At 67.7% G+C, this 57,671-nt stretch carries 47 protein-coding genes, 1 tRNA gene and 3 rRNA genes; 10 read left to right on the top strand and 41 right to left on the bottom strand.

Annotated elements, in window-relative coordinates; all coding sequences use genetic code 11:
• The coding region (locus tag ACSGC5_RS12680; protein ID WP_434970966.1) for an IS1249 family transposase at positions 1-1,103 on the top strand (1,103 nt) is incomplete at its 5' end.
• A 160-nt stretch (positions 1,104-1,263) separates the two neighbouring features.
• On the opposite strand, the gene ACSGC5_RS12685 is transcribed toward ACSGC5_RS12680, so the two are convergent.
• A tRNA-Pro gene (locus tag ACSGC5_RS12685) sits at positions 1,264-1,340 on the bottom strand.
• 70 nt (positions 1,341-1,410) lie between these two features.
• Positions 1,411-1,863: a thioredoxin gene (gene trxA, locus ACSGC5_RS12690; protein WP_434970967.1), complete on the bottom strand. Its 453-nt coding sequence runs from the start codon at positions 1,861-1,863 to the stop codon at positions 1,411-1,413.
• Positions 1,864-1,948: 85 nt separating this feature from the next.
• Between trxA and ACSGC5_RS12695 the strand changes: the two genes are divergently transcribed.
• Together ACSGC5_RS12695 and ACSGC5_RS12700 are read left to right on the top strand one after the other, a co-directional pair.
• The gene (locus ACSGC5_RS12695; protein WP_434970968.1) at positions 1,949-2,668 is read left to right on the top strand and encodes a lysoplasmalogenase family protein; all 720 of its coding nucleotides are present in this window, start codon (positions 1,949-1,951) and stop codon (positions 2,666-2,668) included.
• Positions 2,665-3,039 carry an RNA-binding S4 domain-containing protein gene (locus tag ACSGC5_RS12700; RefSeq protein ID WP_434970969.1) on the top strand — a complete coding sequence of 125 codons (375 nt, stop codon included), beginning with the start codon at positions 2,665-2,667 and terminating at the stop codon, positions 3,037-3,039. The genes ACSGC5_RS12695 and ACSGC5_RS12700 overlap by 4 nt, the downstream gene beginning before the upstream one ends.
• An 8-nt stretch (positions 3,040-3,047) precedes the next feature.
• Here ACSGC5_RS12700 and ACSGC5_RS12705 read toward each other — a convergent pair whose 3' ends face one another.
• Positions 3,048-3,971: an NUDIX domain-containing protein gene (locus ACSGC5_RS12705; RefSeq protein ID WP_434970970.1), complete on the bottom strand. Its 924-nt coding sequence runs from the start codon at positions 3,969-3,971 to the stop codon at positions 3,048-3,050.
• 139 nt (positions 3,972-4,110) lie between these two features.
• Positions 4,111-6,591, bottom strand: a complete 2,481-nt coding sequence (locus tag ACSGC5_RS12710; protein ID WP_434970971.1) for an FAD-dependent oxidoreductase — start codon at positions 6,589-6,591, stop codon at positions 4,111-4,113.
• Between the two features lie 269 nt (positions 6,592-6,860).
• On the opposite strand from ACSGC5_RS12710, the gene ACSGC5_RS12715 reads away from it, so the two are divergent.
• Positions 6,861-8,267, top strand: a complete 1,407-nt coding sequence (locus ACSGC5_RS12715; protein ID WP_434970972.1) for a DUF222 domain-containing protein — start codon at positions 6,861-6,863, stop codon at positions 8,265-8,267.
• Here ACSGC5_RS12715 and ACSGC5_RS12720 read toward each other — a convergent pair.
• Entirely contained in the window at positions 8,162-9,661 is a 1,500-nt protein-coding gene (locus ACSGC5_RS12720; protein WP_434970973.1) for a transposase, read from the bottom strand. The two genes, ACSGC5_RS12715 and ACSGC5_RS12720, sit on opposite strands and share 106 nt — an antisense overlap.
• 539 nt (positions 9,662-10,200) lie before the next feature.
• On the opposite strand from ACSGC5_RS12720, the gene ACSGC5_RS12725 reads away from it, so the two are divergent.
• The 3 genes from ACSGC5_RS12725 to ACSGC5_RS12735 are packed head-to-tail and all read left to right on the top strand — an operon-like array spanning position 10,201 to position 13,021.
• Complete coding sequence (locus ACSGC5_RS12725; protein ID WP_434970974.1) at positions 10,201-12,051, top strand: ribonucleoside triphosphate reductase; 1,851 nt, start codon at positions 10,201-10,203, stop codon at positions 12,049-12,051.
• Positions 12,052-12,059: 8 nt separating this feature from the next.
• Positions 12,060-12,800 (top strand): anaerobic ribonucleoside-triphosphate reductase activating protein, encoded by a 741-nt coding sequence (locus ACSGC5_RS12730; RefSeq protein ID WP_434970975.1) that lies wholly within the window; start codon positions 12,060-12,062, stop codon positions 12,798-12,800.
• Between the two features lie 53 nt (positions 12,801-12,853).
• Positions 12,854-13,021 carry a hypothetical protein gene (locus ACSGC5_RS12735; RefSeq protein WP_434970976.1) on the top strand — a complete coding sequence of 56 codons (168 nt, stop codon included), beginning with the start codon at positions 12,854-12,856 and terminating at the stop codon, positions 13,019-13,021.
• 10 nt (positions 13,022-13,031) lie between these two features.
• Here the strand turns inward: ACSGC5_RS12735 and der are convergent, their stop codons facing one another.
• Genes der through ACSGC5_RS12770 form a run of 7 tightly spaced genes read right to left on the bottom strand, consistent with a single transcriptional unit; the run spans position 13,032 to position 19,607 of the window.
• A complete protein-coding gene (gene der / locus ACSGC5_RS12740; RefSeq protein ID WP_434970977.1) occupies positions 13,032-14,570 on the bottom strand; it encodes a ribosome biogenesis GTPase Der in 1,539 nt (512 codons plus the stop codon).
• On the bottom strand, positions 14,570-15,322 hold the full coding sequence (gene cmk, locus ACSGC5_RS12745) for a (d)CMP kinase (protein ID WP_434970978.1): 753 nt from the start codon (positions 15,320-15,322) through the stop codon (positions 14,570-14,572). Before cmk ends, der begins: the two co-directional genes overlap by 1 nt.
• Positions 15,315-16,448, bottom strand: a complete 1,134-nt coding sequence (locus ACSGC5_RS12750; protein ID WP_434970979.1) for a prephenate dehydrogenase — start codon at positions 16,446-16,448, stop codon at positions 15,315-15,317. The genes cmk and ACSGC5_RS12750 overlap by 8 nt, the downstream gene beginning before the upstream one ends.
• The gene (locus tag ACSGC5_RS12755) at positions 16,445-17,251 is read right to left on the bottom strand and encodes a pseudouridine synthase (protein WP_434970980.1); all 807 of its coding nucleotides are present in this window, start codon (positions 17,249-17,251) and stop codon (positions 16,445-16,447) included. Before ACSGC5_RS12755 ends, ACSGC5_RS12750 begins: the two co-directional genes overlap by 4 nt.
• On the bottom strand, positions 17,248-17,832 hold the full coding sequence (scpB, locus tag ACSGC5_RS12760) for an SMC-Scp complex subunit ScpB (RefSeq protein ID WP_434970981.1): 585 nt from the start codon (positions 17,830-17,832) through the stop codon (positions 17,248-17,250). Before scpB ends, ACSGC5_RS12755 begins: the two co-directional genes overlap by 4 nt.
• Positions 17,822-18,688 (bottom strand): segregation and condensation protein A, encoded by an 867-nt coding sequence (locus ACSGC5_RS12765; protein ID WP_434971029.1) that lies wholly within the window; start codon positions 18,686-18,688, stop codon positions 17,822-17,824. Before ACSGC5_RS12765 ends, scpB begins: the two co-directional genes overlap by 11 nt.
• Positions 18,678-19,607 (bottom strand): ParA family protein, encoded by a 930-nt coding sequence (locus ACSGC5_RS12770; protein ID WP_434970982.1) that lies wholly within the window; start codon positions 19,605-19,607, stop codon positions 18,678-18,680. Before ACSGC5_RS12770 ends, ACSGC5_RS12765 begins: the two co-directional genes overlap by 11 nt.
• A gap of 77 nt (positions 19,608-19,684) precedes the next feature.
• On the opposite strand from ACSGC5_RS12770, the gene ACSGC5_RS12775 reads away from it, so the two are divergent.
• Entirely contained in the window at positions 19,685-20,632 is a 948-nt protein-coding gene (locus tag ACSGC5_RS12775; RefSeq protein WP_434970983.1) for an NAD-dependent epimerase/dehydratase family protein, read from the top strand.
• Positions 20,633-20,641: 9 nt separating this feature from the next.
• Here the strand turns inward: ACSGC5_RS12775 and xerD are convergent, their stop codons facing one another.
• The 14 genes from xerD to tyrS form a co-directional block, all read right to left on the bottom strand.
• Positions 20,642-21,565 (bottom strand): site-specific tyrosine recombinase XerD, encoded by a 924-nt coding sequence (gene xerD, locus ACSGC5_RS12780; protein WP_434970984.1) that lies wholly within the window; start codon positions 21,563-21,565, stop codon positions 20,642-20,644.
• Positions 21,566-21,567: 2 nt separating this feature from the next.
• Positions 21,568-22,146, bottom strand: a complete 579-nt coding sequence (locus ACSGC5_RS12785; RefSeq protein ID WP_434970985.1) for an NUDIX domain-containing protein — start codon at positions 22,144-22,146, stop codon at positions 21,568-21,570.
• Between the two features lie 4 nt (positions 22,147-22,150).
• Entirely contained in the window at positions 22,151-23,902 is a 1,752-nt protein-coding gene (locus ACSGC5_RS12790; protein WP_434971030.1) for a CTP synthase, read from the bottom strand.
• Between the two features lie 17 nt (positions 23,903-23,919).
• Positions 23,920-25,620 carry a DNA repair protein RecN gene (gene recN, locus ACSGC5_RS12795; protein ID WP_434970986.1) on the bottom strand — a complete coding sequence of 567 codons (1,701 nt, stop codon included), beginning with the start codon at positions 25,618-25,620 and terminating at the stop codon, positions 23,920-23,922.
• On the bottom strand, positions 25,617-26,540 hold the full coding sequence (locus ACSGC5_RS12800) for an NAD kinase (RefSeq protein WP_434970987.1): 924 nt from the start codon (positions 26,538-26,540) through the stop codon (positions 25,617-25,619). Before ACSGC5_RS12800 ends, recN begins: the two co-directional genes overlap by 4 nt.
• The gene (locus ACSGC5_RS12805) at positions 26,537-27,337 is read right to left on the bottom strand and encodes a TlyA family RNA methyltransferase (RefSeq protein ID WP_434970988.1); all 801 of its coding nucleotides are present in this window, start codon (positions 27,335-27,337) and stop codon (positions 26,537-26,539) included. The genes ACSGC5_RS12800 and ACSGC5_RS12805 overlap by 4 nt, the downstream gene beginning before the upstream one ends.
• Positions 27,338-27,347: 10 nt before the next feature.
• Entirely contained in the window at positions 27,348-27,611 is a 264-nt protein-coding gene (locus ACSGC5_RS12810) for a hypothetical protein (RefSeq protein ID WP_434970989.1), read from the bottom strand.
• Positions 27,612-27,669: 58 nt separating this feature from the next.
• Positions 27,670-28,704: an HAD-IIA family hydrolase gene (locus tag ACSGC5_RS12815; protein WP_434970990.1), complete on the bottom strand. Its 1,035-nt coding sequence runs from the start codon at positions 28,702-28,704 to the stop codon at positions 27,670-27,672.
• On the bottom strand, positions 28,704-29,516 hold the full coding sequence (locus ACSGC5_RS12820; protein ID WP_434970991.1) for a hypothetical protein: 813 nt from the start codon (positions 29,514-29,516) through the stop codon (positions 28,704-28,706). Before ACSGC5_RS12820 ends, ACSGC5_RS12815 begins: the two co-directional genes overlap by 1 nt.
• A gap of 47 nt (positions 29,517-29,563) precedes the next feature.
• Positions 29,564-30,058: a hypothetical protein gene (locus ACSGC5_RS12825; RefSeq protein ID WP_434970992.1), complete on the bottom strand. Its 495-nt coding sequence runs from the start codon at positions 30,056-30,058 to the stop codon at positions 29,564-29,566.
• Positions 30,059-30,183: 125 nt separating this feature from the next.
• Positions 30,184-30,300, bottom strand: a 5S ribosomal RNA gene (gene rrf, locus ACSGC5_RS12830).
• A 100-nt stretch (positions 30,301-30,400) separates the two neighbouring features.
• Positions 30,401-33,500, bottom strand: a 23S ribosomal RNA gene (locus ACSGC5_RS12835).
• A gap of 409 nt (positions 33,501-33,909) precedes the next feature.
• Positions 33,910-35,431, bottom strand: a 16S ribosomal RNA gene (locus ACSGC5_RS12840).
• The 16S, 23S and 5S rRNA genes sit together here, the layout of an rRNA operon.
• A 556-nt stretch (positions 35,432-35,987) precedes the next feature.
• Complete coding sequence (gene tyrS, locus ACSGC5_RS12845) at positions 35,988-37,304, bottom strand: tyrosine--tRNA ligase (RefSeq protein WP_434970993.1); 1,317 nt, start codon at positions 37,302-37,304, stop codon at positions 35,988-35,990.
• A 78-nt stretch (positions 37,305-37,382) separates the two neighbouring features.
• Between tyrS and ACSGC5_RS12850 the strand changes: the two genes are divergently transcribed.
• Positions 37,383-38,024 (top strand): DNA-binding protein, encoded by a 642-nt coding sequence (locus tag ACSGC5_RS12850; RefSeq protein ID WP_434970994.1) that lies wholly within the window; start codon positions 37,383-37,385, stop codon positions 38,022-38,024.
• Positions 38,025-38,071: 47 nt separating this feature from the next.
• Complete coding sequence (locus ACSGC5_RS12855; protein ID WP_434970995.1) at positions 38,072-38,662, top strand: hypothetical protein; 591 nt, start codon at positions 38,072-38,074, stop codon at positions 38,660-38,662.
• Positions 38,663-38,688: 26 nt separating this feature from the next.
• Here the strand turns inward: ACSGC5_RS12855 and argH are convergent, their stop codons facing one another.
• The 15 genes from argH to infC all read right to left on the bottom strand — a co-directional run bounded on the left by argH (position 38,689) and on the right by infC (position 57,386).
• Positions 38,689-40,116 (bottom strand): argininosuccinate lyase, encoded by a 1,428-nt coding sequence (argH, locus tag ACSGC5_RS12860; protein ID WP_434970996.1) that lies wholly within the window; start codon positions 40,114-40,116, stop codon positions 38,689-38,691.
• Positions 40,113-41,198 (bottom strand): heparan-alpha-glucosaminide N-acetyltransferase domain-containing protein, encoded by a 1,086-nt coding sequence (locus tag ACSGC5_RS12865; RefSeq protein WP_434970997.1) that lies wholly within the window; start codon positions 41,196-41,198, stop codon positions 40,113-40,115. Before ACSGC5_RS12865 ends, argH begins: the two co-directional genes overlap by 4 nt.
• Entirely contained in the window at positions 41,177-42,100 is a 924-nt protein-coding gene (gene argF / locus ACSGC5_RS12870) for an ornithine carbamoyltransferase (RefSeq protein WP_434970998.1), read from the bottom strand. The genes ACSGC5_RS12865 and argF overlap by 22 nt, the downstream gene beginning before the upstream one ends.
• Complete coding sequence (locus tag ACSGC5_RS12875; RefSeq protein WP_434970999.1) at positions 42,097-43,371, bottom strand: acetylornithine transaminase; 1,275 nt, start codon at positions 43,369-43,371, stop codon at positions 42,097-42,099. Before ACSGC5_RS12875 ends, argF begins: the two co-directional genes overlap by 4 nt.
• A 28-nt stretch (positions 43,372-43,399) precedes the next feature.
• The gene (gene argB, locus ACSGC5_RS12880; RefSeq protein ID WP_434971000.1) at positions 43,400-44,299 is read right to left on the bottom strand and encodes an acetylglutamate kinase; all 900 of its coding nucleotides are present in this window, start codon (positions 44,297-44,299) and stop codon (positions 43,400-43,402) included.
• Positions 44,296-45,453, bottom strand: coding sequence for a bifunctional glutamate N-acetyltransferase/amino-acid acetyltransferase ArgJ (gene argJ, locus ACSGC5_RS12885; protein ID WP_434971001.1), 1,158 nt, complete (start codon positions 45,451-45,453; stop codon positions 44,296-44,298). The genes argB and argJ overlap by 4 nt, the downstream gene beginning before the upstream one ends.
• Positions 45,450-46,493 carry an N-acetyl-gamma-glutamyl-phosphate reductase gene (argC, locus tag ACSGC5_RS12890; RefSeq protein ID WP_434971002.1) on the bottom strand — a complete coding sequence of 348 codons (1,044 nt, stop codon included), beginning with the start codon at positions 46,491-46,493 and terminating at the stop codon, positions 45,450-45,452. Before argC ends, argJ begins: the two co-directional genes overlap by 4 nt.
• Positions 46,494-46,735: 242 nt before the next feature.
• Positions 46,736-48,568, bottom strand: coding sequence for a YhgE/Pip family protein (locus ACSGC5_RS12895; RefSeq protein ID WP_434971003.1), 1,833 nt, complete (start codon positions 48,566-48,568; stop codon positions 46,736-46,738).
• Positions 48,565-51,462, bottom strand: coding sequence for an MMPL family transporter (locus ACSGC5_RS12900; protein WP_434971004.1), 2,898 nt, complete (start codon positions 51,460-51,462; stop codon positions 48,565-48,567). Before ACSGC5_RS12900 ends, ACSGC5_RS12895 begins: the two co-directional genes overlap by 4 nt.
• A gap of 144 nt (positions 51,463-51,606) precedes the next feature.
• Positions 51,607-54,141, bottom strand: a complete 2,535-nt coding sequence (gene pheT, locus ACSGC5_RS12905; protein ID WP_434971005.1) for a phenylalanine--tRNA ligase subunit beta — start codon at positions 54,139-54,141, stop codon at positions 51,607-51,609.
• On the bottom strand, positions 54,141-55,205 hold the full coding sequence (gene pheS / locus ACSGC5_RS12910) for a phenylalanine--tRNA ligase subunit alpha (protein WP_434971006.1): 1,065 nt from the start codon (positions 55,203-55,205) through the stop codon (positions 54,141-54,143). Before pheS ends, pheT begins: the two co-directional genes overlap by 1 nt.
• A gap of 33 nt (positions 55,206-55,238) precedes the next feature.
• Positions 55,239-56,054, bottom strand: coding sequence for a TrmH family RNA methyltransferase (locus tag ACSGC5_RS12915; protein ID WP_434971007.1), 816 nt, complete (start codon positions 56,052-56,054; stop codon positions 55,239-55,241).
• A gap of 84 nt (positions 56,055-56,138) precedes the next feature.
• Entirely contained in the window at positions 56,139-56,522 is a 384-nt protein-coding gene (gene rplT, locus ACSGC5_RS12920; protein ID WP_228177768.1) for a 50S ribosomal protein L20, read from the bottom strand.
• A 30-nt stretch (positions 56,523-56,552) separates the two neighbouring features.
• Positions 56,553-56,747 (bottom strand): 50S ribosomal protein L35, encoded by a 195-nt coding sequence (gene rpmI / locus ACSGC5_RS12925; protein WP_228177767.1) that lies wholly within the window; start codon positions 56,745-56,747, stop codon positions 56,553-56,555.
• A 48-nt stretch (positions 56,748-56,795) separates the two neighbouring features.
• Complete coding sequence (infC, locus tag ACSGC5_RS12930) at positions 56,796-57,386, bottom strand: translation initiation factor IF-3 (protein WP_434971031.1); 591 nt, start codon at positions 57,384-57,386, stop codon at positions 56,796-56,798.
• Positions 57,387-57,671: the final 285 nt, after the last annotated feature.

Raw genomic sequence — 57,671 nt, forward strand, 5'->3', positions numbered from 1 at the left:
TAGTCGTGGACCTTCCGTCGAACACGACCTTGTGTCTGGTATGCGGCTCCCGGCTGGTGAAGAACGGCCGTCATCCCTCGGGAACACAGCGGTGGCGTTGCAGAGGCTGCGGGTCCTCGAGCGTTCGCCGCCGCCCAGACGTCACCCGTCGTGAGCAACTCCACCGGTTCCTGACCTGGCTGACGGGGAAACACACGCAAGCGGACCTCGATGGCGGCACCGGCCGATCCTTCCGCGATCAGACGGCCTGGTGCTGGGACCTGGAACCGGTCATGCCGGTCACCGGCGAAGTCCACGACGCCGTCCTGGTCGACGGAATCTGGATCGGGTCCTGGTGCCTGCTGATCGCCCTGTCAGACACCGGACACGTGATCGCCTGGCAATGGGCCGCCCGCGAGTCCACGGCCGCGTGGGAGGCACTGTTCACCCAGGTCCCGCCACCGGAGGTCGTCGTCACCGACGGTGGCTCCGGGGTCCGCTCCGCCCTGGCCAACACCTGGCCCGACACGGCCGTGCAACGGTGCATCTTCCACCTGCAGATGAACGTGACCCGCGAGCTGACAAGGAATCCACGTCTGAAAGCCGGCCGAGCGCTACGTCAGATCGCGATGACCCTCAGCGACATCCACGACATCGACGCCGCGATCGCCTGGCGACTCACCCTCGAAGCGTGGTGGCAGCAGTTCGGACACCTCACCAAGGAGCGCACCCTCTACGACAACGGCCACTTCGGGTTCACTCACCTCCGCCTCCGCAAGGCATGGGCGATCCTGCACCGCGCCGCCGAAGCCGGACACGTATTCACGTTCCTCCAGCACGGCAACCCCCGCACCACATCCCCGCTCGAGGGCGGCATCAACGCGCAGATCAGACATCTGCTGCGCCACCACCGCGGGATGACCATCGAGCACCGCCGCCGCGCCGCAGAATGGTTCCTGCTGCTCCGCGAAGTCCCCCTGGACCGCGCCCACCAGCACGCCCAGACCCCACAGCCAGCGCCCCCACCGAAGACCGAGGAACCCCTCGGGCCCGAGCTCTACGGCACAGGCCTCGACGCCGCAGAAGGCCTCTGGCACCGCTCAGGATGGATCGGCGAACACTGACACGCCCGACCCATCCACCATTTCTTGCCGATAACCCGGGCCAAGCACTACCAGACGAAGAAGAAGGGAGCCGCCCACATGGGCGACTCCCTTACTTCGTTGACCCTGGAAGCTCCTCCAAACCCGGCCCATAGGGTCGGTGTTTGCAGTAAGCCTCACCTGGTCGGGATGACAGGATTTGAACCTGCGACCCCTTGACCCCCAGTCAAGTGCGCTACCAAGCTGCGCCACATCCCGGAGTCCGCACCGAGGCGCGGACAACTCCACTATCTTAGCCGGTCGCGCGGCCAGCCGAGAATCGGCGGCGTCAACCGACCTGGCCGGCCACCCACTGACGCAGCTGCGGTGCCGGGAGCGCCCCGATTTGCCTCGACTGTTCGGCGCCGTTCCGGTACAGCAGGAGCGTCGGAATGCTCTGGATGCCGTGACGCTGCGAGACACGCGGAGACTCGTCAGAGTTCACCTTGACGACCTTCAGCTTTCCGGCGAATTCGCGCGACATCTGCTCGACGATCGGCGAGACCATCCGGCACGGACCGCACCAGGGTGCCCACACGTCGACGAGAACGGGAAGGGTCGCGTCTCCCACGACCGCATCGAACGACGTGTCGTCCGCCTCCACGAGCCAGGGAAGATCGGTGTGGCACGAGGCGCAGCGAACTCTCCCCGACCGGGCCGACGGCACGCGGTTCTTCGCCCCGCACGAGGGGCATGTGACAACCGAGGACTCCGCCATTTCTGACTCCCTTCCATCTGCCATTGTCGCGATCGCCACGCGGCGAGCGCTACCCTCCGACACCTCCCGTCGCACTAGGGTGGGAGCGGTTCCTCACGAAGGAGTGTCTGTGACCACCGATGCCGCCGCGACCCGAGTCGCCGCATCCGCTCTCTCCCCGCGATGGTGGTGGGGGTTCCTTCCCTACGTCGCGGTCTCGATCGTGCACGTCACAGCGCTTCTGGCCGGGTGGGATGCCGTGAGCGCGCCGACCAAGCTCGCGCTCATGCCGGTCCTGGCTCTCGCGGTGCTCTGGGGCGGCCGCGGGTCGCAGTGGGGATCGCCGTACACGCTGTTGTTCCTGGCGCTGGCGCTGTCATGGCTCGGCGACGGTGCTGCCACGTTCTTCCCGTTCCTCGATGACGAGCTGCCCGCGATGCTCCTGTGCTTCGGCCTGGCGCACGTGGCCTACATCGTGCTGTTCTGGCGGTTCCTCTCCGTGCGGGCGCTGCCGTGGTGGTCAGCGGTGTACGTCGTGTGGTGGGTCGTCCTCGTCGTCTATCTGTGGCCATTCCTCGGTGCGCTCGCGATAGCCGTCGCCGCCTACGGGCTCGTGCTGGGCGGAACGGCCGTGCTCTCGACTCGTTGCCACCCCGCCATCGCATGGGGCGGGGCGTTCTTCCTCATCTCCGATACCGTGCTGGCGTTCCGGCTCTTCCTGCCCGAGACCATGCCGTCGGGAAGCAGCGCGCTGGTCATGATCACCTACACGCTCGGGCAGGGGCTCATCGCCGTCGGAGCCGTGATCGCAACCCACGCAGCGCGCGCCGCGAGAGAATCGAGGGCGTGACGGATTCCGTTCGCGTGGATGCCTGGCTGTGGGCCGTTCGGGTCTACAAGACCCGGTCCGCAGCGACAGCAGCCTGCCGTGCGGGCCACGTCCGCGTCGGCGGCGAGCGCGCGAAGGCCGCCCAGCCGGTGCGGATCGGCGATGAGTTGCGCGTCCGCATTGCCGGATTCGACCGCATCCTGGTCGTCAAGCAACTGCTCACCAAGCGGGTCGGCGCACCGGCAGCGGCGCTCGCCGTCGACGAGCGAACGCCCCCGCGTCCCTCACGGGAGGAGACGCCGTTCGTGCCGGTCCGCGACCGCGGTGCGGGCAGACCCACCAAGCGGGAGCGGCGCGACATCGATCGCCTGAGAGGGCGCTCAGCCGAGTAAGTCCCGGTTCACGCACTCTCGTCGAGTTGACCGAGCAGCCAGCCGGCACCGACCACCCGGGCGCCTTCGTCACCGGCCCGGTCGGCGAGTCCTCGGTCGCTCGTCACGACGATGACCTGCTCGCCACTCGCGATGCGACGCCGGGTTTCGGCGACGATCTCGTCGTCCCCTTCACCGGGCGCGGGCACGACCCGGATGTCGGTCTCTGCGTGATCGTCACCCGCGAGCGCACGCGTCGCCTGGCCCTCGAGCACAACCGACACCTCCGGAAACCACAGCGAACCGGGGAGCTCGAGCTTCGCGGCATCCACCCCACGTTCGCGCCACTGCCTCACCCGATCGATGAGCCTGCCCGCGGCCCCAGCCCGGTCGCGCCACCATCCGTCGGGGACTGAGCCCACGACGTTCGCCGCATCGATCACGACAGCGGGGCGCACCGACAACAAGGGACGCAGGTGCGTCCACGCCGACGCGAAAGCCGGATGCAGCGGGCGGCCGTCGACGGCGTCCACCGCGACCCACTCGAGGGCGACGCTCTCGGCATCCCCGATGTGCGGATCGAACGCCACCAAGACATCCGCAATCACGGTCGTGTAGGTCCAGACCCCGAGATCCAGCACGCTCCAGAATCGCTGGCGCACAGCATCCTGCGGCACCGAGGCCTCTTCGTGCGCCTCTCGGAGCGCAGCTGCCCCGGCACCTTCGCCCTCGTGCCGCGCACCACCGGGCAGCGCCCAGGTGCCGCCGTGATGACTCCAGCCGACGCGATGCTGCAGCAGGATGCCGCGCTCGGCATCTACCGCAAGAAGACCAGCTGCGCCGAACCGGCCCCAGTAGCGCTCCCCCGTCGGTGCGATCACCCAGGCATCACCCGGATCGCGCGGACCCGCGGGGCGGCGGGGCGAGCCGGGCTCCGGGGGTTCGATCGTCACGATCTCAGCCTGTCACAGACCGCGCCGCACCCGTCGCACTCCTGCGCCCTCCTCACCAGCTTCGGTCGCGCCACTCTGCGACATCCATCTCCTCACCCCCGCATCGCGACGCCACCGAAGCTCGGTGCGCGACGGAGCCCTAGATGAACAGGGTCGTTCCGGACTTCTGCGCCTCCCCCAGGAACGTGGCGACGCCGCCGAAGTCGATGCCCTCCTGCAGGTCGCTCTCGGCGATGCCCAGCAGGTCCATCGTCATCGTGCAGGCCACCAGCTGCGCGCCGCCCTCGCGCGCCGATTCCATGAGCTCCTCGAGCGTCGGGACGTTGTGCTGGCGCATCACGTCCTTGATCATCTTGGGTCCCATGCCCGCCATGTTCATCTGCGACAACGGCAGGTGATCGGATCCGGACGGCATCATCATCGCGAACATCCGATCCATGAGCTTCTTGTCGCGCGGCGGCGCATCGTGCCGACGGAGCATGTTCAGCCCCCAAAACGTGAAGAACATCGAGACCTTCTGCCCCATCGCGAGCGCTCCATTGGCGATGATGAACGCCGCGATGGCCTTGTCGAGGTCGCCCGAGAACACGACGAACGAGGTCTGGTTCAGCTTCTGCACGGACGTGCCCGACCGGTCGGGGGCAGCGCCCTTGCGGAACGTCGCGACATAGCCGGGACCCTCCGGTGAGATCGAGAGCATCTCGTGGCCGTGGCTGCCTGCCCACGCGGGAGCGTCGTGCGCGAAGCCCGGATCCGAGACGTGCACCACGACGTCGTCGCCGGGTTGCAGCTCATCCATCTGCTTGGTCAGCCTCATGATCGGGCCAGGACACGCAAGCCCCGTGCAGTCGAGGTCGACCACCTGGCCGGTTCCCTTCGCCTGGGCGAGCAGGTCGGATGCCTCGGCGTAGTGGATCTCGGCGGGCTTGGCCACGAACCCGACGGGTTCGAGATCATGGAAGAAGCGGAACGTCGTCGAGCCGCCGGAGAGCGTCCGCACATCCGTGAAACCGCGCTGGACGAGCGCGCGGTACGCGAGGTAGCTGCGGAAACCGACGGCGCAGTACAGGCGGATCGGGACGTCACGTTCCCAGGTCTCGCACGCCTCGCGGATCGTCCCGAGCGGCACATTCTCCGCCCCGGGGATGTGCCAGATCTCGTACTCGACCTCGGTGCGAACATCGATGATGCGGCATCCTTCGGTCGCGGCCGGATAGTCCTTCGCGTACCAGAGCTTCAGGTCGCCGCTGAGGACGTTACTCGCGACGAACCCCGCCATGTTGACCGGATCCTTCGCCGACCCGAACGGCGGCGCGTACGCGAGCTCGAGGTGCTCGAGATCGTGTACCGTCGCGCCGAGTCGGATCGCGGTGGCGAAGACGTCGAGGCGCTTGTCGACGCCGTCGAACCCCGCGATCTGAGCGCCCAGCAGCCTCCCGTCCGAGGGCGCGAACGTCACCTTGATGTGCATCTGGGCAGTGCCCGGGTAGTAGCCGGCGTGGCCGGACGGATGCACGTGCGCGGTCAGGTAGTCCACGCCGGCACGCTCGAGTTGCCGCTCATTGGCGCCTGTCGCGCCGGCGGTCATGTCGAACACCTTGACGATGGAGGTGCCCTGCGTCGAGAGATACTCCGTGTCTCGTCCGCAGATGTTCTCGGCCACGACGCGTGCCTCGCGGTTCGCTGGCCCCGCCAGCGGAGTGACCCACCGCCCAGGGAGCACGGTGTGCGCCGTCTCGACGGCATCCCCCGCTGCCCAGATGTGCGGGTCGGACGTGCGCATGTGCGTGTCGACGACGATGCCGCCGCGCTCGCCGATCTCCAGTCCCGCCTGCTGGGCCAGACTCACGTTCGGGCGAACCCCCGCCGAGAGCACCACGAGGTCAGCGACGAGAGACTGCCCGTTGTTGAGTTCGACGCGCAGCATCCCGTCGGATGCCTGCGTGAAGGCAGCGGCGGCCGTGCCCAACTGCAGCTCGACGCCGCGTCCGCGTGCGTGTTGCTCGACCGGGATGGACACGTCCTTGTCGAGCGGCGGAAGGATCTGGTCGGCGAGCTCGACGATTGTCACGTCGGACCCACGATGGATGAGGTTCTCGGCCATCTCGATGCCGATGTAGCCGGCACCGATGACCACCGTCTTGGCGGCGCGGCCCTTCGCCGCAGCGGCGGCCAACGCTTCGTCGAGGCGCGACTTGATGGCATCCATGTCGGCGATGTTTCGCAGCGTATGGATGCCGGGAAGGTCGATCCCGGGAAGCGGAAGCTGCAACGGGTCGGCCCCCTGGCATAGGGCGAGGGCGTCGTAGGCCTCGGTGTACTCGCGGCCGGTGGCGACTTCGCGCACGGTGACGGTCTTCGCGGCTCGGTCCACGGCGATGACGTCCTGCCCGACCCGGACGTCGATGTCGAGAGACTCACGCAGGCTCTCGGGCGTCTGCAGCAGGAGGCGACTCCGATCGGCGATCACGCCACCGATGTGGTAGGGCAGGCCACAGTTGGCGAACGAGACATAGTCGCCGCGCTCGAGCACCACGATCTCGGCTGACTCGTCCAGGCGACGGGCACGGGCAGCAACGGATGCCCCTCCGGCGACTCCTCCGACGACGACGATCTTCATGGCGTTCTCCTTCATGTGGCTCAGCGGTGGCATCCGGATGCGGACGCCGGAGGTGGTCGGGCGCCCGTCCTCGCATCCCGTCCCGACGGTACTCCCGGGGGTATCGGGCGCATCAGGGTCCAAGGTCCTCCGACTCTCCCCCCGACACACTCGCGATGCGCCGGCGACTTGTATTACTCGAAACTTTGTTCTATACTCATCTGTACCAGCGCACGTGCCCAAAGAGCGCTTCCGGCGGAGCCATCCGGCTCCTCGATCCTCGGAGCAGCATGGGCGACCCCGCATCCCTCACCTCCTCCATCCGGGCACGAGCTCGAGGCGGCTCGCGTGTCCACGGACGGATGCGGGCATTGGTCGCGGATGTCGCGGAAACGCGACGGAAGATCGCGGCATTGCAGGCGAGGGAAGCGCGGCTGCTGGCGTACGGGGTCGATCTCGCGCTCGAGCGGGCCGGAGAACTCGGAGCATCTCGGTCCGGGTCGGATCTCGGCATCCGCGAGATCGCCGCCGAGCTGGGCGCCGCCATGAGGGTGAGCGACCGCACCGTACAGACCCGAATGGGTGAGGCGACGACTCTCACCGACCGGTTCCCCGACACGCAGGTCGCGTGGGAGCGCGGGGATGTGGATGCCGCGCATGTGCGTGTCATCGTCGACGCGGGAGCCGGAATCGGCGATGACCGCGCCCGCTCGCGGTACGAGAAGCTCGTCCTCGACATCGCGCGTCATGAGACTCCGAACCGCCTGCGGGCCGCCGCGCGCGCGATCGCCGCGACGCTCGATCCCGACTCTCCTGCGCAGCTGCGCCGCCTCGCCACCCAGGCCCGCACCGTCGTCGTGCACGACCTGAGCGACGGACTGGCCCGCTTAGTCGCAGATCTCCCCGCGCCCCTCGCTTACGCAATCCACGACCGTCTCACCCAGATCGCCCGCCACGTCCGCGATAGCGACACGGTTGAGCGGCCCAACGCGAACCGCGCCGAAGAGCAGAGCGCGACAGCAGCCACCGTCGACCACGATGTGAGCACTGCCGGCGCTGAGGAATCCGACGAAGCCGGCCGGATCGAAGCGCGCACGATGGATCAACTCCGCGCCGACGCCCTCACCGACCTCCTCCTGACAGCAACCCCTACCGGGCACGGTGACCCCGACGTCACGGCGCGGATCACGGGTCGCGTCCAGGTCACGATCCCGCTCCGCTCCCTCGCCGGAGTCACCGACGAGCCCGGCATCCTCGCCGGCTACGGACCCGTCGATCCCGCCCTCGTTCGCGATCTCGCCACCCAGGCTCCCGGATGGGACCGCGTCTTCACCGACGCCGAAACCGGCCTGCCCGTCGCGGTGGACCGATACCGACCCGACAGAAAACTGAAGCGCTACCTCTCCGCCCGCGACGAGCACTGTCGGTTCCCCGGATGCCGCCGCCCCGCCCGACTGTGCGACATCGACCACACCGCCGACGCTGCCCGCGGCGGACCCACGGAATCGAGGAATCTCGCACACCTGAGGCTGTCGCATGAATCTGCTCGGGTTCGGATGAGCCGGGGGCGGCGGGGCGGGGTGCCCGTCGTTCAGGCGGTGGTCGCGGTGTGGAGTTTGAGGAGGTTGTGGGCGCTGCAGATCAGCCGCCATTCGGCGTGGACTGCGGGTATTCCTCGTCGTGTGAAGCGTCGGTAGCCGAGGTTGGCTTTGATGTTTCCGAAGACGGGTTCGATGCTGTGCTGCCGTTTCCGGTAGGCCTCGGACCCTGTTTCGGTGGCGAGCTTGGCGTCCATGGCCCGGCGGGCGATCTCCGGCTCGACAGCTTCGCCTCGGACGTGGGCGAGCATGGCCTTGACCCGCCCCTGGGAGACCTGGAGTTCGTCGATCGCGGCCCGCTGGGAGATCTCTCCTCGGGCGAGTTTCTCGATCACGGGCATCCATTCGTCGGGTTCGGGTTGGGCGGTGCGGGCTTGCCGTGGCCCGTCTTTGCCGAAGTAGCGTTTGGTCTTGTCTCTGACCCAGGTGTAAGAGACGCCGAGGATGTCCCCGGCCTGCCGAAGGGACAGCTCCCCGCGGTTCACCTTCGCCAGGATGGCGAGCGTGTCATCATCGGGGGTCTCGCCTCGACGCCAGGCCGGTTTCCGCGTCGCGATCAACACGTCCGCGCCGACGTCGGCAGTGCCGCTGGCTGCCGTCCAATAGCCCGCGTCCGCGACGAACGTGCAGACCTTCCCGGCGCCGGTCTCGGCGAGGTTCTCCATGACTGCTTGGGCCATCGGGATGAAGTGGGGCTGGTCGTTCGTGGTCGCGGTGACCTCCGCGGCCACGACGATCTGCCCCGTCGTCGCGGCGGTCTGGGCGTTATAGCCCTGCATCACCCCTGTGCCATTGGTGGCGATGATCCGCGAGTGCGGATCGGTCGTGTTCGCCCTCCGCGGCAGTGCCCGCCGCGCCGGCTCCTTCAACGGCTTCGGCCCTCTCAGGCCCTTCCCGGTGGCGGCTTCCTTCGCCGCCCGCTCCGCGACCCGCGCCTCGTAGTCCCGCGCCGGCTGACCCTCCAGCTCTGCCAGCGCCGCCCGGATCCGGCCCCGCCGGTCCTGCCCGCCAGCCCAGTCGTCCGGCAGCTCGGACCCTGAGCGATCCCCGAGCTGCTCGTCCTCCGCAGCGTCGGTGGCGGCCGCCTCGGCCAGGACCGCAGCTGCCAGCTCGTCGCGGGTACGGTTGGCGAAGTACGACGCGTCCGCTTCGATCTTCGTCCCGTCGATCGCGACCAGTCCCGCGTCCACCAGCCCGGCCTTCACGCAGAGCCCGAGGACCTGGGAGAACAGCCCTGCGATCGCGTCCTGGTGACGTGCCCGGAACCGCGCCAACGTCGCGTGATCGGGGGACTGATTCACCGCGATCACCCGGTAGGCGACGTCCTCGACCAGGCGCTTCTCGATCCGACGGGAGGAGCGCTCCCCGGTGCAGTACGCGTAGATCAGCACGCCGAGCATCATCTCCGGGTCGTAGACGGCCCCGCCGCGCCCGTCAGCGCGGAACGCGGCGTAGAACGCCGTCAAATCCAACTCCGCGACCACATCGATCACAAAGAACGCCAGATGATCCTCCGGTAACCAATCCCGCACCGACGGCGGCAGCAGAAACCCCTGATCCCGATCACCCAAACGCACATTCACGACCACACCTAATCATCCCCTGACCAGGCATAAACCCACCCCAGACGCGCTCGATCACCTGCAGATTCATGCGACAGCCTCACCTGTGCAGGCGACATCACACCCTCAAACACCACACCGCCTGGACTGTCACGCAACGCGCGGACGGCACACTCGAATGGACCAGTCCGATCGGCCGGCGCTACGACGACACTCCGGCACCCGCCGTACGCTTCGTGCCCGACGGCGAACCCGCACCGTTCTGAGCGTCACTACTCCCGAGACGCGTGAACGGCGGGACCGACACGCGATCATGTGTGACGCCACAACGAGGCGACGAGGACTGTGGTCTGACCATGTGCACCACCACATATTGTGTCGTACTCACGAACGCACCCTGCATATAGTGGCAGCCCCACCGATCCTGTGATCACCACCCCGATACGCAAGCCCGCCCCGAGGAGCACCGAATGACCGCCCGCACCGCCGCGTCGCCGCGAACCGTCGCGGTATCCGAAACGATCAACGAGTACCTCTCACGGTCGGACTGGCGGGTGAACGCCAACGCCAACCAGGGCTACTCGCTCGGGGGAATGATCCTCAACACCGCGGGCAAGATCATCGCGAACTACTGGCTCGACGAGGTGTACTCCCCCGCCGCCGGGGCAGCGCACCGTGAGGGCGACATCCACATCCACGACCTCGACATGTTCGCGGGCTACTGTGCCGGGTGGTCGCTTCGCGCGCTGCTGGAGCAGGGGTTCAACGGCGTCCCGGGTCGGATTTCGTCCGCACCGCCTCGACACCTGTCGGCAGCGGCAGGCCAGATGGTGAACTTCCTCGGGACGTTGCAGAACGAGTGGGCCGGCGCGCAGGCGTTCAGCTCCGTCGACACCTACCTCGCCCCGTTCGTCCGCATCGACGGTCTGTCATATGAACAGGTAAGACAGGCCGTGCAAGAACTCGTCTTCAACCTCAACGTGCCTTCGCGGTGGGGAACGCAGACTCCGTTCACGAACCTCACGTTCGACTGGACCTGCCCTGACGACCTTGCCACCCAACGGCCGCTCATCGGCGGCGTGCTGCAGGACTTCGTGTACGGCGATCTTCGCGAGGAGATGGCGCTCATCAATCGGGCGTTCATCGACGTGTATGCGGCGGGGGATGCGGACGGTCGCGCCTTCACCTTCCCGATCCCGACCTACAACATCACGCGAGACTTCGACTGGGACGACCCCAACGTCGACGCCCTGTTCGCGATGACCGCTCGGTACGGACTCCCGTACTTCCAGAACTTCATCAGCTCCGACCTCGACCCCCACATGATCCGGTCGATGTGCTGCCGGCTGCAGCTCGACCTGACGGAACTGCTCAAGCGCGGCAATGGGTTGTTCGGTTCGGCGGAGCAGACGGGATCGATCGGTGTCGTCACGATCAACTGCGCGCGCCTCGGCTACCTCTACCCCGGTGACCGTCACGGCGTCCTCGACCGCCTCGACGATCTGATCGATATCGCCCGCGACAGTCTCGAGGCCAAACGCGCCGAGATCGGCAGACACATCGAGGGCGGTCTTTTCCCCTACACGAAGCACTACCTCGGAAATCTCGACGACCACTTCTCCACGATCGGCGTCAACGGCATCAACGAGTTCGTCCGCAACTTCACGCTCGACGCTCACGACATCGCGGATGCCGACGGCAGGGAACTGGCGACGTGGCTGCTCGAACATGTCCGTGCCCGCATGGTGGAGACACAGGAGCAGACCGGCCACATGTACAACCTCGAAGCGACCCCGGCCGAGAGCGCGACCTACCGGTTCGCACGGCTGGACATCGCGCGGTTCGGCGAGGGCACCGATGGCATCCGTCACGCCGGCACCGCCGATCATCCGTACTACACGAACTCCTCGCAACTGCCGGTCGGCTTCACCGACGATCCCTTCGAGGCGATGACGCTGCAGGAGCCGCTGCAGCAGCTCTATACCGGCGGCACCGTCCTTCACCTGTATCTGGGCGAAGCGGTGGCGTCGGCAGCCGTCTGCAAGGCGCTCGTACGCCGGTCGCTGGAACAGTTCCGCCTGCCGTACCTGACCGTGACGCCGACATTCTCCATCTGCCCGCGTCACGGCTACGTGTCAGGCGATCACCCGCAGTGCCCGGACTGCGGCGCCGAGAGCGAAGTGTGGACCCGCGTGATGGGCTACTTCCGCCCCGTGTCCTCGTTCAACGTCGGAAAGCAGGGCGAAGCGGCCGAGCGCGTCTACTTCGACGCGTCCCGAGTCGCCCCCGAGATCCCGCCCGTGGCGGCGCATCGGCCATGAGCGCGCCGATGAGCGTCACGGCCGGTGCGCTGCGCATCGCAGGGTTGTCGCGGTTCTCGGGGTCGGACTGGCCTGATCGCCTCGTTGCGACCGTGTTTCTGCAGGGATGCCCGTGGGACTGCGTCTACTGCCACAACCCTGATCTTCTCGATCCGCACCGCGACGGCGTGCTGGAGTGGCGCGAGGTCCTGGGCTTTCTCGATGAGCGACGAACGCACCTCGACGGCGTGGTCTTCTCGGGCGGAGAGCCGACGATGCAGGCCGCGCTCGGGGCTGCCGCGCTCGACGCGAGGCGCATCGGCATGCGCATCGGGTTTCACACCGCAGGGGCGTTCCCCCAGCGGCTCGATGCCGTGCTCCCTGCCGTGGACTGGGTCGGCCTCGACATCAAGGCATCCGCTGCCGACTACGCCACGGTCACGGCACGGCGCGGCAGCGGCACGCACGCGTGGCGGTCCCTGCGACTCGTCCTCGACGCGGCGCGCCGGCGTGAACCGAGCGATCGCCCCCTGGACTATGAGGTGCGCACGACGGTGCATCCGTCCCTCACCGATGCCGCTCGACTCCGCGCGCTCGGAGTGCAGCTGCGGGACGAGGGGGTCACCCGGTGGGCGCTGCAGCGGGCCCGGGCGACCGGTACCCGTGCGAGCAGCAACCGCGCCGTTCCCGCGCACTCGGGTCACCCCGACCTGGTGACCACGGTCGCGGACGAGTTCGACGGCTCCGTGATGCGCGTGATCACCCGCTGAGCCCGGATGTCAAGACCCTCGTCTGGGCCACACGCACGTGCTCGGGTGGCGCCATGGGAAACGCACAAGACCACGAAATGATCGAAACCCCCGAAAACGGGGAGACGCACGGACAGTGGGAAGACCGCGACTTCGGCGGGACCGACAAGGGAACCGGAGACCCCGGCGACGACCGCTCGCACCTCCAGGACCTGCCGCCCGCGAAGGTCGACGGCGACTGAGGCGCGCCGGTCAGCGCTGGCGACGCTCCCGGACCCGCATGTTCAGCACGATGGGCGTGCCCTCGAACCCGAACAGCTCCCGCAGCCGCCGCTGAATGAACCGGCGGTAGCCCGGGTCGAGGAACCCGGTCGTGAACAGCACGAAGGTCGGCGGGCGCGTGGCCGCCTGCGTGCCGAACAGGATGCGGGGTTGCTTGCCGCCCCGGACCGGATGCGGGTGCTCGGCGACCAGCTCGGCGAGGAACGCATTGAACTTGCCGGTGGGGATCCGCTGATCCCACGAGGCGAGGGCGGTCTCGAGCGCCGGAACGAGCTTCTCGAGGTGCCGGCCCGTCCGCGCAGAGATGTTGACGCGGGGCGCCCACGACACGTGCGCGAGGTCCTGCTCGATCTCGCGCTCGAGGTACCGACGCCGATCCTGGTTCTCCAGCTCCGGCGTCGCCAGCAGATCCCACTTGTTGTACGCGAGCACCAGTGCGCGGCCCGACTCCAGCACGAGATCGATGATCCGCACGTCCTGCTCGCTGATCGGCTCGCCGACATCGAGCACGACGACGGCGACTTCCGCCTTCTCGAGCGCGGCCGACGTTCGAAGCGACGCATAGAAGTCAGCGCCCTGCTGCAGGTGCACCCGACGACGGATGCCGGCGGTGTCGACGAAGGTCCACAGGCTTCCCCCGATCTCGACAACCTCATCGACGGGGTCCCGCGTCGTGCCGGCCAGGTCGTTGACGACGACGCGCTCCTCTCCCGCCGCTTTGTTGAGCAGCGATGATTTGCCGACGTTCGGGCGGCCGAGGATCGCGACCCGACGCGGCCCGCCGATCTCGTGCTTGGCGACAGCCGAGACATCCGGGAGCACCTTCATGAGCTCGTCGAGCAGATCGGCAACGCCGCGCCCGTGGATGGCCGAGACCGGATGCGGCTCCCCGAGCCCCAGGTTCCACAGCGCGGCCGCCTCGGGCTCCTGCCGGGCGTCGTCGATCTTGTTGGCGACGAGGAACACGGGCTTGCCGCTGCGCCGCAGCAGCTTCACGACGTGCTCGTCGGTCGAGGTCGCCCCGACCATCGCGTCCACGACGAACAGCACGACATCCGACAGATCGATCGCGACCTCCGCCTGCGCCGCGACCGAGCGGTCGATCCCCTTCGCGTCGGGTTCCCACCCGCCCGTGTCGACCAGCGTGAAGCGCCGGTCCATCCACTCGGCCTTGTAGGTGACACGGTCGCGGGTCACGCCCGGCGTGTCCTCGACGACCGCTTCGCGCCGGCCGAGGATGCGGTTCACGAGCGCGGACTTCCCGACGTTCGGCCGCCCGACGATCGCGACCACGGGCAGTGCGGGCAGATATTCGATCCCGTCCTCGCCGGCAGCGAGTCCCGCCAGCACGGCAGCGTCGTCCTCGTCCAGGTCGTAGTCCTCGAGCGATGCGCGCAGGGCCGCCGCGCGCTGCTCGGCAAGCTCGTCGTCGAGATCCGCGAGCGTGTCCGCGAGGTTGTCGTCGCCTGCCGCCTCGTCGTCGAAATCGTCCCGGATGTCGTTCATCATCAGTCCTTCCCGTCGGTGCCGCTGGCGCGTTCGCGCCCGTCCGCGGCGTGCGCCAGCTCCCGGCGGGCAACGGCGAGCACCTCGGCCACCGTCTCATCGAAATCGAGCGCGGTCGAATCGACGACGACCACACCCGGCGCTGCGGTCAGGAAATCGACCACGGTGGAGTCGGAGGAGTCTCGTCGTCGCAGCGCCTCGGCGACCTCCGCCGCCGTCGATCCGGTGAGCTCCGCACTCCGGCGGGCCGCGCGAACCGCCGGCTCTGCAGTCAACAGAATCCGCGCGGGGGCATCGGGGGCAACGACCGTCGTGATGTCTCGCCCTTCCACGACCACTCCCGGGCGTCCGGATGCCGCGATCACACGTCGAAACGCCGCGGTGATCGCCCGGCGAACGGCGGGCACGCGAGCGACGCCGCTGACGGCATCCGTCACCCGCTGCTCACGGATGGCCGCGGTGACATCCGTCTCCCCCGATCGCACCCAATAGTCGTCGGGGTCGAGCGAGATGCGGAAATCGAAATCGCTCGCCGCCTCGAGCACCGCGGTGGCGTCGGAGGTGTCGACCTCGCGTGCCAGCGCGTGCCACGCCAGAGCGCGGTAGGCGGCTCCCGTGTCGAGGTAGCCGAAGCCGAGGGCCCGGGCGACCTGCTTCGAGACGCTGGACTTGCCGCTTCCTGCGGGCCCGTCCACCGCGACGATCACGACGTCGGACTCGGCCGGCTCTGCGACGAAGGGGGAGGAATCAGTCATTGGTGGTGCTCGCGATCTTCCATCCGCGCTCTTCGAGACCGGCGGTCGCATCGCGCAGCACGGAAGGCGCGACGGCTATCTCGGCAAGGCCGAAGGGGGCTCCGGGAGAATGCTCGAGCCGGAAGTCCTCGACGTTGACCTGGAGGGCGCCGAGATCGCCGAACAGGCGCCCGAGCTGCCCCGCGGTGTCATCGACCATCACCACGAGCGACGCGAACCGACGGTTCTGACCGTGCTTGCCCGGCAGCCGCTCCACACCCACGTTGCCGCGGCGGATCGTGTCGGCGATCTCCCGGCGCGCGCCGGGGAGCTCCGGGGAACGCAACGCCGCGGCGACGGTCGCGAGGTCCTGCGACAGCGCATCGAGGATATCGACGACGGGCGCGGAATTGGCGGCGAGGATCTGCACCCACAGTTCGGGCGCGGACGCAGCGATCCGCGTCGTGTCCCGCACTCCCTGGCCGGCGAGCCGCAGCGCGCCCTCAGGCGCATCGGTGAACCGTCCCGCCAGCAGGCTCGCGACCAACTGAGGTACGTGGGAGACGAGCGCGACCGAGCGGTCGTGATCCTCGGGACTCATCTCGATCGGCATCGCGCCGAGATCGAGCGCCAGCGCCTCGACGAGAGCGAGGTCGGATGCCGGGGTCTTTCCGTCGCGACACACCACCCACGGGCGACCGACGAACAGATCCGCGCGCGCCGCGATCGCGCCGCCGCGTTCACGACCGGCAAGCGGGTGCGAACCGATGTAGTGGGTGAGGTCCACACCCCGTTCGAGCAGTTCCCGAAGCGGTTCCAGCTTGACACTCGCAACGTCCGTCACGACAGCCTCGGGGTAGGTACGCAGTTCTCGCTCCACGACGTCGGCGACGACATCCGGTGGAACCGCGACGACGATCAGCGCCGGGACATCGTCCGGGCGCGCCGCCCGGCCCGCACCGTAGTCGATCGCCAAACGCAACTGCGACGGCGAAGAGTCCTCGAGCACGACATCCACACCCAGCGCTCGCAGGGCGTGACCGACGCTTGCGCCGAGAAGCCCCGCACCGACGACACGGACCGTGCCGGTCACGCGCGGCGTCAACGCATCGCCGCCGGGGAGGGCGAACGGATCGGTGGTGGTCACGGGGAGGTCTCCTGGGAATCGGCAGACGAAGAGTCGTCGACCTCGCGGCGCGCGAGAGTCAGCAATGCGCCGCGTTCCACTGTAGTCAACTCCCTCACTGCCCCGACGGGCAGGCTCCCCAGGTGCAGGGGCCCGAACTGGCGGCGCACCAGCTCCACGACCGGATGGCCGACCTCGGCCATCATGCGGCGCACGATGCGGTTGCGCCCCGAATGCAGCGTGAGCTCGACGAGCGAACCGCCCCCGGCATCGGATGTCGACAACAGCCGCGCCTTGTCTGCGGCGATCGGACCGTCCTCGAGCGTGATGCCCTTCGTCAGCCGGGAGATCGTCTGGGCAGTCACGCGCCCCTCGACCTTGGCGATGTATACCTTCGTGACACCGAACGAGGGGTGGGAGAGGACGTGAGCCAGGTCGCCGTCGTTCGTGAGGACGAGAAGCCCGCTCGTGTCGGCATCCAGTCGCCCGACGTTGAAAAGCCGCTCGGTCCATTCCCGTGTGTACTGCTGCAGATCCGGTCTGCCGCGCTCATCGCGCATTGAGCTGACGACACCGCGCGGCTTGTTGAGCATGACGTACCGCTTGCTCTCGTCGAGCTGGACCGCGACCCCGTCGACATCCACGAGGTCCGTCGTCGGATCGATACGAGATCCGAGCTCGGTCACGACCCGACCGTTCACGCGCACGCGGCCGGCCGCGATGAGCTGCTCCGACACGCGACGGGATGCGACCCCCGCGGCGGCAAGCACCTTCTGCAGGCGCACGCCTTCCTCACCGGGCCCGCCGACATCCGGGCCCGTCATCGGATCGACTCCCCCGCGAAACCGTCGGCTCCGTCGTCGAGCAGAGGCGAGATGTGGGGCAGCTCGTCGAGCGAGTTGATCCCGAGGTTCACCAGCAGCGCATCCGTCGTGCCGTAGTGGATGGCGCCCGTGTCGGGGTCGGTGAACACCTCGGTGATCAGCCCGCGCGCAAGAAGGGTGCGGACGACCGAGTCGACGTTGACGGCGCGGATCGCGGCGACCTGTCCGCGCGTGACCGGCTGCTTGTACGCAATCACCGCGAGGGTCTCGAGCGCCGCCTGCGACAGCCGCGAGGGCGCCTGGGTCCCCACGAACTCGCTCACGAGGTCATCGAACTCTTCGCGCACGTACAGCCGCCAGCCGCCGCCGACCTCGCGCAGTTCGAACCCGCGGCGCGGTCCGCCGCTCTCGCCGTCGTAGTCGGCCACGAGGGTCTCGATCGCTTGACGTACGGCGGGAACCGGCGCGCCCACGGCCGATGCGAGGCTCACGAGGCTGTGCGGCTCATCGAGGATCATCATGATCGCCTCGAGCCGCCGCGTGATATCGGCGACCGGCGGCGGAGAAGTGTCATCGGTCATAGTCGGCTCCCAGTGTCGCAAGATTCTCGTCGGACCACCGCTCGGCGGTCCATCGCAGCGTCAGCTCCCCCAACGGCTCCAGCTGCTCGAACGAGAGCGCCGCATGCCGGTACAGCTCGAGAACCGAAAGGAACCGGGCCACGACGATCCCGGGCTGATCCACGCCCGCGATCAGGTCTCGGAAGTTCAGCGAGCCCGCATCCCGCAGGAGAGTGACGACGACGGCCGCCTGTTCCCGGATGCTGACAAGCGGCGCATGCAGATGATCGAGCCCGACCTGCGGGATCTCCTTGGGCGCGAACGCGAGCATCGCGAGGGCCGCGAAATCCTCCGGGGAGAGGGTCCAGACCAGTTCGGGTACGGCTTCGCGATACTTCGCGTCCAGCCGCACCGTGCGTGCGTGGCGACGGTCCTCGCGGACGAGGCTTCGACCGAACCAGGCTGAGACCTCCTTGAACGCGCGGTACTGCAGGAGCCGCGCGAACAGCAGATCTCGCGCCTCCAAGAGAGCGACACTCTCAGCATCCACCAGCTCCCCCTGCGGAAGCAGACCCGCCACCTTCATGTCCAGGAGCGTGGCCGCCACGACCAGGAACTGCGACGATTCGTCGAGGTCGTGATCGGGTCCGAGGGCGCGCACGTGGGCGATGAACTCGTTCGTGACCGCGCTCAGGGCGACATCGGTGATGTCGAGTTCCCGCTTCGTGATGAGGGTCAGGAGCAGATCGAACGGGCCGTCGAACACGTCCAGCGAGACCCGGAACCCGTCGCCGGTCTCCGTCATCCCGGCCGCCGCGGGTCCGGGCGCGTCGGCTACGTCAGGCGCGTCGGGTGCGACGTCGGGGTCAGGCGACAGCGCCACGGGCGACGAGCTCTCGCGCGAGCCGCAGGTAGGCCTGCGCCGCGGCGTGTTCGGGAGCGAACGTCGTGATCGGCATGCCCGAGACTGATGCATCCGGGAACTTCACGGTGCGACCGATCACGGTCTCGAGGACATCGTCGCCGAAGGCCTCCACGACGCGTTCGAGCACTTCCCGCGAGTGCAGTGTGCGGGGGTCATACATCGTGGCCAGCAGCCCGTCGAGACGGATGTCGGGGTTCAGACGATCCCGCACCTTGTCGATCGTCTCGATCAGCAGCGCGACACCCCGCAGCGCGAAGTATTCGCACTCCAGCGGGACGATGACCCCGTGACTCGCGGTCAGGGCGTTGACCGTGAGCAGACCGAGCGAGGGCTGGCAGTCGATGAGGATGACGTCATACTCCCCCGCGACCTTCCGGAGCACGCGCGAAAGGATCGTCTCGCGGGCCACCTCATTGACGAGGTGCACCTCCGCCGCGGAGAGGTCGATGTTTGCGGGGATGACATCGAGACCGTCCACCGACGTGCTCACGATCGCGTCGTGCGGGTCACGTTTGGGATCCAGCAGCAAGTCGTAGACGGTCGTGATGTCATGCGTCGGGATGCCGAGCCCCGCCGAGAGCGCGCCCTGCGGGTCGAAGTCGACGGCCAGCACGGTGCGCCCGTACTCCGCGAGCGAGGCGGCGAGGTTGATCGTCGTCGTGGTCTTGCCGACGCCGCCCTTCTGGTTGCATAGCGCAATGATGCGAGCGGGCCCGTGGGTCTGGAGAGGTGGCGGAGTGTCGAAGCCCCGGTAGGGACGGCCGGTCGGTCCGAGGATGTCGGAATCGGCGGACGCTGCCGCCCCGGATGCTGCTCCGTTGCGCTTTGTCCCCGGCTTGCTGCCCGCCACCGACTCTCCTGCCTTCGCCATGTCGTGCCCCGATTCTAGTCACCGAGCGTTCACCGGCCGCGAGGCGTGCCGCGCGGCGCGCGGCCTACACTCGGGGCATGCCCCCGGCCCCACATGTCATCGTCGGAGCGGGCCCCATCGGTTCCGCGCTCGCACGCCTGCTGGCTGACGAGGCCGAGCAGGTCATCGTCGTCACCCGATCGGGCAGCGCGCGATCCCTCGAGGGCGTCACCGCGGTCGCCGCCGATGCCTCCGACGCGGATGCCCTGACGCGAATCGCCGCCGGCGCCGCCGCGATCTACAACTGCGCCAACCCCGGAGACTACACCGAATGGGAGCGACGCTGGCCGCCGCTGGCGTCCGCACTTCTGGCGGCTGCCGAGGCGACCGGCGCGGTGCTCGTGACGATGTCGAACCTCTACGGGTACGGACCCGTCACAGCACCGATGACAGCGAGGACGCCGCTGCATCCGTCCGACCACAAGGGTGCTCTGCGCGCCGCGATGTGGGAGGACGCACGACGAGCCCACGAGGACGGTCGCGTCCGCGCGACGGAGGCTCGGGCATCGGACTACATCGGCCCGACACTCCCGGTCGCGAGCGGGCTGCTCGCCAGATACGCACATTCCACGCTGGCTGCCAAGACCGCATCCGTGTTCGCGGACCCCGATGTGCCGCACGCCTGGACGGCCATCGATGATGTCGCTCGGACGCTCGCGACGCTGGGGCGCGACGAACGCGCGTGGGGGCGCCCGTGGCTTGTCCCGACGAATCCCGCTATGAGCGTGCGTCAGGCGCTCACCGACCTCAGCCGCGCCGCGGGCGCTCCCGATCCACGACTGCGAGTCGTGCCCCGGTGGCTGCTGCGGGTCGGCGGCGTGTTCGTCCCTGTCCTTCGCGAGGTCAACGGGGTGCTCTATCAGTTCGATGCCCCGTTCGAGGTGGACGCGACCGAGACCGAGGCGACGTTCGGCATCCACCCGACCGACTGGGACGTGCTCGTCTCCGAGACGGCGCGCGCGTGGAGCAAGCGACTGCCTGCCTGAGGCGCGCAATCACCGCGCGCGCGGGTGCGAGGTCGCGTAGACATCCCGCAGGGCGTCGACGCTCACGTGGGTGTAGATCTGAGTCGTCGCGACGGATGCGTGACCGAGGAGTTCCTGCACGACCCGCACGTCCGCGCCGCCCTGCAGCAGGTGCGTCGCGAACGAGTGGCGCAGCGTATGCGGTGACACGTGCGCGTCCAGCTGCGCGCGTTCGGCGGCGGCCTGGATGATCAGCCAGGCGCTCTGCCGCGACAGCGGTGCACCGCGCGCCCCGAGGAACAGCCGCGGGCTCGACCTGCCGCGCCGCGCGAGCTCGGGCCGCGCGCGCGTCAGGTAGGCATCCACCGCCGCGCGTGCGTAAGACCCGATGGGCACGATGCGCTCTTTGGACCCCTTTCCGCGTACTCGAAGGATGTCTCCGTCGGTGACATCGTCGACATCCACTCCCACCGCCTCCGAGACCCGCGCTCCCGTCGCGTAGAGCAGCTCGAGCAGGGCCCGGTCTCGCAGCGCGATGAGATCTCCCGGTGATGCCTCTGCCGGCTCCGGACCTGCGGCGGCCAGCAGCGTTTCGACCTGCGTGATCGTGAGGGCCTTGGGCAAGCGACGGGGCGTCTTCGGCGGCGTCATGTGGGTCGTGGGGTCGAGGGCGTCGATCCCCTCGACCACGAGGAACCGGTGCAGTCCTCGCACCGACGACTGGAGGCGGGCAAGGCTCGTTGCCGCGGGAGGCGGGTCCGATGCCGCGCGCTCGGCGATGAAGTCACGGACGAGGGCGGGTGTGACCTGTGCGGAGTCGTCGATGTCCCGCTCCCCCAACCACTGGCGGTACGGCGAGAGGTCGCGGCGGTAGGCCGCTATGGTGTGGGCAGACAGCCCCCGCTCGATCGTGACGTGACGCAGGTAGGCGTCGATCGCCCGATCGAGCTGCATCTTCAGCCCCGGGCTTCGCGACGCAGCACTTCTGCGGCCGCGAGGACCCCCACCGAGAGGATGCCGTTGCGCAGGCTTCCATCGAGAATTCCGGTGACGACCTGATCCAACGGCACCCACTCGAGCCGGATGTCGGCTTCCTCGTCTTCTCGCGCGTGGACCTCGGGTGCCGCGCTCAATCCGCGGGCGAGGAACAGATGCACGATCTCGTCGTTTCCTCCGGGCGTCGTGAAGATGCTCACGAGGGGCTGCCACGACGTGGCGACCAGGTCGGCCTCCTCCGCGAGTTCTCGCTGCGCGGTCATCATCGGCGCTTCGCCGGAGACGTCGAGGAGTCCGGCAGGTATCTCCCAGTCGCGGTGCCGGATCGGATGCCGATACTGCTGGATCAGCAGCACGCGCTGGGCGTCATCGATCGCGACGACAGCCGCCGCGCCCGGGTGGTCGACGTACTCGCGGACGAACTCGGCATCGCCGTAGCGCACGGTGTCGCTGCGGACATCCCACACCCGTCCGGTGTGCACGAGCGACGACGAGACGACGTGCGCCTCGAAGGGTTCGTCCCGAGGAGCGGCAGCCACGGTCTCACTCATCCGATTCGACATCGAACAGCTCGCTCGCCCGGTGCCGGTCGAGGGCTGCCCCGACGAGTCCGCGAAACAGCGGATGCGGCGCCGTCGGCCGCGAGCGCAGCTCGGGGTGCGCCTGGGTTGCGATGTAGTACGGGTGCACGTCCCGCGGCAACTCGACGTACTCGACGAGGTTGCGGTCGGGTGACAGGCCCGAGAACCGCAGTCCCGCAGTAGCGAGGCGGTCCCGGTACGCGTTGTTGACCTCGTACCGGTGCCGATGCCGCTCCGAGACCTGCGTGGTCCCGTACACCTCCGCGGCGATCGACCCCTCATCCAGCCGCGCCGGGTAGAGCCCGAGACGCATCGTTCCGCCGAGATCGCCGTGGTCGATGATCTCGACCTGTTCGGCCATCGTGGCGATGACGGGGAACTCCGTCTCGGGGTCGAACTCACTCGACGACGCCCCCGGAAGGTCCGCCACGTTCCGCGCGTACTCGATCACCATGCACTGCAGACCCAGGCACAGGCCCAGCGTGGGGATGCCCTGCTCGCGAGCGAAGCGCAGCGCGCCCAGCTTTCCCTCGATGCCGCGGATGCCGAAACCGCCCGGGACGACGATGCCGTCGACGGATGCCAGCGCCTTCGCGGCGCCCTCCGGGGTCTCGCACAGGTCGGAGGGGATCCACGTGATGCGCACCTGAGTCTCGTGCGCGAACCCGCCGGCCTTGAGAGCCTCGGTGACCGAGAGGTAGGCATCGGGCAGGTCGATGTACTTGCCCACCAGCCCAATGGTGACTTCGTGCTTGGGGTTGTGCACCGCCTGCAGCACGCGGTTCCAGCGTGTCCAGTCCACCCGGCCGGCCTTGCTGATGTCGAGCGCGTCCACGATGTAGTCATCGAGGCCCTGTTCGTGGAGCATCGTCGGGATGTCGTAGATGCTCGGCACATCGACGGCGTTGACCACGGCAGCCTCGTCGACGTCGCACATGAGGGCGATCTTGCGTTTGTTCGCCTCGGTGACGGGACGGTCGCTGCGCAGCACGAGAGCGTCGGGCTGGATGCCGATGGAACGCAACGTCGCCACGGAATGCTGGGTCGGTTTCGTCTTCTGCTCCCCCGAGGCGCCCATGAACGGCACGAGCGAGACGTGAACGAAGAAGACGTTCTTCCGTCCCAGCTCGTGACGGATCTGACGCGCCGACTCGATGAAGGGCTGCGATTCGATGTCGCCGACCGTGCCGCCGATCTCCGTGATGATGACATCCGGTTGCGGATCCTCGGTCGCCTGCAGACGCATCCGCCGCTTGATCTCGTCGGTGATGTGCGGAATGACCTGCACGGTGTCGCCGAGGTACTCGCCGCGGCGCTCCCGCGCGATGACCTGCGAATAGATCTGACCGGTCGTCACGTTCGCAGCCTGACTGAGGTCGATGTCGAGGAAACGCTCGTAATGGCCGATGTCGAGGTCGGTCTCGGCTCCGTCGTCGGTGACGAAGACCTCGCCGTGCTGGAACGGGTTCATCGTTCCCGGGTCGACGTTCAGGTACGGGTCGAGCTTCTGCATCACGACCCGCAGCCCCCGCGCGGTGAGGAGGTTTCCCAGGCTCGCTGCGGTCAGTCCCTTCCCGAGGGACGAGACGACACCTCCGGTGACGAAGATGTGCTTCGTGGTCGAGGGGCCCGAGGTGGCCTCTGCGACGGTGGGGGATCCGGGCGCCGGGGCGTCATCCGAAGGGGAACCGTGCGAGTCACTCGGGGTCTGCATCACGGGCTTCGATCCTATCAGTCGGCAGCCGCGCCCAGGCTGAGCAACTCGCGGGCATGGGTGAGGGCTGCCTCGGAGTCTGGCATTCCCGACAGCAGTCGCGCCATCTCGGCTTCGCGGTCGGCGCCGGTGAGTTGATGCACTCCGGATGCGGTGACCGCGCCGTCGCTGGCCTTGATGACGCTGAGATGGTTGTTCGCGAACGCCGCGACCTGCGCGAGGTGGGTCACCGCGATCACCTGCGACGTCTGCGCCAGGCGTGCCAGGCGCCGGCCCACCTCGATCGCTGCGGCGCCGCCGATACCGGCATCCACCTCGTCGAAGACGAAGGTCGGCACGGCGTCGACGCCGGCGATCACGACCTCGATCGCGAGCATGACGCGACTGAGCTCCCCGCCCGACGCGCTGCGGGAGACCGGTCGCGGCGAGGCACCCGGGTGGGGCGCAAGCAGGATCGCGACGTCGTCGCGGCCCGACCGGCTCGGGGGCGCGGGAGAGACCTCGACCTCGACCTCGGCATCCGGCATCGCCAGCGCGTGAAGCTCGGCGGTGACCAGCCCCGACAGTCGAGACGCTGCAGCGGTGCGCGCTGCCGTGAGGGCAGCGGCGGCGTCGTCGAGAGCGGATGCCGCGGCCTCCCGCTCCCGGGTGAGCCGTTCGATCCGGTCGCCGTCGTCGTCGAGCTCGGCAAGACGCGCCGACCCGCTGTCCAGGAGTGCGATCGCCCCCTCGAGCGAGCCATGCGCGCGTACGAGCTCCGCGAGCGTCGCGCGTCGCTCCTCGACGGCAGCGAGCTCGTGCGGACCCGACTCGTCCAGATCGGCGAGGTACCCGGCAAGCGAGGCAGAGACGTCGACGAGCCGGTATCCGATGTCGGCGATCTGCTCGGCCAGACGCTCCAGCGCCGGGTCACTGCCCGCGGCACGTTCCAGTGCGCGACGGGCCTCCCCCACCAGAGTCGTCGCGTCAGCTGCAGCGTCGTCGTCGGCGCTGAGGGCAGCGTGTGCCAGCGCGGCAGCCTCCCGAAGCGCCTCGGCGTTGGCCAGACGCTCCGCTCGCTGCGTCAGCTCGGCATCCTCGCCCGCACGTGGAGCTGTCGCCTCGATCACCGCGATCGCGGCGCGGAGCTCTTCGGCTTCCGCAGCCCGAGAGTCACGATCGGCGACAAGAGCCGTGAGCTCCTGATCAAGACGCTCCCAGTCCGCGAACCGCTCGCGATACGCCTCGAGGGCCCGGGAGATCTCCGCTCCTCCGAATCGGTCGAGCGCGTCACGCTGGGCCGCCGCCGAGCGCAGCCGCAACTGGTCCGACTGGCCGTGGACCACAACGAGTTCATCGGCCAAGTCCGCGAGCACGGCGGCGGGAGCAGACCGGCCGCCGACCGCGGCCCGGCTACGGCCTTCGCTCGAAATCGTTCGCCCGATGATCAGCTCCGCGCGCGTGTCGTCGATGGGTTCGACGTCCGCTCCTGCCTCGCGCACCCGGGCTGCCGCGGTTCCATCCGGGGGCACGATCCAGACGCCCTCCACGGATGCCTGCGCGGCACCCGCACGGATGGCGCCGGTGTCGGAGCGCTGACCGAGAAGGAGCCCGAGTCCCGTCACGACCATGGTCTTGCCCGCGCCGGTCTCACCCGTGATCGCGGTGAATCCCGGCCCGATCGGCAGGGTCGCCTCAGCGATCACGCCGAGGTCTCGCAGCGTCATCTGCTCGATCACGGGTTCTCCGAGGGGGTCGACGGACCGCGCCAGCCTTCGACCGGCAGGCGGAACTTCTTGACCAGCCGGTCGGTGAACGACGCCGGATGCAGGCGCGCCAGACGTACCGGGCGCTCGGAGCGGCGCACGACCACCCGCGCGCCCGCGGGAAGATCGTGCGAGCGTCGGCCGTCGCACCACAGGATGCCCGTCCCGTTGTTGCGCTCGAGCAACTCGATCGCCACCGTGTGCTCGGGAGCGATCACCAGCGGCTTGGCGAAGAGGGCGTGAGCCGACAGCGGCACCACCGCGATCGCCTGGACGCTGGGCCAGATGACAGGGCCGCCCGCGGAGAAGTTGTATGCGGTCGAGCCGGTGGGGGTCGACACGACGACCCCGTCGCACCCGAACGAGGACAACGGCCGGCCATCGATCTCGATCACGACCTCGAGCATCCGTTCCCGGCTGGCCTTCTCGACGGTGGCCTCGTTCAACGCCCACGTCTCATAGATGACCCGCTCGTCCCGGTCCTTGATGCGCACGTGCAGGGCGAGACGTTCCTCGACGGTGTAGTCACGGTCGATGACCCGTCGCACGGCCTCGTCCATGTCGTCGCGCTCGATCTCGGCGAGAAAACCCACGTGGCCCATGTTGATGCCCAGCACCGGCGCGCTCCCCTCACGGACGAGCTCGGCCGCGCGCAGGATCGTGCCATCGCCACCGAGGACGATCGCGAGTTCGATGTCGGCGACAGCGACATCGGCCCCGAGCGTCGCCAACGGCCCGGGGACCGAAGACCCGAGCTCTGCGCGATCCTCGGAGGAGATCACGGGTGTCGCGCCGGCATCGCGCAGGGCGCCGATCACGCGGGCGGCGGCATGGACGGTCTCGGGTCGGCGGGCGTGCACGACCACGAGGATGTTCCGGCCCTCGTCGGTCATCGCGCTCCCGTCAGCTGATTCACCGTGCTGATCCATTCTGTCGGATTGCTCCCTCGTGACGCGGTCAGATGCGCGAGGTACTCGAGATTGCCGTGGGTGCCGATGAGCGGGGAGGAGATGACGCCGGCGGCTCCGAGCCCCGCATCCCAGGCAGCCCAGAGGATACCCATGACCGCATCGGCGCGGCGCGCGGCATCCGTCACGATGCCTTCTCGCACACCGGTGCGCCCCACTTCGAACTGCGGCTTGATGAGCAGGACGATGTCGGCATCCGGCGACGCGACCCGGCAGATCGCGGGGATCACGTGCGCGAGCGAGATGAAGGAGAGGTCCCCCACCACGAGCTGCGGTTGGTCCGCGATGCCCGATGCCTCGCGCAGGGTGTGGGGATCCATGTACCGGACGTTGAATCCCTCGACCGAGACCACGGCGGGATCGGCGGCGATCGCCGGCGCGAGCTGCCCGTGCCCGACGTCGACGGCAACGACCGGGGTCGCGCCGCGCTCGCGCAGGACCTGCGTGAATCCGCCGGTCGACGCGCCCAGGTCGAGCGCGGCCCGTCCGGCGACGTCCACGCCGAAAGCATCCAGCGCAGCGACGAGCTTGTGCGCGCCCCGGCTCACATAGTGGTCGTCGGCTGCGACCTCGATCACGGATGCCGAATCCACGGTCGTCGACGGCTTCACGATCCCGCGACCGTCGACGGTGACGCTCCCTGCGGTGATCAGCCGTGCGGCGTGGGTGCGCGAGCGAGCCAGCCCGCGAGCAGCAAGCTCCGCATCCAATCGGGGTGTCATCGGAGCGCGATCAGGGGCGAGGTGACTCGGGGCTCTGCTCGAGCCGGCGGGCCAGGTCCTCGTGAATCGCCTCGTAGGCGGCGGCACGATCGGCCAGCGGCTGCGACTCGACGATCTCCAGTCGCGACAGCAGGTCCTCATCGGGTCTGAGGTCGCCGTCGGGCGCGAGGTCCTCGTTGCGCGGCGGCGACGAGGCGCCCGCGTCCGGGTCGGCGGCGCGGGGCGCGGAGCCAGCCGGCGCGGCATCCGTGTCAGGAAGGTCTTCGCTGAGCATGACACCCACCCTACGGGCGGCCAGCCATGACAGGCGGGCGCGTGGACGGCGCGCGCGATCAGGGTCGGTGGAACGGATCGGCGTAGAGCCGCTCCGGCACGCGGAAACCGAAGATCGCGCGCCCCGTGCCCCAGATCGCCGCAGCCCCCGCACGCAAGAGATCGATCGGGCGCTCCCCCTCCGCAAGGATCGTCACGTCCGGACCGTCGATGCGCACGCGCGCGCCCCGCACCTCGGTGACGGCGTCGCGGGTGACCGCTTCCGGATAGGGCTCCGCGAGCTCGCGAAGATCACCGAGGATGTACGTCGGCTGAGACCCGGCGGGCGCCGCCAGCACATGCTTGGGCCGGTCGATGCCCGTCAGCACGAGCGCGGACGCGATGCCCGCACGGCAGGCACCGAGGATATCGGTATCGAGGCGATCGCCGATGAACAGGGGATGCTGAGCCCCGAACCGCGCCACCGCCTCCTCGAAGATCGGCGTCTCGGGCTTGCCCGCGACGGTTGCCAGGCGACCGACCGCGGTGTGCACGGCGGACACGAGCGTGCCGTTCCCGGGAGCGATGCCGCGAGCCTGCGGGATCGTCCAGTCCGTGTTGGTCGCGATCCACGGGATGCCACCCTCGTCCTCGGGGACCTTGAGGGCGAAGGCCGCCTCGGCAAGCTGCGCCCACCCGACGTCGGGCGCGAATCCCTGCACGACGGCGGCTGGCGCGTCATCCGCACTGCGGGTCACGACGAACCCTGCCTTCTCCAGTTCGACGACCAGCCCCTCACCGCCCACCACGAGGATCGTGGCGCCCGGCTCGACGCGCTCCCGAAGCAGGCGCGTCGCGGCCTGCGGACTGGTCACGATATCGTCGGGCGCTGCGGGGATGCCGAGCTCCCGAAGGTGCGCGGCGACCGAGGCATCCGTGCGTGACGCATTGTTCGTGATGAACCCCAGACGACGATCGCCCAGTGCGGTCAGGCTCTCGACGGCCCACGGAAGGGCCCCGGCCCCGGCATAGACGACGCCGTCAAGGTCGGCAAGCACGACGTCGACGTCATCGAGCGGCGTCGCCGCCCGCGCACGGCGGGAGAACAGCACCATCAGCGCGCGCCGTCGGCGGTGTCCGGCCGGGCGGAATCCGCGGCAGGCTCGCCCCCGGAATCGGCAGCACCGCCGGCGTCCGGCGCCGCGGCATCCTCTCGCGCAGCATGCTCCGGGGCGATGTCCTGCGGCGCGGCATCCTCCGGCGCGGCATCCTCCGGCGCGGCATCCTCCGGCGCGACGTCTTCGGGCGCGACGTCGTCCGGCGCGACGTCCTCGGGCGCGATGTCTTCAGACACAGCATCCTCGGGCGCGATGTCCTCGACGAAGATCTCCTCGCTCTCCGCAACGCCCGCGGCGGCATCGAGGGCCTCCGCGGCAACGACGGCGCGGCGACGCCACTGAGCCGCCTCCTCGTCGCGTCCGAGCTCCTCGAGTACCGTCGCTCGTGCGGCGAAGAGCGCCGGCGACCACTCGAAGGCGCGGTCGGGATCCAGCTCGGGAATGTCCAGCTCGCTCAGCGCGCGTTCCGGCTCCCCAAGATCCAATCGCGCACCCGACATCGCGATCGCCAGCTCGGCCCGAACGGCGGGCGGCAGCGCCGAGCGATCGACGGCGCGGCCGGCTTCGAGCGCGCGATCGGGACGCCCGACGCCCCGCTCACTGTCAACGAGGAGCGCGATCTGATCGTCCTTGCCCGAAATCCGGCGGTACGTGCGCAGCTCACGGAGTGCGAGCGCGAAATCCTCGTTCGCATACGCCGTGATCGCTGCGGTCTCGCGCACCACAGCGATACGACCCGCGCGCTTCACGGCGGCTTGCGCATGCTCGTGAGCAAGGGACGGATCGGTGTCGATCAGCTGAGCCGCCATCGCCAGATGGCGTGCGACGGCATCGGCGTTCTCCTTGCTCAGCGTCTTCAGCTCATTCCGCGCTGCCGGCGGCAGGTCACGAGCGGTGACGTCCTCCGGAATCTCCGGGGCTCGCTCACGAGGCGCCTCGTCGCGAACCGGTCGGTCAGCACGACCACCCGCTGAGGGACGGCCGCCGCCGGGCCTGCGCTGGGGCCGGTCGCCACCGTCACGCCGCTGCGGACGAGCACCACCGTCACGCCGCTGCGGACGATCACCACCGTCACGCCGCTGCGGACGATCACCACCGTCACGCCGGTGCGGACGATCACCACGGTCCGGGCGCCCGCGGTCTTCGCCGCGCCGTGAGGCCGAGGCACCGTCGCGGCTGCCCGCCGCGCGATGGGGTCTGCCGCCGGATCCGGCGCGCGGCGCACCATCGCCGCGGGGCGTGCGCTCAGCTCGGCCCTGACGACCCTGACCAGAACGGTCTGTTCGGTCGGCTCGACCCGAACCGTCTCGCCGCGGGGACCGATCGCCGCCAGGACGGCGCGCCGGGTCATCCGCGCTCGTGGGGCTGTCGTCCACCATGTCTGCCAGATCCTTCCACGTCGTGTGCACTACAGGCTGCACAAGTGCGTTAACGCGAAATGGCCACCCAACGTTGGGTGGCCATTTCTCGAAAGAAGTCCGGCGGTGTCCTACTCTCCCACAGGGTCCCCCCTGCAGTACCATCGGCGCTGAGAGGCTTAGCTTCCGGGTTCGGAATGTAACCGGGCGTTTCCCTCTCGCTATGGCCGCCGAAACACTATTGATGTTTCAGTCTGCACAACAAAGTCATTGTCATGCGGTTCTCGACCGTACATCGAGAACCACTCAGTGGACGCGAACACCTCAAAGGGTGTGTTATCAAGTCATCGGCTTATTAGTACCGGTCAGCTCCACGTGTTGCCACGCTTCCACATCCGGCCTATCAACCCAGTAGTCTGCTGGGAGCCTCTCGCCCGTAGGCATGGAAGTCTCATCTTGAGGCCGGCTTCCCGCTTAGATGCTTTCAGCGGTTATCCATCCCGAACGTAGCTAATCAGCGGTGCTCCTGGCGGAACAACTGACACACCAGAGGTTCGTCCAACCCGGTCCTCTCGTACTAGGGTCAGATCCTCTCAAACTTCCTACGCGCGCAGCGGATAGGGACCGAACTGTCTCACGACGTTCTAAACCCAGCTCGCGTACCGCTTTAATGGGCGAACAGCCCAACCCTTGGGACCTACTCCAGCCCCAGGATGCGACGAGCCGACATCGAGGTGCCAAACCATGCCGTCGATATGGACTCTTGGGCAAGATCAGCCTGTTATCCCCGAGGTACCTTTTATCCGTTGAGCGACAGCGCTTCCACAAGCCACTGCCGGATCACTAGTCCCGACTTTCGTCCCTGCTCGACCTGTCAGTCTCACAGTCAAGCTCCCTTGTGCACTTACACTCGCCACCTGATTGCCAACCAGGTTGAGGGAACCTTTGGGCGCCTCCGTTACTTTTTGGGAGGCAACCGCCCCAGTTAAACTACCCACCAGGCACTGTCCCTGAACCGGATTACGGTTCTAAGTTAGACATCCAGAGTGACCAGAGTGGTATTTCAACAATGACTCCACAAGAACTGGCGTCCCTGCTTCAAAGTCTCCCACCTATCCTACACAAGCCACACCGAACACCAATACCAAGCTGTAGTAAAGGTCACGGGGTCTTTCCGTCCTGCTGCGCGTAACGAGCATCTTTACTCGTAGTGCAATTTCGCCGAGTTCGCGGTTGAGACAGTTGGGAAGTCGTTACGCCATTCGTGCAGGTCGGAACTTACCCGACAAGGAATTTCGCTACCTTAGGATGGTTATAGTTACCACCGCCGTTTACTGGGGCTTAAATTCTGAGCTTCGCTTGCGCTAACCCGTCCTCTTAACCTTCCAGCACCGGGCAGGCGTCAGTCCGTATACATCGTCTTGCGACTTGGCACGGACCTGTGTTTTTAGTAAACAGTCGCTACCCACTAGTCTCTGCGGCCTCCAAACGCTTTCGGAGCAAGTCCTAATACGTCGAAGGCCCCCCTTCTCCCGAAGTTACGGGGGCATTTTGCCGAGTTCCTTAACCACGATTCTCTCGATCTCCTTGGTATTCTCTACCTGACCACCTGAGTCGGTTTGGGGTACGGGCGGCTAGAACCTCGCGTCGATGCTTTTCTCGGCAGCATAGGATCACCCACTTTTTATCCGCATCGTGTCTCGGCCGAACGAGTGACGGATTTGCCTATCACTCAGCCTACGCACTTGCACCAGGACAACCATCGCCTGGCTTGGGCTACCTTCCTGCGTCACACCTGTTAATACGCTAACCGCACCAGCATGGGGTCGTGCGCTAGGCCCAATGCCTCACCCCGAAGGGATCGTACAAAGGGATTCGGGCACTTAGCACCACTGGATTGATTGGGGCGGTTCTTCGCCGGTACGGGAATATCAACCCGTTGTCCATCGACTACGCCTGTCGGCCTCGCCTTAGGTCCCGACTTACCCAGGGAAGATTAGCTTGACCCTGGAACCCTTGGTCTTTCGGAGGACATGTTTCTCACATGTCTTTCGCTACTCATGCCTGCATTCTCACTCGTGTAGCCTCCACGGCTGGTTCACACCGCCGCTTCGCTGGCCACACGACGCTCTCCTACCCATCAACACGGCTGGACCACGAAGGCCTACCAATAATGTCAATGCCACAACTTCGGTGGCGTGCTTGAGCCCCGTTACATTGTCGGCGCGGAATCACTTGACCAGTGAGCTATTACGCACTCTTTCAAGGGTGGCTGCTTCTAAGCCAACCTCCTGGTTGTCTGAGCAACTCCACATCCTTTCCCACTTAGCACGCGCTTAGGGACCTTAGTTGGTGGTCTGGGTTGTTTCCCTCTCGACTATGAAGCTTATCCCCCACAGTCTCACTGCTGCGCTCTCACTTACCGGCATTCGGAGTTTGGCTGACGTCAGTAACCTTGTAGGGCCCATCGGCCATCCAGTAGCTCTACCTCCGGCAAGAAACACGCAACGCTGCACCTAAATGCATTTCGGAGAGAACCAGCTATCACGAAGTTTGATTGGCCTTTCACCCCTATCCACAGCTCATCCCCTCAGTTTTCAACCTAAGTGGGTTCGGCCCTCCACGACGTCTTACCGTCGCTTCAGCCTGGCCATGGATAGATCACTTCGCTTCGGGTCTAGGACATGCGACTGAATCGCCCTATTCAGACTCGCTTTCGCTACGGCTACCCCACACGGGTTAACCTCGCCACATATCGCTAACTCGCAGGCTCATTCTTCAAAAGGCACGCTGTCACAGCTGCTAGGGCTGCTCCAACGGTTTGTAAGCAAACGGTTTCAGGTACTATTTCACTCCCCTCCCGGGGTACTTTTCACCTTTCCCTCACGGTACTTGTCCGCTATCGGTCATCTGGGAGTATTTAGGCTTATCAGGTGGTCCTGACAGATTCACACGGGATTTCTCGGGCCCCGTGCTACTTGGGATACTCTTCGCGCCAAGGGAGGCATTTCGACTACGGGGTTGGCACCCTCTATGACTGGCCTTTCAATGCCATTCGTCTATACCTTCTTGTAACGCCTGCTGCTCGGCAGAACAGCATGAAAAGTCCCACAACCCCGAATACGCAACTCCTGCCGGATATCACACGTACTCGGTTTAGCCTGTTCCGGTTTCGCTCGCCACTACTAACGGAATCGCGGTTGCTTTCTCTTCCTGTGGGTACTGAGATGTTTCACTTCCCCACGTTCCCTCTACCCGCCCTATATATTCAGGCGGGAGTCACTGGGTCGGCACGCCGCCCAGCGGGGTTTCCCCATTCGGAGATCCTCGGATCAAAGTGTGCTTATCCACTCCCCGAGGCTTATCGCAGATTGCTACGTCCTTCTTCGGCTCCAGATGCCAAGGCATCCACCGTTTGCTCTTAAAGACTTGAAATCACATGAGTTCGTCAAGAATCGGGATCCGAGCCGAAGCTCGGATCTGAAATTGACTAATGATCTATATAGATCATCTTTGTGAAACGATCCCGAAGGATCGTCTCTAAGATGCTCGCGTCCACTGTGTAGTTCTCAAAGTACGGGCGGTACCCTCTCCGCGTGTCGCACTGCGACCGCCAGAAAAGGCCCTGAGGTTCAGCTGCCGCTTTCGCGGCATCCGGTCCCTCAGGACCCAACAGCGTGCATGTGCCGGTCGTTCACGATCCGCGGTTCCCGTCCCGAAGGACGTACTGAGCGGGGCGATCTGCGATCGACACCTCGTCAAATGTTCCACCCATGAGCTAACCGGCGAGAACGTGTGTCTCGATCCGGCGCCTGGACACCCGAGGGTGCCAGATGCTCCTTAGAAAGGAGGTGATCCAGCCGCACCTTCCGGTACGGCTACCTTGTTACGACTTAGTCCTAATTACCGATCCCACCTTCGACGGCTCCCTCCACAAGGGTTGGGCCACCGGCTTCAGGTGTTACCGACTTTCATGACTTGACGGGCGGTGTGTACAAGACCCGGGAACGTATTCACCGCAGCGTTGCTGATCTGCGATTACTAGCGACTCCGACTTCATGAGGTCGAGTTGCAGACCTCAATCCGAACTGGGACCGGCTTTTTGGGATTCGCTCCACCTCGCGGTATTGCAGCCCTTTGTACCGGCCATTGTAGCATGCGTGAAGCCCAAGACATAAGGGGCATGATGATTTGACGTCATCCCCACCTTCCTCCGAGTTGACCCCGGCAGTATCCCATGAGTTCCCACCATTACGTGCTGGCAACATAGAACGAGGGTTGCGCTCGTTGCGGGACTTAACCCAACATCTCACGACACGAGCTGACGACAACCATGCACCACCTGTTTACGAGTGTCCAAAGAGTTCTACATTTCTGCAGCGTTCTCGTATATGTCAAGCCTTGGTAAGGTTCTTCGCGTTGCATCGAATTAATCCGCATGCTCCGCCGCTTGTGCGGGTCCCCGTCAATTCCTTTGAGTTTTAGCCTTGCGGCCGTACTCCCCAGGCGGGGAACTTAATGCGTTAGCTGCGTCACGGAATCCGTGGAATGGACCCCACAACTAGTTCCCAACGTTTACGGGGTGGACTACCAGGGTATCTAAGCCTGTTTGCTCCCCACCCTTTCGCTCCTCAGCGTCAGTTACGGCCCAGAGATCTGCCTTCGCCATCGGTGTTCCTCCTGATATCTGCGCATTCCACCGCTACACCAGGAATTCCAATCTCCCCTACCGCACTCTAGTCTGCCCGTACCCACTGCAGGCCCGAGGTTGAGCCTCGGGTTTTCACAGCAGACGCGACAGACCGCCTACGAGCTCTTTACGCCCAATAATTCCGGATAACGCTTGCGCCCTACGTATTACCGCGGCTGCTGGCACGTAGTTAGCCGGCGCTTTTTCTGCAGGTACCGTCACTTTCGCTTCTTTCCTGCTAAAAGAGGTTTACAACCCGAAGGCCGTCGTCCCTCACGCGGCGTTGCTGCATCAGGCTTTCGCCCATTGTGCAATATTCCCCACTGCTGCCTCCCGTAGGAGTCTGGGCCGTGTCTCAGTCCCAGTGTGGCCGGTCACCCTCTCAGGCCGGCTACCCGTCGACGCCTTGGTGAGCCGTTACCTCACCAACAAGCTGATAGGCCGCGAGCTCATCCCTGACCGAAATTCTTTCCAGCTGCTGAAGATGCCTTCGCAGCTCGTATCCGGTATTAGACGCCGTTTCCAGCGCTTATCCCAGAGTCAGGGGCAGATTGCTCACGTGTTACTCACCCGTTCGCCACTGATCCACAGAGCAAGCTCTGCTTCACCGTTCGACTTGCATGTGTTAAGCACGCCGCCAGCGTTCATCCTGAGCCAGGATCAAACTCTCCGTGAAAGAATGTTGCTGCGATCAGCCGGAAATTGACTGAAGCAGCGAGTTTGATCTGACCAAAGGGATGTCATTGCTGACTATCCGTTGCCGGCACCGAAGTGCCGGACTTTGATCCAAAGGAATCTCATTCAGCCGAAGCTGAATCGAGGTTTTTTGGCATTTGACAAGTGCACGCTGTTGAGTTCTCAAGGATCGGATGCTCCTGCTTTCGGCCTCTCGGCCTCCCCGCAGGGCAACTTCTCTATCTTATCCGTTTCTTCGTCGCTGTCAAATCGGCGTCCGACGAGTCTGAGACTCGCTCGAGCGGTCGACAAGACCACCGCGAAGAGCGGACCCCCATCGTAGACCCGAAGGTCCCCGACTCTCAAGGAGTCTGTGTGGTGGGGGGTGGTTCTCCGCTTGAGGAGGGGAGGCTCTCAGCCTCACCGCGCTCCTTTGGGGCGAACAAGAAAGACATTACGCGGATATGAACGGCGGGACAAATCCTGACCGCATCCCGGGCGTGTCGCGCCGCCCGACGGCGCAGCTCCGGCGGCGCGACACCCGGAAATGCGGGCGTTCAGCCGCGCACGAAGACGCCAGCGAGCGTCTTCTTGCCTCGGCGCAGGACGGACACTCCCCCGGGCAATGCACCGGTCACGACGGCGCCATCGTCCTCGACCCGAACCCCGTCCAGTGACACGCCCCCCTGGGCGATCGCGCGGCGCGCCTCCGAGAGGCTCGAGACCAGCCCGGTCGATACGAGCGCTTCGACCACGGTCGTCTCGGCGGTCGCCTCGACATGCGGCAGCTCCTCCAGGGCGCTGCGCAAGACGCTCGCGTCGAGTGCCGTGAGATCCCCTTGACCGAACAGGGCCTCAGAGGCGGCGACCACGGCTGCGGTAGCCGCCGCCCCGTGAACTGTGGCTGTCACTTCGAGGGCGAGGCGCTTCTGCGCCGCACGACGATAGGGCTCGACCTCGACGAGCCGCTCGTACTCCTCGATCTCCTCGCGGGTCAGGAAGGTGAAGATCTTCAATCGCGCGATGACGTCCGCGTCATCGGTGTTGAGCCAGAACTGGTACATCCGGTACGGGCTGCACATCTGGGCGTCCAGCCAGATCGCGTTGCCTTCACTCTTGCCGAACTTCGTGCCGTCGCTGTTGGTGATCAGGGGCGTACCGATCGCGTGTACCGACGTGTGCTCGACGTGATGGATAAGGTCGACACCGCTGGTGAGGTTCCCCCACTGATCGCTGCCGCCCGTCTGCAACACACATCCGTAGCTGCGGTACAGCTCGAGGAAATCCATACCCTGCAGGATCTGGTAGCTGAACTCCGTGTAGCTGATGCCGGCTTCGGAGTTCAATCGCGCACTGACGGCATCCTTCTTGAGCATCGTGCCGACTCGGTAGTGCTTGCCGATCTCGCGCAAGAAATCGATCGCCGACAGCGGCGCCGTCCAGTCGAGGTTGTTGACGATTCGCGCCGCGTTCTCGCCCTCGAAACTGAGGAAGCGCTCCACCTGGCCGCGCAGCCGCGTGACCCACTCGGCAACGGTCTCGGGCGTGTTCAGCGTCCGCTCCGCCGTGGGGCGAGGATCGCCGATCAGCCCCGTAGACCCGCCGACCAACCCGAGGGGCCTGTGGCCGGCGAGCTGGAGACGACGAAGCAGCAGCAACTGGACGAGGTTGCCCAGATGCAGGCTGGGCGCGGTCGGATCAAAGCCGCAGTAGTAGGTGACGCTCCCCGCGGAGAGGAGGTCACGAAGCGCGGTCTGGTCGGTCGAGACATGAACAAGACCTCTCCAGACGATCTCGTCCCACACCGACTCGAATGTCGGATCGTTCGCCGGCGCCAACGCACGGATGGGGACATCGGTCTCGAACTCCGGCACGGATGCCAGATTATCAGCGGCCCGCACCCAACGCGGGACAGATAATAAGTATGGAAACTAACTTCGGCTTGATTAAGCATGTATGCTTGTCTGAAGGCAACGGCATCGGAGGCGCACGTGTTCGTCATCACCGCGGACCAACGAGGGAGTCGGATCTCCGACGACCTCGTCCCCCGCGCACTCGAGATCGTCAGGGCAGCCGCTCCCGACGCCCCCGTCCTGGGGCCCGAGCGCACCATCGGAGATGAGATCCAGGTCGCGGTCGCGGATGCGGACGCGGCGCTGGCGATCATCCTGGCGCTCAGCCGCAGTCAACGCTGGAGCATCGGCCTGGGCATCGGTGACGTGGAAGAGCCCTACCCCACCTCGATCCGGGCGGCACGCGGGTCGGCGTTCATCCGCGCGCGCGACGCGGTGGGTGACGCCAAGCGCGCTCCCGGTCGGCTGTCGATCGCCCCGGATGCCTCGCCCCACGCCTCCGACGCGCAGGCCCTCATCCGTCTCCTGATCGACGTGCGCGATCGTCGGACAGACGAAGGATGGGAGGTGTACGACCTGCTGGCCCAAGGAATGACGCAGCGCGATGCGGCACAGGCACTGGGGGTGACGGCCGCCGCCGTGAGCCTTCGCGCACGCGCCGCCGGTCTCCGAATCGAGGAGGGCGCGCTGCCCGCGCTCGTGCGTGCGCTGAGCGCGGCCGGCAATGCTCCGACACCCTGACGCACCTGTCCGGCATCCGTGACGGAGGTGCGTGACAGCATGGACCCATGCTGCTCGCCGTCCCTGAAGCTCTCATCGCCGCGGTCGTCTCGATCTTCCTGTTCCTCGCGATGTGCGCCGCGCTCGCTCTCGTGCTGGTGAGCATCCGGCAGCCACGCACTCTGCCGCTGAGCATCTCGGCGGGATTGGTCGTGCTCGGCATCCTGGTCGTGGCGGTGCTGCCGCAGAACGTGCCCCTGCTGATGGGGCTCATCCTCGGTCTTCTCGGCACCGCGCTGGCGGTGCTCGGCGGTAACCCGATCACCCGCCACGTGCTCACCCTCGCGACCCGGGGCCGCGTGCAGGACGGCGACGCGGGCGGAATCATCGTGCCCTCGGCGACGGATGACGACCACGAGCGGCCGCACGAAGTCATGCGCGGCGGCACCACCATCGGCTACCTCGAGCGGCTGGCTGTCACCCTCGCGATCGTGGCGGGCTACCCCGAGGCGATCGCGGTCGTCGTCGCCGTCAAAGGCATCGGACGATTCTCGGAACTGGCGTCTGCCGAAGCCCGCGAACGCTTCATCATCGGAACGCTCGCGAGCCTCATCTGGGCCGCCGTCGTGGGTGCGTTGGTCAGGCTCGCGGTGTGGTGAGCCGCCGACCGGCACGGCGATCGCGGTCAGACCTCGAACGCGTGCGCGAGCGCCTGCACCCGCGCGATGAGTTCCTCGCGCTGCTCCGCGACACGATCCGGTGCGGTACCCCCGCGACCGGACCGGCTGCGCACCGACCCCTCGATCGTCAGCACATCACGAACGCGGGGAGTGAGCATCGGTGACACCCCGGCGAGGAGGTCGTCATCCGCATCCTCGAGGCCGATCCCGCGGGCCTCGCACACCTGCACGAGGCGACCGGAGATCTCGTGCGCGTCCCGGAACGGCACCCCCTGCCGCACCAGCCACTCCGCGACATCCGTCGCCAACGAGAACCCCTGCGGCGCCAGCTCGGCCATCCGGTCGCTGTCGAAGCGCAGGGTCGCGACCATCCCCGCGAAGGCGGGGAGCACGAGCTCCAGCGTGCTCACCGAGTCGAAGACCGGCTCCTTGTCTTCCTGCAGGTCGCGGTTGTATGCCAGCGGCAACCCCTTGAGCGTCGCAAGGAGCCCCGTGAGGTTTCCGATGAGCCGGCCCGCCTTCCCCCGCGCGAGTTCCGCGATGTCGGGGTTCTTCTTCTGCGGCATGATGCTCGACCCCGTGGAGTACGCGTCGTCCAGGGTGACAAAGCCGAACTCGCGGGTGTTCCACATGATGATGTCCTCGGCGAAACGAGACAGGTCGACACCGATCTGAGCCGCGACGAACGCGAACTCGGCGACGACATCGCGCGCGGCGGTGCCATCGAGGGAATTCTCCGCGGGGCGCGACAGACCCAGCTCGGCGGCGACGAGGGCGGGATCAAGACCCAGGGTCGACCCGGCGAGAGCTCCCCCACCGTACGGCGAAACGGACGCCCGTGCAGACCAGTCGCGAAGCCGCTCGAGATCGCGCACGAGAGGCCATGCGTGCGCAAGAAGGTGGTGCGCCAGCAGGATCGGCTGCGCATGCTGCAGATGGGTCCGTCCGGGCATGATGGCGGTGGGATGCGCCTCGGCCTGTGCGACGATCGCGTCGATCAGGCGGACGATCTCCCGCACGATCGTCCGCGCGTGGTCGAGCAGGTACATCCGGACGAGCGTGGCGATCTGGTCGTTCCGGCTGCGGCCTGCCCGCAGCTTCCCGCCGAGTTCCGGGCCGATCAGCTCGATCAGCGCCTGCTCGAGGGCACCGTGCACGTCCTCGTCCTGGGGGCGCGCGACCACCCTGCCACCGGCGACCGCGGCGGCGAGCTCGTCAAGACCGGCGCGCATCCGATCCGCGTCGTCGCGCGAGAGATAACCCGCGGCTTCCAACGCCGAGGCATGCGCTTTCGACCCCTGGATGTCGTATGCGGCCAGCGCCCAGTCGAAGTGGGTCGAGACGCTCAGGGCCGCCAGCTCTGGCGAGGGTCCCGAGGCGAACCGTGCGCCCCACAGGGCGCCGTCGTGCGTTGCATCACCCGTCGCGGTCATCGTGCCAGCCTATCCGCGCGCGGACGGGAGACCGTGTCGACGAGCCGCTCGAGCGGGCCGCGCCCGAGCAGCAGCGCCCAGACGAAGCAGGCGGCGACGATCCCCAGCGTCATCGGCCAGAACGGATGCAGCGCGCGGAACCCGAAGAGATCGGATGTGGTCCCCAGCGCGAGGAACGCCCATGCCGCCCAGACGAGGATCTGCGCCGAGTATGCGGTCAACGGCATGGCGCCCAGCGTGCGCAGGGGAAGCAGCAATGCCCGCAGCACAGTCCGGCACACGAGGATACAGAGCGCCATCACCGCGACGACGAAGCCCCCGGATCCCCACACTTCCAGGATGCCGCCGCTGTGCGCGGTGGCACGCCAGACCTGGGCCAGGTAGCCCGTGCCGCCCACCGGCACGACGGCAGCGAGGGTCTCCGCGCCCAGCGCGAGCACCAGGCCCGCTCCAGTGAGGGCCCACAGCACGGCGGGCCGGGTGAGATCGAGCCTCCCGATGGCCATGCCCGCGAGGAGGAAGGCCAGCCACAGCGGCGCCGGGTATGCCCAGCCCGTCAGCAGGAACACCGCCTCTCCCGGTGCGCTGTCCCAGAAGGCGGCGGACTCGATCGGCGGGAGCACCCAGGGAACGACGAGCGCGATCGCGCCCGCCCAGATCCACAGCACCCCGCGCCGAACGCCCACGAACGGGATCGCCGCCGCGAAGAGAATCGCGTACGCGGGCAGGATGACGAACACCGGGACGCCCGTGAGGATCAGGATGATGCCGAGAACCCACAGCACCAGAGCGCGCCAGGCAAGCCATCGCCCGGGCCGTCGCGGAGCCCCCGGGCCGGCCGTCACGATCGAGATCGAGACACCGGCAAGCGTCGCGAACAGGATCGATGACCGGCCACCGGCGATCCCGCCCCACGTCGTGGGATCGGTCCACACGACCTCGGGCAACTCGTACAGGTGCGCGGCGAGCATCCCGATGACGGCCAGTCCGCGTGCCAGATCGATCCCGGGGATCCTCGGTGGTCCGTCGAGGCGGCGCAGGTTCGCGACGACCCGCGCTCCTACTGCTGCTGCAGCAGCCACACCAGCAGTGCCTTCTGCGCGTGGAGCCGGTTCTCGGCTTCGTCCCACACGACACTCTGCGGTCCGTCGATGACCTCGGCGTCTACCTCGTAGCCGCGATCTGCGGGCAGACAATGGATGAAGATCGCATCGTCTTTGGCAAGGCTCATGAGTTCCTGCGACACCTTGTAGGGTGTGAGGTCGCGCAGGCGCTGGAGTTTCTCGTCCTCCTTGCCCATCGACACCCACGTGTCCGTGACGATGATGTCGGCGCCGGCTGCCGCCTCGTTGGGGTCGGTGTAGAGGACCACGGATCCCCCGGTCTGTGCTCCGCGGCGGTCGGCGTCGGCCACGACATCCTCTCGCGGCGCGTACTCGACCGGAGACGCGACCCGCACATGCATCCCCGCGGTGACCCCGCCCAAGACGTAGGACTGCCCCATGTTGGTGCGACCGTCGCCGAAGAAGGCCAGCGTCAGACCTCTGAGCTCGCCCTTGTGCTCCTTGATCGTCAGGAGGTCGGCGAGGATCTGGCACGGATGGAAGTCGTCGCTGAGGGCGTTGATGACGGGAACGCGCGTGCCGGCAGCCATCTCCTCCAGACCGGCCTGAGCGTAGGTGCGCCACACGATGGCGGCGACCTGGCGCTCGAGCACGCGGGCTGTGTCGGCCGGGGTCTCCTTGCCGCCGAGCTGACTGTTGGCGGTCGAGATGATCAGGGGCGATCCACCGAGGTCGGCGATTCCGACCGCGAACGAGACGCGGGTCCGCGTGGACGACTTGTCGAAGATCACCGCCACGGTCTGGGGACCGGCCAGCGGCTGGACCTTCCAGCGGTCCTTCTTCAACTCCGCCGCGAGCGCCAGGATCTCGGCCTGCTCCTCGGGCGTGAGGTCGTCGTCGCGCAGCAGGTGGCGGGTCATCGTGCAGCCTCCCTCTCATCGGTGGATTGCCCGGTTACCTCGTCGAGCATCAGAGCATCGGCCACCGTAGCCAGCGCGGCAGTGAACAGGGACAGGAACTCATCGACCTCGACGTCGCCGATGGTCAGGGCGGGCGCGATCCGGATCGTCTCGTCGTTGGGCGCATTGACGATGAGCCCATGCTCCTGAGCGGCGGCGACGACAGCCTTTGCGACCGGACGCGCGAGCGCAACGCCCAGGAGAAGGCCCTGCCCGCGGCATCCGGTGACCAGCGGCGAGCCGATCCCGAGGATCCCCTCGCGCAGCTGGGCACCGCGCGTACGCGCATTGGCCAGCAGGTCGCCGCGCTCGATCTCATCGAGCACGGCACCGGCGACCGCGGTTCCCAACGCGTTGCCGCCGAAGGTCGAGCCGTGCGTGCCGGGGTAGAACAGCTCGCTGGCGTCGCCGTAGGTGATGAGCGCACCGATCGGGAAGCCCCCACCGATGCCCTTGGCGACCGTGATCGCATCAGGGGTGATGCCGGCGTGCTGGAACGCGAACCATTCACCTGTGCGCCCGGCACCGGTCTGGATCTCGTCGAGGATGAGCAGGGCGCCATGCCGGCGGGTGAGGTCGCGGGCGGCTTCGAGATAGCCCTCGGGAAGGGGCAGAACCCCCGCCTCGCCCTTGATCGGCTCGAGAATGAGCGCCGCGACCGAGTCGTCGAGGGCGGCCTCGAGCGCGTCGATCGTCGAGTCGAGGAACTCGACCCCGGGAACCATCGGTAGGAAGGGCTCCTGCATCCAGGGCTTGCCGGTCAGGGCGAGCGTCCCCATGGTCCGGCCGTGGAAGGCATCCGTCAGCGCGAGGATCCGGGGGCGACCGGGGCCGCCGTCTCGGGGCGCGCCGTGGAGCCGGGCGAGCTTGAACGCCGCTTCGTTGGCCTCGGCGCCGGAGTTGGAGAAGTAGACGCGCCCGGACTCGCCCGTGCCGGCGAGGCGCTTGAGTCGAGCCGCGAGCGCGAGCTGCGGCGGGGTCGCGAAGTAGTTCGACACGTGAGCCAGCGTCGCCGCCTGCGCCGCGATCGCCTCGACGAACGCCGGGTGCGCGTGTCCGAGAGAGTTGACCGCGATGCCTGCGAGGAAGTCCAGGTAGCGCTTGCCGGTGTCATCCCACAGATACGCACCCTCGCCGCGAACGAACAGGGCGAGACGGTCACCGGCGTTGGCCAGAAGATCACGGCGGGCATCGTGCAGCCACGACGCCTGTGTCATCGTTCCGTCGGTCATTGCGCTTCTCCTCGTCTCGGGTGCCCGCTCATCCGCGCACCACTTCGGTTCCAATGCCTTTGCTCGTGAACACTTCGATCAGCAGGGAGTGAGGCACACGACCATCGATGATCGCGGCAGTATCCACTCCCCCGTCCACCGCATCCAGGCACGCCTGCATCTTGGGCACCATCCCCGACTCGAGGCTGGGCATCATCCGCCGCAGTTCCGTCGACGTGAGGTGCGAGACGAGCGAGTCACGGTTGGGCCAGTCCGCGTACAGGCCCGGGACATCGGTGAGGATGACGAGCTTGGCGGCATCGAGCGCGACAGCGAGCGCGGCGGCGGCAGCGTCAGCGTTCACGTTGAGTGTGTGCCCCGGCCGGTCAAGGTCGGGAGCGATGGAAGAGACGACGGGGATTCGACCGGCGGCGAGATGATCCAGGACGGCTGCGGGATTCACTTCGACGACATCGCCCACCGAACCGAGGTCGACCTCTTCGCCGTTGACGACCACGCCGCGCCGACGCCCCCCGAACAGCCCCGCGTCCTCCCCGGACAGACCGCTGGCGAACGGACCGTGCGCGTTGATCTGCGAGACCAGCTGCGGGTTGATGTGCCCGGTCAGCACCATTCTCACGACCGAGATCGCCTCGGTGCTCGTCACGCGGTAACCACCCTGGAACTCGCTCGGAATGTCGAGGCGATCGAGCATCCGCGAGATCTGGGGGCCGCCGCCGTGCACGACGACAGGCTTGACGCCGACATATCGGAGGTAGGCGATGTCCTCGGCCACAGTGCGTTGCAACTGCTCGGACACCATCGCGTTGCCGCCGTACTTGACCACGACGATCTGGTCGCGGAAGCGCTTGAGCCACGGGAGCGACTCGATCAGGACGGCCGCCTTCTCGGCGGCTTCATCGGGAGTGGTCTCTTGCAGGTCGGTCATGACGAGTAGGCGCTGTTCTCGTGGACGTAGTCGTGGGTCAGATCGTTCGTGTAGATGGTCGCCGAGGCCTCGCCGGCCTTCAGGTCGATGAGCACCGTCGTCGCGCGCGGCGTGAGGTCCACGAGCTCCCGCGGCTGGTCGGGCTCTCCGGCCGAGCAGACGCGGACGCCGTTCATCGTGACGTCCACGGCGTAGGGGTCGAACTCGGCAGCCGTCGTACCGATCGCCGCGAGCACCCGCCCCCAGTTGGGGTCGTTGCCGAAGATCGCCGCCTTGAAAAGGTTGTTCCGGGCGACCGCGCGCCCTACCTCGACCGCGTCGTCCTCGGATGCCGCGTGGATCACCTCGATGGCGATGTCATGGCTGGCGCCCTCGGCGTCGGACTGGAGCTGGATCGCCAGGTCCGTGCAGACGGCGATGATCGCGGCCCGGAAGGCATCGGGATCCGGCACGACGCCGCTGGCGCCGCTGGCCATCAGCGTGACCTGGTCGTTCGTCGACATGCAGCCGTCGGAATCGAGCCGGTCAAAGCTCACGCGGGTCGCGGCCCGCAGGTGCCGGTCGGCCTCGTCAGCGGTGAGCACCGCGTCGGTCGTGAGCACCACGAGCATGGTGGCCAGCCCCGGCGCGAGCATCCCCGCCCCCTTGGCCATGCCGCCGATCGTCCAGCCCTCGCCGCGGTGGGTCGACTCTTTCGGCCGCGAGTCGGTCGTCATGATCGCCCGGGCCGCGTCGCCGCCGCCGTCGGCCGAGAGCGCGCTGATCGCGGCCTCGGTTCCCGCGAGCACCCGATCGCGGAAGGCCTGGTCGCCCGTGCCGATCAGACCCGTCGAGCACACCTGGATGTCCCCCGCGCTCACCCCGAGCAGTTCGGCAGCCCGCTCCGCAGTGAGGTGAGCGGTCTGGAAACCGAACGATCCGGTGAAGCAGTTCGCGCCGCCGGAGTTGAGCACGATCGCTTCCACCACGCCGTCCCGGATCGCCTGCTGGGACCAGAGGATCGGGTTCGCCTTGGCACGGTTGCTGGTGAACACCGCCGCCCCGACTTTCCGCGGGCCGCGATTGACGACGACGGCGACGTCGGGATTGCCGGTGGACTTGAGCCCGGCGGCGACCCCCGCCGCGTGGAACCCTGCGGGCGCGGTGACGCTCACGGCGCGACTCCGTTCATGGTGAGGGCGCGGCCTTCCGGGAGGCCGAGCGCGATGTTCATGGACTGCACGGCGGCGCCTGCGGTTCCCTTGACGAGGTTGTCCACTGCCGCGACCACCACCACTCGACCCGCAGATCTGTCGACGGCAAGACCGAGGAGCGCCGTGTTGGCCCCGACGACGTCCGCTGTCCGAGGGAAGTGGCCGTCAGGCAGGAGCTGGACGAACGGTTCGTCGGCGTACGCTGCCTCCCACGCCGCGCGGATGTCGGCATCCGTCGCATCCGCCGCGAGGGGAGCCGTCGAGGTCGCGAGGATCCCCCGCGCCATCGGCACGATGACGGGGGTGAACGAGATCCGCACGTCAGCGGCTCCCGCATCCTCGAGCGCCTGACGGATCTCGGGGATATGCCGGTGGGTGCCGCCCACCGCGTACGGGTTCGCGCTGCCGAGCACTTCACTGGCCAGGAGGTGCGGTTTGAGGCTCTTGCCCGCCCCCGACGGCCCCACCGCGAGGACGCTGACGATGTCGCTCGAATCGATGACGCCCGCCGCGACGCCGGGGGCAAGCGACAGGCTCACGGTCGACGCGTTGCAGCCGGGAGCAGCGATCCGGGTCGCACCGACCAGGCTGTCGCGGATCTTGCCTCCTCCGACGGGAAGCTCCGGGACTCCGTACGTCCACGGGGCGTGGTGCGGGCCGTCGTAGAACTGCTGCCACGCTGACGCGTCGCGCAATCGGTGGTCCGCACCGGCGTCGATGACCAGCGGCACCTCGTCCAAGGCATCCGTGTACTGACCGGACTGCCCGTGCGGCAGTGCCAGCACGACGATGTCGTGGCCGGCGAGAACCTCCGGGGTGGTCTCTTGCAGCGTCAGGTGCGCCAGCGACCGCAGGTGCGGCTGATGGACGGCAAGCGGCTGTCCCGCGTTGGAGTGGGCGGTGACGGTGCGGATCTCGACATCGGGATGCTGGGCCAGCAGCCGCAGGATCTCGCCGCCGGCGTATCCGGATGCGCCCGAGACGGCGACCGAGTAGGTCATGGCTTCCACCTTATTGTCTGGGTCTGTCGTGCATCGAAGCACGGGGTCTGAGCCGGAGGTGGCGACGCCGCTCACGCACGCGCGCGCAGCGGGGTCGCCTAGAGTCGGCGACCGCCCAGGCGTCGGCGCAGCATGGCGACTGTCGCCGCGGGAGCGACGAAGCCGTGCCGTGCCGAGAACATGTCGCGAGAGTACCGATCCGGGCGCCCGCGCCGCAAATCGACACGGGTCTAGGTCATAGGTCACGCCGGCAGCAGCGCGCTCACCGCCCGCGCCCGCGCGCGACGGACACCGACGATCGTGCCAACGAACGCGAGCACGCTCCACAAGAGCAGACCGATCGCCGTTCCGAGGACCTCGTGCAGCGACCCTCCGACCAGCGCGTCCGCCCCCTGCAAGGCAAGACTCAGCGGGAGGATCGAGAACGGCGTGGCGGCGAGCGACCCGTCGGTGACCGGCTGCAGCGTGCCGGCGGCCACGAGCTGGATGCCCAGCGCCAGCACCGACACGATGAGTCCGGCGCGGCCGAACAGCGCCGTGAGGGCCTGGTGGAACAGGGCGAAAGACACGGCCGCGGCAAGCGTGAGCGCGAAGGCCACCGCGATGCGGTCGGGGGCGACGCCCAGGACGGCGATGCCGAGCCAGACCAGCAGCGACTGCACGGCGGCGACGCCGATCACCACGAGCGCGGCGTCCGCCGCGAGGTGCGCCGGGGTCGCGGGGGTGATCAGCGAGGCCCGCGCGAACGGCGCGACCACCAGGAACGTCGCGAGCGCGCCGAGCCACAGCGATACCGGCGCCAGTGCGGCGACCGCGGCGGCGAGCGCGGTGTCGGGCCCCCCGATGCTCGTGGTCGTGACCCCGATGGGTGAGGCGACGACGTTCGCGATGCTCTGCTGCTGGGCGGCGGAGTAGTCGGGGATGTCGGATGCCGCAGCATCCAGTCCGCCCGCCAGGTCGGCAGCCCCGGCCGCGGCGGCGTCGAGTCCGCTCGCGAGGTCGGCCATGCCCGTTGCCAGATCCGACGCGCCCGCCACCGCGGCCTGTTGCGCGGTGGCGAGTTCTGTGAGTGCCGATGCCGCGGGGCCTGCCAGGTCGGCGACGACATCCGCGCCGACGGCAAGCTCTGCCGCGTCGACGGCATCGCTCGCCAGAGCGCCGGCCTGGCCGTCCAGGTCGGCGGCGATCGCTGCCGCACCGGCGCGCAGCGCGAGGATATCGTCGAGCAGATCGCCCGCGGGGGCGGTCGGGTCGGCCGAGATCAGCGCGGCGATCACGTCGAGGTCGGCGACTCCGAGATCCTGCGCGAGCGAGAGTGCCTCCGCCTCGAGCGCGGCGCCGGCCAGTGAGCCGGCCAGGGCCGCGGCATCCGACCCGGCTGCCGCGCTGAGCGCACCCAGATCGCGGACCCCGTCCGGCAGGGCGCGCAGGACCGTACCGATGCCCTCCAAGCCCGTGACGAGCTCTCGCTGTCCCTGTGTCAGGATCTGCGCGCCGTCGGCGGCGCCCCGGATGCCGGTCGCGAGCTCTCCCGCTCCCCCGGCGGCCTGGCTGATGCCGCTGTGTAGCTCGGCGAACGCATCCAGCGTGCCCGTCACGTACCCGGAGGTCAGCTGAGCCTCGACGCCCCGCGGCAAGCCCGCGGCCAGGGCCTCGGCGAGCACACCCGAGAGATATCCGTGGCGGGTGCTGGTCTGCACGCTCAGCTGGGCCTGAGTCGGCGCATCGGTGCCGAGAGTTGCGACATCCTTCGAGAAGTCTGCGGGAATCGTGACGACCGCGAGGTACGTGCCCATGGCGAGACCCTGATCGGCTGTCGCCGCATCCGTCAGGGTCCAGGCGATGCCGTCGTTTGCGGTGAGCAGATTCTCGGTTACGAGCTTGCCGGCGGCCACGGGAGTACCGCCGTTCTCGATCGGGACATCGAGGTTCACGACCGCGACCGGCACCTGTTCCTGGGTCGGACGCGGCAGGAGCGTCAGCATCACCAGCAGCGGGATGACGATCGCGAAGACCGCGAGCGCGATCGCCCTTCCGCGTCCCCCACCGACCAGCAGGCTCGATAACCCGGTCACACGATCACCTCGCTCGCAGGTTCGAGGGCGCCGCGGCTGCTCGCGGTATGCAGCGCTCGAACAACGCGCACTTCGCGTCGCACCGACGTTGCGACGGCAGGGAGGGCGGCCAGGTCGACGAGGGCGTCGTCCACGGCGAGCACGAGCGTCGTCGACGAGGATGCGGCCCGCAGGACGCTCTCCAGCAGCGCCGCCTGGTCGGGCCGGCGGCGCATGTCCAGCACCGTCACGTCGGCTGCGCACGCAAGCGCTGCGGCGGCATCGAGCGTCCAGCGCTGGCTCTCGTCGAGCAGCGACATCGGCACGTCGATCTGCTCGAGCACCCGTGGGTCAGCACGCAAGTCGCTCCAGATCTCGATCGCGCGACGCGCGCGCGCCCGCCGATCGCCCTTTCCCCCGTCGAGTCGGATGAGGCGGCGCACGTGCTCCGCGAGAGTGCTCGCATCGGTCGGGGCCGGAATCGCGGGGACGAGGGTCGATACGCGTGAGAGCGGTTCACGCTCGAACGGGATGAGGCGGCCGCCCACGGCCAGATCGCCACGGATGTCGGGCAGGCGCCCGGCCAGGCCCGCGCATACTGCCGCGGCCTCGGGGCCGTGAACGACCAGCACGCCGGCCCGCGGAAGATCCACGGTGACCGGTGCGGAGTCGCCGAACGTTGCCTCGTGCGCGTGGATGCCGTCGCCGCGGACGTCCCTGTCGGCCTCGCGCCACGCCCGCTGGTCGAGCATCCGACGAACCGCCTCACCCTCGATATCGGCATCCGGGAGGAGAGCGTCGAGCCACCGCGGAAGCCACCAGGCGTGCGCGCCCAGCAGTGCCATGAGCGCGGGAATAAGCGTCATCCGCACGACGAAGGCGTCGATGAGCACGCCGATGGCCAGCGCAAGGGCGATCGGCTGGATGATGGCGTTTCCGCCGGGCACGAAGGAGAAGAACACCGAGAACATGATGAGCGCGGCCACGGTGATGACACGCGCCGACGCCGAGAAGCCGTCGAGAACGGACGCACGCGCATCCCCGGAGTCGACGAATCGTTCCCGCATCCGGGAGACGAGGAACACGTGGTAGTCCATGGCGAGTCCGAACAGCACCGCCATGACGAGGATCGGCATGAAGCTGATGACTGGTCCGACCTTGCCGACTCCGAGCAGCGACGCGCCCCACCCCCATTCGAAGACGACAGTGGCAACCCCCAGGCCTGCGCCCACGGTCAGCAGGTACCCGAACGTCGCCGTGATCGGCACCGCGAGGGAGCGGAACATGATTGTGAGCAGGACCAGGCTCAAGCCGACGACGACGATCGCGAACGGCAGCATCGCGGCCGCGAGCCGGTCGGAGATGTCGATCGCAAGAGCTGTCTGACCCGTGATCTCGTACGTGAATCCGTGGGCCGCCTCGAACGCCGGTGCCTGGTCGCGCAGGGTCTGGACGAGCTGGGCGGTCTGGTCGGAGGAGGGCGAACTGTCGGGAGTGATCGTCACGACAGCCATATCGAGCGCTTCGTTGGGGAACGCCTGCGATACCGCAGCAACGCCGGGAACGTTCTGGAACGCATCGTCGAGGGCGTCGAGCGCCTGCTCGATCTGAAGCGTCCGAGAGATATCGGCCGTCACGAGCAGCGGCCCGTTGAATCCGGGGCCGAAGCCGGTGTCGAGCAGGTCGTAGGCGACCCGTGCCTCGGACCCCGGCGGGTCGTACCCGGCATCCGGGAGGGTCAGCCGCAGTCCGGATGCCGGAATGGCGAGCACCGCCAGTGCCGCCGCAACACCGATCGCCGTGAGCAGAGGCTGAGCGGTGACGATCTTCACCCACCGCGCGGTACGCACCGGAGCAGTGCCGTGGCGCGCGGCGCGACCTCGCGGAACCAGTCGGTGTCCCAGGAGCGAGAGGATCGCCGGGAGCAGCGTCACCGCGACCAGGAGCGCGGTCAGGACGGCGCCGGCAGCACCGAGCCCCATGACGGTGAGGAACGGTATGCCCGCCACTCCCAGCCCGACCAGAGCGATCATGACGGTCATTCCGGCGAAGACGACGGCGGTGCCCGCTGTCGCGATCGCGACCGCGACCGACTCGGCGGGATCCATCCCCTCGCGCAGATTGTCACGGTGCCGCGAGGTGATCAGGAGCGCGTAATCGATGCCGACGGCAAGCCCCAGCATCGTCGCGAGGACCGGCGCCGTCGACGAAACGGGCGCGAGCGCGGCGACGATCGTGATGGCGCTCGCGGACAGCCCGACGCCCAGCGCCGCGGTCACCAGCGGAATGCCCGCGGCGATGAGGGATCCGAACGTGATGGCCAGGACAAGGTACGCGACACCCATCCCGATGAGTTCGGTCCAGTCGACTCCGGATGACGAACTGGCAGCCAACCCCGACACCGCAACGGTCAGTCCGGCATTCGCGAGCGGCTCCGTGGCCGCCGACACGGAGCTCACGAGCGTATCGGGGATATCTGTTGCGGCGACCGACAGCTGCACCGAGATGAACGCCATGTCGCCGTTCGCGGAGATCTGCGATGCGGCACCATCCGACGCGGCAGTCGACCCGCTTGCGGCCATCGGGTACGGGCAGGTGACGGCCACGACGTCCTCGAGCGCGGCGATGTCCTCACAGGCTGCCACGACGAGATCCTGGCTCGTCGAGACATCCTCGCCCGACGGCGCCGCGACGACGACTTTCGCACTCGCGCCGCTGATCTGCGGGAATCGCTGCTCGAGGGCATCCAGGGCGGACTGCGCCTGGGTGCCCGGAACGGTGAAGCTCGACTGGAGGTGGTTGCCCAAGGCACCGGCCAGCGCCGAGGCGCCGACCACGACGGCCAGCCACACCAGGATGACCGTCCATCGTCGGCGGGCGGCGAAGCGTCCTACCCGGTACAAGAACGAGGACATCGCCACAACTCCTGTCCAGGTCGTCGTCGAAAGGGGGGCCCGGCACCCGTGCCCAGACCCGTCCGCCAGCGTAGCGGGCCGATCATGCTGCCGTGGGATCTGGCTTCCGCGTCGCCGCGCCACCGGAGGCGGGCGCGCGATGCGTCACTCGCGGATGCGGGCTCCGACGCGCTCCGCAGCGACGGCGACGCCGGCGAGCTTTGCCTCCGTCGCCTCCGCTGCCGTGAGGGTGCGATCCGGCGCACGGAAGCGCAGAGCGAAGGTCAGGCTCTTCGTCCCCTCCGGGATGCCGGTCCCACGGTAGTCGTCGACGAGCCGGACCGCCTCGAGCAGGTCGCCGCTGCCCGCGACAAGCGCAGCCTCGACGTCTCCGGCCGGGATCTGCGTCGACACCACGAGGGAGACATCCTGCGTCGCGGCGGGAAAACCGGACAGGGAGGCCGCCACGACCCGCTCCCCCGCGAGGGACAGCGCCGCGTCGAGATCGAGCTCGGCGACGACGACGCGACCGGGCAGGTCGGCGGCGGCCGCGACGGAAGGCAGGAGTTCGCCGACGTAGCCGATCGCGACATCGCCGACCCGGACCTCGCCCGCACGGCCCGGATGCAGCGCCGCGCGCCGCGTCTGCACGATGTGCACGTCGACCCCGGCCGCCGCGGCCACGGTGCGAACCGCATCGACGACGTCGGCGAGGTCTGCCGGTTCCGGAGCTTGCCCGGGCTGCTTCGCGACGCGCATGCCCGTCAGCAGAATCGCGACGTGACGCGGCTGCGGTGGGATCGAGGCGTCGAGCGCGGCGAGCGTGGACGCATCCGGCCGAACGCCCAGGGGCGGAACGAACGGTGTGCCGTACTCGACTCCCTCGGACGGCAGGAACACGACGCCGGTCTCGAACAGGGCAAGATCCACGAGACCGCGCGAGAGGTTGCGGTGGGCGACCTGAAGCAGTCCCGGAATGAGCGAGCGGCGCAGGAACGGAAGCTGGCCGTCGAGCGGATTGGCGAGTTTGACGCTCGGGAGGCGCGAACCGTCGGCACTGCCGTGGAGGTCGTTGTCCTCGGCGGTCGCGAACGGGAACGACGGCGTCTCGACGTAGCCGGCCGCGGCCAGGGCGTTGGAGACGCGGCGCCGCGCACGCTGGGCAGGCGTCAGCCCGCGGCCGGAGGGCGGCGTCGGCAGGACGGAGGGCACCTGGTCGAGCCCGTGGATCCGCGCGACCTCCTCGGCCAGTGTCCACCGGTCGGTGAGGTCCGGGCGCCACGACGGTGGGAAGACGAGCCAGGGCGCGCTCGGGTCCACCCCGGCGTCCTCGAGGTCGCAGCCGATCAGACGCAGTGCCTCGACGATCTGATCCGGGGTGTAGTCGACACCGATGAGCCCGGACACGAATCCACGGGGCAGCTCGATCGCCGGCTGCTCATGGCCTGCGCGAAGGGCGCCGCCGAACGACTCATCGAGTGTCCCCCCGGCCAGCTGCACCATGAGATCGGCGACGCGGCGTGCGGCGACGAACGGGATGGCGGGATCGACGCCCCGTTCGAAACGGCGCGACGCTTCCGAGGGGAGCTTGTGGCGGCGGGCCGTACGCGCGATCGAGACGGGGTCAAAGGTCGCGGCCTCGATCAGGACGTTGCGGGTGGCGGGGCCCATCTCGGTGGTTGCTCCGCCCATGACACCCGCCAGCCCGATGGGTCCGGACTCGTCGGTGATGAGCAGGTCCTCGGGGTCGAGCGTGCGGACCTGCCCGTCGAGTGTCTCGAGCTTCTCGCCGGCACGGGCGCGGCGGACGGTGATGCCCCCGCGCAGGGCGTCGTAGTCGTAGCCGTGGATGGGGTTTCCCAGCTCGAGCATCACGTAGTTGGTGATGTCGATCAGGATGCCGAGGGGACGGATGCCGGCCAGGGCCAGCCGGGTGATCATCCACGGCGGAGTGGGCTTGGAGGCATCCACGTCGCGCACCAGGCGGGCAACGAACTCAGTGGCACCGACCCGACCACGAATGGGACTCGCGTCCTCGACGCTGAGCGGGAAACCCTCTCCCGGGTCGACCTCCGGCCACGGCCGGTCGGCCGGGTCGCGGAACGCAGCGCCGGTCGCGTGTGCGTATTCCCGGGCGACACCGCGGATCGACAGGGCGTAGCCGCGGTCGGGAGTCACGTTGATCTCGACCGCTTCATCGTCCAGTCCCAGCAGCGCGATCGCGTCCGACCCGACGGGAGCATCGATGCCGAGTTCGACCAGCCGAAGGATGCCGGAGTGGTCCTGCCCGAGTCCGAGCTCCTTGGCCGAAGCGATCATCCCATCCGACACGTGCCCGTAGGTCTTGCGCGCCGCGATCGGGAAGGGTCCGGGAAGCACCGCACCCGGGAGGGTCACGACGACCTTGTCGCCGACGAAGAAGTTGCTGGCGCCGCACACGATGCCGCGGACGGCAGGCTCGGCATCCGTGCCCTCGCCGTCGGCGACCCGGACCTGGCACCACCGGATCGTCTTGCCGTTGGACTGGGGCTCAGCGACGAACTCGAGCACCTCGCCGACAACGATCGGGCCGGACAGCTCGAAGCGGTGGATGTCCTCCTCCTCGAACCCGACCGACACGAGCGAGGCCAGAATGTCCTCCGGCGTCGCCTCGGCGGGAACCTCGACGAACTCACGCAGCCACGACAGCGGAACGCGCATCACACCACCATCCCGAACTGCTCGCTGAAGCGGATATCACCCTCGGCCATGTCCCGCATGTCCTTGACGTCGCTGCGGAACATGAGCGTGCGCTCGATCCCCATGCCGAAGGCGAAGCCGGAGTACTCCTCCGGGTCGATGCCCGCCGCGCGCAGGACGTTCGGGTTGACCATGCCGCACCCGCCCCACTCGATCCAGCGGGCGCCACCCTTGAAGGTGGGGTGCCAGAGATCGAGCTCGGCGGAGGGCTCGGTGAACGGAAAGTAGTTCGTGCGCAGGCGGGTCTTGGCCTCGGGTCCGAACAGGACGCGCGCGAAGTGGTCGAGAGTGCCCTTCAAGTGGGCCATCGTGATGCCCTTGTCGATCACGAGGCCCTCGACCTGCGAGAAGACCGGCAGGTGGGTGGCGTCGAACTCGTCGGTCCGGTACACCCGCCCGGGGCACACGACGTAGACGGGCAGCTCGCGGTCGAGCATCGAACGCACCTGCACGGGGCTCGTGTGTGTGCGCATGACCAGATGCCGATCCACGGGGTCGACGAAGAACGTGTCCTGCATCTGGCGCGCGGGGTGGTCGACGTCGAAGTTCAGGGCGTCGAAGTTGAACCACTCGTGTTCGAGCTCGGGGCCTTCGGCGACCTCCCAGCCCATCCCGACGAACACATCCGCGATCTCCTCCTGGAGAAGGGTCAGTGGATGCCGGGCGCCGACGCGGGCGCGCGTGGGCAGCGCGGTGACGTCGATGGCCTCTGCCTCCAGTCGGGCCCGCAGTTCGGCGGCCTCGACCTCCGCTTCGCGGGCACCGAGCGCCTGCGTGACTCGACCGCGCGCCTGCCCGATGAGCTTTCCGAACTCGGCCTTGCGGTCGGGGGCGACATCGCGAAGCGTCGCATTGAGGCGGGCAAGCGGCGACCCCTCGCCGACATGGGCCGCGCGAGCAGCCTTGAGCGAGGCGGTGTCGTCGGCGGCGGCGATCGCTGTCAGCGCATCGGAGACAGCGGACTCCACCGCCTCGGGGGTGATCACGGGAGGGCGAGAAGCCTCGGGGCCGGCAGCATCAGACACGAGAGACGAGTCTACCGACGCGCCAGGAGGCGATCAGCCGGGCGCACCCACGCGGACCGAGCGCTGCGCGAAGGCCGTCTCGTACAGGCACACGCTCGCCGCCGTCGCGAGATTGAGCGATTCGGCTTTGCCGTAGATCGGCAGACGCAGCGACAGGTCCGCGTGCGAGAGGGCATCCTCCTCGAGACCGCGCGCCTCGTTGCCGAACAGCCACGCCGTCGGCTCCGCCAGCAGGTCCCGCGAGGCCAGGAAGTCGGTGCCGTCCACATCTGCGGCAACGACCCGGATGCCGGCAGCATGTGCCCGCTCCACCGCCTCGGGCAGTTCCACACCGACCGCGATCGGCAGGTGAAACAGCGAACCCGTCGTCGAACGCACGACCTTCGGGTTGTACGGGTCGACGGACTTGCCCGTCAGGACGACGGCGTCCGCACCGGCGGCGTCGGCGGCGCGGATGATGGTGCCGAGGTTGCCCGGATCACGCACCTGCTCGCAGATGGCGACCAGCCGGGGCAGTGCGTCGAACACCTCCGCCACGGTGGACGGGGTCTGCCGGGCGACGGCGACGATCCCCTGGGGGGTGACGGTGTCGGCCATGGCGTCGAGGACCGCTTCGCTGGCGAGATCGATGTCCAGACCCGACTCGCGTGCGGCCTCACGGATGTCTGTGTGACGGTCGAGCGCGGCGGGCGTCGTGTAGAGCTCCACCAGTGCATCGGGACGATACGTGAGGGCTTCTCGGACAGCCTGCGGTCCCTCGAGCAGGAAGAGTCCGGTCTCTTGCCGGGCGCTGCGCTTGGACAGCTTCGCGACCGCGCGCACGCGCGGCGATCGCGGATTCTCCAGCACGCGCCCAGTTTAGGGGTACCGTCCCCTCACGCACGCGAAGGGCGCCTCCGATCCGGAGGCGCCCTTCGCGCACTGTTCGGCCGCTCAGGCGGACTTGGGTGCGTTGACGTCGCTGGGCAGTGCCTTCTTGGCGGTGTCCACGAGCGAGGCGAAGACCTTCGGCTCGTTGACGGCGAGCTCTGCCAGCATCCGGCGGTCGACCTGCACGCCCGCCAGGTTCAGACCCTGGATGAAGCGGTTGTAGGTGAGACCGTTCTGGCGGCTCGCCGCGTTGATGCGCTGGATCCACAGGCGACGGAAGTCGCCCTTGCGCTTGCGGCGGTCGCGGTACGCGTAGACGAGCGAGTGGGTGACCTGCTCCTTCGCCTTGCGGTACAGGCGCGAACGCTGTCCGCGGTAGCCGGATGCGCGCTCGAGGATGACGCGACGCTTCTTGTGGGCGTTGACAGCCCGCTTGACTCTAGCCATTTCGTTTCGTTCCTGTTCGTGCCGGGGCGCTCAGATGCCCAGAAGCTTCTTGGCGACCTTCGCGTCACCGGGGGCGAGCATCTTGTCCGCCGACAGACGGCGCGTGCGCTTGGTGGGCTTGCCTTCGAAGTTGTGGCGGAGGTTCGCCTGCTGCTTCTTGATCTTCCCGGTTCCGGTGACCTTGAAGCGCTTCTTGGCACCCGAGTGGGTCTTCTGCTTCGGCATCTTCTTATCCTTCGTTGTGTGTTCCCGCCGGGCGGGAGTCTGGGGGGCCTACTCGGCGGGAGCGGCCGTCGGCTCGGTGCTGTCGCCTCGGGCGGACTGGCGCGCGGCCTCCTTGGTGGCTGCGCGCTGAGCGTTCTGCTCGGCCTTCGCCTCGGACTTGTTCTTGTGCGGCGCGATCACCATCGTCATGTTGCGGCCGTCGATCGTGGGGTTGGATTCGACGGTGCCCCATTCGGCGACATCCTCCGCGAACCGACGCAGCAGACGCACGCCCTGTTCGGGACGCGACTGCTCACGCCCGCGGAACAGGATCATCGCCTTGACCTTGTCACCGGCCTTGAGGAACGACTCCGCGTGCTTGCGCTTGGTCTCGTAGTCGTGCGGTTCGATCTTCAAGCGGAACCGGACCTCTTTGAGAACCGTGTTGGCCTGGTTGCGTCGCGCTTCCTTCGCCTTCTGCGCAGCCTCGTACTTGAACTTGCCGTAGTCCATGATCTTGACCACGGGCGGCTTCGAGTTCGGGGCAACCTCGACCAGGTCGAGATCGGCCTCTTGTGCCAGACGCTGCGCGACTTCGATGCGAACGACACCGACCTGCTCGCCGCCGGGACCGACCAAGCGGACCTCGGGCACGCGAATGCGCTCGTTGATGCGGGGATCGCTGATGCGGAACTCCTCTTCGTGCGGGTGGAAGGCACCGCGACACGGGGTGCGCCGCGGGTGAGATCAGAGCACTCCACCCGCACGGCGCGCTGCACCGGCTTTCTGCACCCTCCCGCTCGACCGTGGATGTCGAGCGCTACCCCGTCGAACACACATGGTGCGAGACGGAGCGGAGTGCGTGGACCCGGTAGCCTTGAGCGGCAAGCGCGGGTGGGATGTGATCCTCTTTCGTTTCCGGGGCGAAATGCTCCGGAGCCCGCA

The organism is Microbacterium sp. bgisy207 (assembly GCF_965345035.1).
Taxonomy (GTDB): Bacteria; Actinomycetota; Actinomycetes; order Actinomycetales; family Microbacteriaceae; genus Microbacterium.

Bases quoted from the DNA above. Each gene is read 5' to 3' on its own strand.
- trxA (WP_434970967.1), bottom strand. From the start codon at position 1,863: ATGGCAGATGGAAGGGAGTCAGAAATGGCGGAGTCCTCGGTTGTCACA.
- ACSGC5_RS12710 (WP_434970971.1), bottom strand. From the start codon at position 6,591: ATGAAGATCGTCGTCGTCGGAGGAGTCGCCGGAGGGGCATCCGTTGCT.
- ACSGC5_RS12715 (WP_434970972.1), top strand. From the start codon at position 6,861: ATGGGCGACCCCGCATCCCTCACCTCCTCCATCCGGGCACGAGCTCGA.
- ACSGC5_RS12725 (WP_434970974.1), top strand. From the start codon at position 10,201: ATGACCGCCCGCACCGCCGCGTCGCCGCGAACCGTCGCGGTATCCGAA.
- ACSGC5_RS12730 (WP_434970975.1), top strand. From the start codon at position 12,060: ATGAGCGTCACGGCCGGTGCGCTGCGCATCGCAGGGTTGTCGCGGTTC.
- ACSGC5_RS12735 (WP_434970976.1), top strand. From the start codon at position 12,854: ATGGGAAACGCACAAGACCACGAAATGATCGAAACCCCCGAAAACGGG.
- der (WP_434970977.1), bottom strand. From the start codon at position 14,570: ATGATGAACGACATCCGGGACGATTTCGACGACGAGGCGGCAGGCGAC.
- cmk (WP_434970978.1), bottom strand. From the start codon at position 15,322: ATGACTGATTCCTCCCCCTTCGTCGCAGAGCCGGCCGAGTCCGACGTC.
- ACSGC5_RS12755 (WP_434970980.1), bottom strand. From the start codon at position 17,251: ATGACGGGCCCGGATGTCGGCGGGCCCGGTGAGGAAGGCGTGCGCCTG.
- scpB (WP_434970981.1), bottom strand. From the start codon at position 17,832: ATGACCGATGACACTTCTCCGCCGCCGGTCGCCGATATCACGCGGCGG.
- ACSGC5_RS12770 (WP_434970982.1), bottom strand. From the start codon at position 19,607: ATGGCGAAGGCAGGAGAGTCGGTGGCGGGCAGCAAGCCGGGGACAAAG.
- ACSGC5_RS12775 (WP_434970983.1), top strand. From the start codon at position 19,685: ATGCCCCCGGCCCCACATGTCATCGTCGGAGCGGGCCCCATCGGTTCC.
- xerD (WP_434970984.1), bottom strand. From the start codon at position 21,565: ATGCAGCTCGATCGGGCGATCGACGCCTACCTGCGTCACGTCACGATC.
- ACSGC5_RS12790 (WP_434971030.1), bottom strand. From the start codon at position 23,902: ATGCAGACCCCGAGTGACTCGCACGGTTCCCCTTCGGATGACGCCCCG.
- ACSGC5_RS12800 (WP_434970987.1), bottom strand. From the start codon at position 26,540: ATGACCGACGAGGGCCGGAACATCCTCGTGGTCGTGCACGCCCGCCGA.
- ACSGC5_RS12805 (WP_434970988.1), bottom strand. From the start codon at position 27,337: ATGACACCCCGATTGGATGCGGAGCTTGCTGCTCGCGGGCTGGCTCGC.
- ACSGC5_RS12810 (WP_434970989.1), bottom strand. From the start codon at position 27,611: ATGCTCAGCGAAGACCTTCCTGACACGGATGCCGCGCCGGCTGGCTCC.
- ACSGC5_RS12815 (WP_434970990.1), bottom strand. From the start codon at position 28,704: ATGGTGCTGTTCTCCCGCCGTGCGCGGGCGGCGACGCCGCTCGATGAC.
- ACSGC5_RS12820 (WP_434970991.1), bottom strand. From the start codon at position 29,516: ATGGCGGCTCAGCTGATCGACACCGATCCGTCCCTTGCTCACGAGCAT.
- ACSGC5_RS12825 (WP_434970992.1), bottom strand. From the start codon at position 30,058: ATGACCCGGCGCGCCGTCCTGGCGGCGATCGGTCCCCGCGGCGAGACG.
- ACSGC5_RS12850 (WP_434970994.1), top strand. From the start codon at position 37,383: ATGTATGCTTGTCTGAAGGCAACGGCATCGGAGGCGCACGTGTTCGTC.
- ACSGC5_RS12855 (WP_434970995.1), top strand. From the start codon at position 38,072: ATGCTGCTCGCCGTCCCTGAAGCTCTCATCGCCGCGGTCGTCTCGATC.
- argH (WP_434970996.1), bottom strand. From the start codon at position 40,116: ATGACCGCGACGGGTGATGCAACGCACGACGGCGCCCTGTGGGGCGCA.
- argF (WP_434970998.1), bottom strand. From the start codon at position 42,100: ATGACCCGCCACCTGCTGCGCGACGACGACCTCACGCCCGAGGAGCAG.
- ACSGC5_RS12875 (WP_434970999.1), bottom strand. From the start codon at position 43,371: ATGACCGACGGAACGATGACACAGGCGTCGTGGCTGCACGATGCCCGC.
- argB (WP_434971000.1), bottom strand. From the start codon at position 44,299: ATGACCGACCTGCAAGAGACCACTCCCGATGAAGCCGCCGAGAAGGCG.
- argC (WP_434971002.1), bottom strand. From the start codon at position 46,493: ATGACCTACTCGGTCGCCGTCTCGGGCGCATCCGGATACGCCGGCGGC.
- ACSGC5_RS12900 (WP_434971004.1), bottom strand. From the start codon at position 51,462: ATGTCCTCGTTCTTGTACCGGGTAGGACGCTTCGCCGCCCGCCGACGA.
- pheT (WP_434971005.1), bottom strand. From the start codon at position 54,141: ATGCGCGTTCCGCTGTCGTGGCTGCGTGAGTTCGTCGAGGTTCCCGCC.
- rplT (WP_228177768.1), bottom strand. From the start codon at position 56,522: ATGGCTAGAGTCAAGCGGGCTGTCAACGCCCACAAGAAGCGTCGCGTC.
- rpmI (WP_228177767.1), bottom strand. From the start codon at position 56,747: ATGCCGAAGCAGAAGACCCACTCGGGTGCCAAGAAGCGCTTCAAGGTC.